We start from the raw sequence: 57,671 nt of genomic DNA, 5'->3' as shown, positions 1-57,671 counted from the left end.
CTTATAATGATTACAGCATTTACTAATCACCTGCGATGATTTATGGCAATCCTTCAACTGATTGAACCCGAAGTTAAAAGTCTGGGTAGGTTTTTTGCCCGCCGCAGTTTGCCATATCCTAATCGCCAAATGGTTGGGCCGTTTATCTTTTTCGATCATCTTGGCCCGTCCATTATGCCCCCCAATCAAGGCATCGATGTCCGACCACATCCTCATATTAATCTGGCAACTGTAACTTATTTATTTGACGGTGCTTTGATACATCGCGATAGTTTGGGTACTGTGCAGGAAATCCAACCAGGTGCAGTGAACTGGATGATAGCAGGAAAGGGGATTGTACATTCAGAACGCTCACCTGACTCTGACCGTCAGCAAGAAACTACTATTCATGGTATTCAAACCTGGGTCGCCTTGCCTGTCGAACATGAAGAAACCGAGCCAAGATTCAGTCACTATCCTGCTGAAACCCTTCCCACCTGGGAAGAGAATGGCGTTATCATCAAACTTCTTGCTGGACAAGCATTTGGCTATACCTCACCTGTGAAAGTTCTCTCACCTATCCTTTATTTAGATGCAGTGTTGTCTGCCAATGCCCACTTCACTATCCCTACAGATTATTCACAAAGGGCAGTATACAGTGTCACAGAGGGATTGAGGATTAATGATCAACCGATGGAGCAATATCGTCTTGCTATTCTAGAGCCAGGTGATCAGATTGAGGTTTCTGCTACAGTTGCTGCTCAATGTATTGTTATTGGCGGTGAACCGTTAGGTACACGCTACAAATGGTGGAATTTTGTCTCTAGCCGATCAGAGCGAATAGAGCAGGCTAAAGTTGATTGGCGCGACTCTCGCTTTGCTAGCGTGCCAGATGAAACAGAGTTTATTCCACTGCCGGAAGTGGTAACAGAAGCTAATCCTTTTTCATAAGTGTGTCACACTTCGACATTCACTACCTCGCTTTAGCGCTGTTTTATGACTCTCACGAGATAAAAATTAGAAACCTTTGTTGTAATTAGTTTTTATAAATCTAGGCGGAGGTTGGGTTGAGAAACGAAACTCAACACCAATAATCCTTAATTTTGTTGGGTTTCACTGTTGTTCAATCCAACCTAAAAATATTTTTTTTTCAGTCTTAATGATAAGTCTTTAACCGGACACAATATCACTGGCCAAGAGGGAGCAAATTGTTGAAAGTCAGCGTCAGGAGTAGATAATTCAACTAAAGTTTTAGGTGTAACTAGATGCACAATGGTTTTAGGAGTAAGCTGCCACTACTGCTGACATTCTGCTTATTTACTAGTTTTTTGCCTGTCTCTGGTTCAGTTTTATGTCCAGCCGTTGCCTCTGACGAATACTATAAAGTAGCCAGAAATTATGGCAGAGATGGACACGCAGGAACCGATGGACGTGAGGGTAGAGATGGTAGCAGTGGTGAAAACCAAAATATTTTTGTCAATGGTTCACGCGTTAATCTTGACTTGTCCGGTAAAGATGGTGAAGACGGGGAAGACGGCGAATATGGTTATCAACCTGACTGTGGTTCCCAACCTGATAACGTCAGCCACAATATAAATGCACCAGATGGTGGTAGTGGCGGTAATGGTGGTAAAGGAGGAGATGGGGGAAATGGTGGTTCTCTCACAGTGTATTACAGCAATTTGGCAGATTTACGGAATATTTCTGTCCGAGCAACTAGTGGGGAAGGTGGGCGCGGCGGTAGAGGTGGCAATGGTACGGAGGGTTGTAACTGTCACAGACGGAGATGGGAAGTAAAAACCTGTAAGGGAACTCCTGGTAGCCCTGATTATAAGTGTACTGAAAAGGTTTATAGATGTAGCGATGGTAGCGATGGGCGAGATGGTAGCGATGGTAGCGATGGTAGCCAAGGGCGCTTAGGAACTTTGAGTATTGTTAATAGCAAGGAACCTTTGGCAGGTGATACTCCAACTGTGCAGCTACCAATTTCGCAACTAATAAACAAACAGTTCCAACTCTCGAAGAATAAGTGGAATCAACGCGTGGGAGCAGCTTCTCTACTTGCTCCTGGTTCTGCGATCGCTGATGATTACCGTGAGTTTGAACAGCGTCTAGAAGAGGCTTTTCAAATAGTTTGGCAAGAAAGACAACCTATCACCAGCTTTGGCAATCAAGCTGTAACACTAAATTTAACTGATAACAAACAAGTAGAAATTACTTTTTCTGAGGAATTATGGGTTGAAGGTAACACCAAAAGTGAGGCTAACTTCACAACATTTACCGTTAACCATGCCATTCCCAAAAAAGATGTTACCCGGTTAGCTGTAGCAGAGTTTGCCGATGCCGGACAAAATCTCAACTTAAAAATAGTCGATTTGGCAGCCAAGTCTGATGCCATTAATACTCAATTTCGCGTGAAATTCCGTGCCCAGGATAGCTTGCACGGTTTTTCTGGCTACAAAACTGAATATGAAGGGGATATTCCTAACGAACTTGTGACTCGTGACTACAACCGTTTTACTCTAGCTTTAGGCAAACTCAAAATTCCTGACGAAGTTTTACGCCCTGGTGTCAATGTTGATATTGAAGTTGTAGCAACTCGTTCTTTGGGAATACGTTCTGCCAAGCAAACTATTAGCTGGCAGGGTGCAATCCGCAAGCCTAGTACCGCAAGGCGGAATTCAAAATTCAAAATTCAAAATTCAAAATGAATACAGCGTAAGCGTTTCGTTGATTTGGAATGATGAGGTAGTCCGGTCTTCTCCCAAAGAGAGAGGCTAGCGCCAAGGGGGTTCCCCCCATGAGGAACTGCCGTTAACGCAGCGTAAAGCCTTCTCTTTCAGAAACGCTAACGCGAACGCCAACGGCATGGCAATGCTATGAGCGAGCCTGCGTACTCTGTTAAGAGTTGCAAGCTACGCGCAGCGTCTCGTAGAGAGCGTCACCCGTTAGCGCAGCGTTAGCGACGCAGGAGCGTCAGGGGTGGTTGATTTACGCCGTGTTGTACTAGATAAAATTTAAGAAGATTTTTTCCCATCTGAAACCATTTGCGAGAGAATATAGGCTGCGAAATCTAGTAACTGATCCAGCAAAAAACCAATGATACCGATGTATAAGATTTCCTGGATTATGTAATCAGCATTGCCAGCCTTATAAGCATCCCAGAGGGTAAAGCCAAGTCCTCTTGGGCCTGTTAACATTTCTGTGGCAATAACAATAAACCAGGCTACCCAAATGCTAACTTTCAAGGCATGAAATATATGAAATATAGCTACACGAAAGTTATTATTCTGTCTCTTGAAATGCTGCATACCTATTGCTGTATTAATAATCATTGTCCAGAGAGTTCCCACAAAAACTACTACAATAGCAGCCGAATTACTCTCTTGAAACATGATTAGAGCAATAGGTAGCAAAGCTATAGGAGGGATACTATGAGGTATCTGAAACATCAGCCTAAATAGCTGATAAATCATGCTATTTATCCCGATTAAATATCCAATGAAACCACCCAATACAGCGGCTGGAATATAACCAACAAATAACCGTTGCAGGCTAGCTAAAATGTCTAAAAACATATTATTTTCTCTGCCTCAGTTCTCATGGAAAACATTCGGGAAATACTGCGGCAACAACACAAAACAGGGCTGAGAAAAATGTATTGGATTACACATTCTATTTTTTTGCTAAAAGGTTTTTTATATCTTCTCCTCGTTAATTAATAATTAAAAAACTTAGGTATTATTACGATATGATAGTACTAGTACAAAGAAGAGGTAAAGCTTGACTTTACTAAACTTTATCAGAAACACAAATTTTAATTAGTAAATTAAATACAATTTATAGAATTTATCAAAGAAGGCAGTTATTGCTAAATTTGACCTGCGATCGCTCCTTGATTATCTAAGCTGATGGAACGAGCCAGAAAAAGTCTTGAACAGGGTGTAGAAATCAATTGGATGGGTATTCAAACCCCACCCAATTGTAGACACTTATAAAGAATGACACAGAAGATTGCTAGTTATCTCTAATAAAAGACGTGATCGCTTTTATTATCGGAGAACCGGAGTCGTCTCTGGTGTAGTACGTAAGACCGCGATCGATGAATGCAGACGTAGTATCTATTAACTGCTGAAGAATCTCGGAATTAGTATTATCTATTTCTTCAGTGACTTTTTCCCCTGTAAATTTATTTTTCCGCTCTTCTGGAGGTAAGACAATGCGAGGATCTTTATAAGTCTCTTTTGGTTTGGGTTTAAATGTCTCATTTAAGTCAAACTGAAGACGTAAGTAACGTTTGGACTCATATCCACCCATAATTTGTCGGCAAATCGTACTATCAATCTCAGATGTAGGTTCCATGAAGATGTTAGTAAGATTTTTGATCCAGTCTAAGCCTCTCCATTTGCTTATTTGCTTATATTGATATGGTTGACCAGTTTGACCTGTGCCAATAGAAAGGATAGAAATATCTTCCAATCGCAGATTATCTAGTTTATATTGTTGCTTGATTTCTGGAGATACTGAAGACTGACTAATCCTCATCGCTAAACTCAAAGCTGCAAGAGCAGGGTTATTAGCAGAAACTCCTCCATCAATGTGTGGGAATTCCCAGTCACCAAATTTTTGTTTATCTACAGGTTGTAATTTATATGGTGGAAAAAAAGTAGGCGCTGAGGCAGAAGCGGTACATATTTCCCATAAATAACAGTCATCGTACCATCTGTCTCCTAAATCGGGATGACAATTTGTAAAAAAGGTGGTGTTGCGATATAGCGTATCGTAAGCAAGAATCAAAAGAATGGGTTTTTCGATATCCTTGATTCTTGTGGATTTATAGGCATCTTTGAGTACGCTAGTAATTCCATCATGAGAATATTTAGATGGAGAAAATACCTCAATAATTGATTTGATGATGGACGGAAAGTTTTTGTAGCGCTCTTTTATCTCCAGAGGGAATATATCTTTACCTTTATTTTTATACAGTTTAATGAGTTCATCACTCTTTTTTCCTATAGCAATTCCTCCTGCTAATATTGAACCAGTAGAAGTACCAGCAACCATGTCAAAGTATTCGTGTAAAAACTCTCCTTTTCCCTGAGTTCTAATTTCTTGTTCTACTTGTTGAAGTATTCGTGCTGCAACAATTCCACGAATACCGCCACCGTCTAAAGCCAAAATCTTGAAGGACATAGCAATTCTCTTTGATTATTTTTCTGTGGACAAGCATCATGAGATGAATCACAATACGGTTCCATTAGCTTGTTTACTCTTATCCGACTTATCCGATTTATCCGACTGGAAGAATACTTAAGTTTTTTTTTAACGAATCGTCTTCTCTACGAGACACTACGTATAGCTTGCTTCTTTGTAGAGAGGGTACACGTAGCATTGGTGTCAACTGAACGTGAAAGCCAACCTAGAATCAGCTTTTAGATAATCTGATGCGCGTCTAGATTGTACATTGCAATTGTTAAGACTGTCATGCAGTCAATGGTCATCTGTCCTTTGAAATACAAATGACTAATGACAACCCTCACGAGTAAATATACAATTTAAATGTTTTAGCTTGAACCGACAGAAGCCCCACACTGTACTCGAAGAGTCAGTGTTGGGATGAATTGCCTCTCTCTGGAGTTGGCAACGAGTCAATAAGCTCTTCTATCACTTGAGTCATAGTTTTGTCAGCGTGAACAGCATATAAGCGTACTTTGTTGAGTCTACGCTCACTAATCCGTATCTTTAACTCTTTGTTTTTCATTTGTTCCACCAACGTTCCCTCATTAATGTTATTATATATGTATTAAGGAGGTGACAACAAATGAGGACAGCGTACCAATTCAAGCTACGCCCAACAAAGCAACAAGCAGATGATATAAATAGATGGTTGTCAATGCTAGCAGCGCAATATAACTATTTGCTGGCTAATAGGTTCAATTGGTATGAGCAGAATCGTTGCCCAGTCAACGCTTGTCCTCTTGTTTGTCATTTACCTGAGTTAAGGGATAACCCGGATTATTACAGCCAAAAGAAAACGTTACCATTACTCAAAAAAACGCATTTTCATTACAGCGATATTCACTCACAAGTTTTGCAGGATGTGGTCAAGCGAGTTAAAGTAACTTTTGACCGTTTTTTAAGTGGAGATAGCAATGGTAAAAGAAGCGGTAAACCTCGCTTTAAGTCTCGTGACCGTTACCGAACTTTTACTTATCCACAAATTAAGGATGGTTGCATTAAAAAAGGCGTGATATGCCTCCCAAAACTAGGAAACATCAAACTAATTTTGCATCGTCCAATCCCAGACGGATTCAAGGTAAAAACAGCATCAGTTACCAAAAAAGCTGACGGATACTATGTAACTCTGAGTCTTGAAGACCCGACAGTTCCAACAGTAAAGCCAGACATCAACCCTGATTCCATTACAGGAATTGATATGGGCTTGAAAGAATTCTTAACCACTTCCGACGGTGAACCTGTTGCCATTCCTCAACATTATCGCAAGTCTCAAAAATGGTTACGTGTTATTCAAAAGCGTGTTTCACGTCGTAAAAAAGGTAGTAACCGTAGACGTAAAGCTGTAAAACAATTGGGTAAGCAACATACGAAAGTTGCTGACAAGCGCAAAGATTTTAACTTCAAAACAGCTAAACAGTTGTTATCAAAGTACAACGTTGTTGCTCATGAAGATTTGAACGTTAAAGGGCTTTCAAGGACGCGACTAGCGGTGGGTATGCATGACGCGGCATGGTCAAGTTTTTTGTCAATACTATCAAGCAAAGCCGAAAATGCTGGCTTGTTGGTAATAGCTGTAAATCCTAAAAACACGTCACAGGATTGTTCTAGTTGTGGGATGAAAGTACCAAAGAAGTTGCATGAAAGATGGCATTCATGCCAATGTGGTTGCAGTCTTGACCGTGACCATAATGCAGCGATAAATATAAGAAATAGAGCGGTAGGGCATTCCGTTCTTAAAGCTCAGAGCCTCCTAAGCAGTAGCCGGATTGTCTGAGAAGCCCACACTGAACGGAGTACCGTTACAGTGTGGGAGTATGTCACTAAGGTTAAATAAATATTGGCTATAAAAAAGTTAAAGCTTGACCCCGCACTTGCGTATTTACCTGGCCTTTGTCATAAACTATTTCACCGCCGACAATGGTGGTTTTAGCCCAGCCAGTAAGGTTCCAGCCTTCAAAAGGACTCCAATGGCATTTGGTTAAAAGTTCCTCGCGCCGAACTGGGCGGTATGTGTTTAAATCTACAAGCACCAAATCGGCATCATAACCAGGTGCGATCGCTCCCTTATTCGGAATACCATAAGCCACAGCTACAGCTTTAGACATCCAGTTCACAACTTGAGCCACAGTACACTTTCCCTGCATCGCCGCCGTTAACATCAAAGCTAGGGAAGTTTCTACACCAGGCATTCCCGAAGGAGTATTGGGATATTCTTGAGCTTTTTCTTCTAAGGTGTGCGGCGCATGATCTGTAGCGATGAAATCAATCACGCCATCGCGCAAAGCTTGCCAGAGAACTTCGTTATCGTGGGGCGATCGCAAAGGTGGATTCATCTGTGCTAATGTGCCAATCTGTTTATATGCACTAGTATTTAATAACAAATGCTGTGGTGTCACCTCCGCCGTCACCCAACTCGGTTTCTCCTGACGCAGCAAATCTGCTTCTAACGCTGTTGACAGATGGAGAATATGCAACCGACGTTGATATTTTTGAGAAAGTTTTAATGCTAGTTGGGTTGCAAGCAAAGCCGCTTGATCGTCTTGAATTTGCGAGTGAACGGCTGGGTCGTGAATATTGGCAAATTCTTGGCGGCGTTGGTTGATTCTAGCTTGGTCTTCGGCATGAACGGCAATCAAACGATCGCCTTTGGCAAATATCGCCTCCAATGCTGTTTCGCCATCAACCAACAACTGACCATGCATTGACCCCATGAAAATCTTAATTCCTGGTGTTGGTTTTGCTAAAAGCAAATCTGGTAAATTCTCTGCTGTTGCCCCAATAAAAAAGCCATAATTAACCAAGGACTTGTGTGAGGCCCGTTCTAGTTTGTCGTCTAATGCCTGCTGTGTCGTTGTTAGGGGGCGCGTATTGGGCATTTCTAAAAATGTTGTGACTCCCCCTTTAGCACAGGCACAACTGGCGGTGAATAAATCTTCTTTGTGTTCTAGTCCAGGTTCCCGGAAATGCACCTGCGGATCGATAACTCCTGGCAACAAAGTTAAGCCTTCTGCGTCAACTTCAGTGGCTAGTGCTGTTTGGGAGATTTCTGGCGCAACTTCGACTATTTGGCGATCGCGCGTCAATACATCCCCAACCATCAGTTCACCATCGGGTAAGATTATGCGAGCGCGGCGAATTAGTAACATTTTTGGCGATGACATAGAGATAACCAAGTTTAGATAGGGAGGTATGTATTACAGAGAACCATGCTTTTAGGTTAAACTTATTCGCGATCGGAGTAATCAATTTTTGCCACGCCTTAAAAAAAAGTTTATTTTTAACAAGAGAGGCAGCAAGGGTTTAAGTCCCCCCACAAAATCTCCGATTTTGTGGACTGTAATTAGATAGGGTTGAACGCAAGAGCGTCTCATAGCCTCATCTAAATTCAAACCTCCTGCCCCCAGCAAGAACTGCCTCCCGCCTCCTTCCCAATCCACAATCTAAAATTGGTAGTCAAGATGCAAACATAACTAGGAAATTAAAATTTTCCCGTTAAGATTAACAGATAAAGTCTCACTAGGCGAGTTAATTACCTACATCTTTCGTTAATTTAAGTAATTTCATGCATAATCAAGTGTCTGATAACAACTCTAGTCAACAACCCGATAATTCTTGGATCGCAGAGCTAGGTAGAACAATTGTATTGAGCATTGTTTTAGCTCTGGGAATTCGTACCTTTGTTGCTGAAGCACGCTGGATTCCTTCTGGCTCAATGGAACCGACTCTGCATGGTACGCCAAACCAGTGGGAGGCAGACAAAATTATTGTCGATAAGTTGAAGTATAAATTTGCTGACCCGCAGCGGGGAGATATAGTAGTATTTTCACCGACGAAAGAACTACAAAAAGAACAATATCAAGATGCTTTTATTAAACGTATAATTGCCTTACCTGGAGAAAAAATACAACTTAAAGATGGGAAAGTCTATATCAACAACAAACCTCTACCAGAAACCAATTACCTCAGTTCTGGGCAGACCACAGTTATTGATGTTTGCCAATCAGGGCCACAGCCACCTTTTTTGGCCAAACCCCAGACTATACCAGCCGATTCATATTTAGTACTGGGTGATAATCGTAACAGTAGTTATGACAGCCGCTGCTGGGGTGTTGTCCCGCGCCAGAATATTATTGGACGTGCTGTAGTTCGCTTCTGGCCTTTAAATCATGTTGGCGGAATCGATAAATCGCCAGTATATCCATAATTAACAAACAATATTGCTCAAATAGCTCATTAACAAAAAAATTTTAGATTTTAGATTGGGGACTATTAAATCAACAATCTAAAATCCAAAATCCGTCTTGAAAAGTTTAGTTTGCTCTTAGCATTGGTAAAGCCAGACGCTAAGAGCGAGACGTTGCGCTATCGCCAGAAGCCGACACTGCAACTTTTCGCCAAATCTCAAATCCAATATTGCTATGACGCCTTACCTAGCTAAGATTTTACTGTATCCAGTTAAATCACTGGATGGTGTTGAAGTTGAGAACGCTAGAGTTCTTGCCAGTGGCGCACTACAGTATGACCGCGAGTTTGCCATTTTTGACGAACAAGGTAGATTTGTCAATGGCAAGCGTCATGCTAAAATCCATTTACTAAGGGCGCAATTTGCACTTTTAAATAGAACTATCTCGTTGCAAATCCCCGATCGCAACTTACAACAAATTTTTCATCTGGATGAGGAACGGCAAGCATTAGAAGCAACTTTGAGTGATTATTTTAAGTTTGCTGTCACATTGAGACAAAACTCTTTGATGGGTTTTCCTGACGATACACACTCACTTGGCCCAACGGTAATTAGTACGGCGACATTGGCAGAGGTAGCTTCTTGGTTTCCTGGTTTAAGTGTAGATGAAATGCGCCGTCGGATGCGTGCCAACATCGAGATTGGTGGTGTACCAGCATTTTGGGAAGATCGGCTATTTAGTGAACAAGGTGATTTAGTCTCTTTTCAAGTGGGAAATGTACACTTTTTTGGCGTTAACCCATGTCAGCGTTGTCTAGTACCAACACGCGATTCTTACTTAGGAGAAGCTTACCCAAACTTTCAAAAAATCTTTATAACCCAGCGACAAGCAACTCTGCCAAAGTGGGTTGCTTCATCGCCTTTTAATCACTTTTATAGATTGAGTATTAATACTCAACTACCCCAATCGTCAGCCGGAAAAATTTTACAACTCGGCGATGAAGTTGACATACCCTTACAACAAAGTTAACATTTCGTCAAAATAAAAAATATAAAGTAAATTTTTTGGGATTTTTTTTTGTTTATGCTGTGTATTTGCATGAGAATTCTAAAATTGTTGTAGTTAAATATAAGTTTTTGTACAAATCCAGAGGTTTCTAGACCAGAAAATCAAGACATTAGCAATTAAAAATTAAATTTAGAATTGAGTGCTAATGGCGACCTGAATTTTAGAATGGCATACTGGAGCTTATTTGTTAAATTTCAGTTCATCTGAGAAAATTTGTGGAAATATTGCCAGATAAAATTGAGCAAATTCAGGTGCGATGGCGTACCTACTAGGCGATTTCTATAATGGAGTACTCCTGCGCAAAGATTGAAAATTAGGCGTTGGAGGAATTGTGCCAGTCAAATAAGTACAAGTATTTTGTACTGTTTTATACTAAAAATATAAAATTTTCCTAAGAAGCAATGTATACCGTAATTATACTTATATAAAATGTAGCTGGCATGGCAAAATGCACCTAGTAGATGCTGGGGAAGAATAAAACTACAATGTTATCCAAACTTCAGCCCGTCAAATCATTTAATCGCTTAGTTGGCAAAGTTTATGCCAAGATGCCCCTGAGATATGTTCTGATTGTGCCCTTTATCTTGCAAATTTGTGGTGCCGTGGGACTTGTGGGCTATCTTTCCTATCAAAACGGCCAAAAAGCAGTAAAAGAGCTTGCTACTCAATTAGAAAATGAAATCTGCGATCGCATTGAACAGCATCTTGATAGCTATTTAACAACCCCAAAGCAAATCAATCAAATCAACTTAGATGCGATTGAGCTAGGTTTGCTCAACCTTTCGGACTTTCAAACCACCGGCAATTACTTTTGGAAACAAATGCAGGTTTTCAATGTTGGTTACAACAGCTTTGCCAATCCCAAAGGTGAATTTATCGGTGTTGAGCGTCTAGATAATGGCCAGCTCTTAATTAATGAAGTTAGCGCCAAGCGTGGTACAGGCAAACTCTATGTTTATCCTACAGACAACCAAGGAAATCGCCGCCATTTACAGGAAGTCAAAAATTACGATCCTCGTGTAGAAGCTTGGTATACAGATCCAGTCAAGATAGGCAAACGAGTTTGGAGTCAAATTTATCAATGGGAAGATAAACCAGAAGTTTTATCCATATCTTCCAGCTATCCTGTTTACGATAAAAATCGCAAATTCATTGGGGTGATTAGTGTTGATTTGCTCTTGTCACAAATTGGTAAGTTTTTAGCTAAGTTAAAGATCAAAGAGTCAGGTAAAACTTTTATTTTAGAGCGTTCTGGGTTAATAGTGGCTTCTTCTACTAGCGAGCCGCCATATACAATCGTTAATGGTAAAGGAAAACGTCTATCAGCATTAGATAGTCAAAATCCTTTAATTAAACTCACAACACAGTCTTTGATCGAACGCTTTGGCAGTCTTAAGTTTGTTGTGGGGAAGCAACAGCTAAGTTTTACCGCCGATGGAATGCGTTATTTTGTGCAGGTAAAAAGCTGGAAGGATGAACTGGGTTTAGATTGGCTGATTGTGGCGGTGATTCCCGAAGGCGAATTTATGGAGCAAATTAATGCCAACACCCGCATCACTATTTTGCTGTGCATAGTTGCTTTTTTAGTGGCTACAAGAATTGGAATTTTGACTGCTCGTTGGGTAATTAAGCCGATTTTACAATTAAACAGATCGGCGAAGAAAATTGCTGAAGGTGAATGGGAGCAAATACCAGACATTCAGCGTTCCGATGAACTGGGAGAACTAGCCAAATCATTTGAAACTATGGCAAAGCAACTCCAAGCATCTTTTAGTACTTTAGAAGCAAAGAATGCCCAAATGCAAGTTTTAAATGAGGCACTATCTCATAATCAGAGTCAGCTAACTCAATTTTTAGAAGCCATGCCGGTAGGTGTATTTATCATCGATGCTGAAGGTGAACCTTATTATACAAATCAGATTGGGCAGCAAATTCTCGGTCAAGGAGCGATGTCTAACAACAAGCCCTTCTCTACGAGAGGCTGCGCCAACGGGTTCGGGGGGTCGCAATCGACGGGAACCGCCAAGACTGCGACCCCCTCACCGCTACGCGTCTACGCAGAAGTTAAAGTCAAAGAATTGTCAGAGATATATCAAGCTTACCTTGCCGGGACAAATCAACTTTACCCCAGCGATCGCCTGCCGATTTTAAGGGCATTACAAGGGCAAAGCACCAGGGTTGATGATATGGAAATTCGCCGTTGGGGCAAGATTACTCCCATTGAAATTTTAGGAAAGCCAATTTATGATGAATCGGGAAATCTGGCTTTTGCGATCGCCACATTTTTTGATATTACCCAACGCAAACAAACAGAAAAGTTATTAGCAGAATACAATCGCACCTTAGAGGCTCAAGTAAAAAAACGTACTGAAGAGTTCCAGCAAGTTATCGAGCAACTGCAAACCACCCAAGAAGAACTGATTCAATCGCAAAAAATCGCTGCACAGGAACAACAAGCAGCTGTTCGGGAAGCGGCGCGAAGTGCTGCCGCCAACCTCGCCAAAAGCGAATTCCTTGCTAACATGAGTCACGAACTGCGTACCCCACTCAATGCCATTCTTGGTTTTACCCAAGTCATGAGTCGAGATTATTCGCTATCTAGCGAACATCAAGAAAACTTGGCAATAATTAATCGTGCTGGCGAACATCTACTCAAATTAATTAACGACATTCTAGAAATGTCTAAAATCGAAGCTGGCAAAATCACATTAAATTGCAGCAGCTTTGACTTAATTCATTTGTTGAAGAACTTAGAAGAGATGTTGCACTTGCGTGCTGCATCTAAAAATTTAGAATTACTGTTTGAATGTGCGCCAGATATTCCTAAATACATAGAAACAGATGAAAATAAACTGTGTCAAGTATTGCTCAACCTCTTGGGAAATGCGATCAAATTTACCGATCAAGGGAGGGTGACGCTACGGGTGAGACTGGGGGCTGGGGACTGGGGACTGGGGACTGGGGAACTCGGGGCCCCCTCTGGGGATAAGGGGCAATGGGGACTGGGGACTAGAGAGAGCGAGGAAAGAGTGAATTTTTCGTTTTCACCCTTACTTCATACTTCCTACCCGTCTGCTTCTTCAGCCCAATCCCCAATCCCTAATCCCCAATCCCTAATCTTCGAGGTACAAGATACTGGCTGTGGTATTGCCCCACAAGAACTTGACTTGTTGTTTGAGGCTTTTGAACAAACCGAAATCGGCAGAAAATTCCAACAAGGGACGGGACTGGGTTTAGCGATTAGCCGTAAATACGTGCAACTGATGGGAGGAGATATTACTGTCAGCACAATGCCTGGTGTCGGTAGTACATTTGCCTTTAATATTCAGATTGCTCTAACTTGCCCCAGAGAAATCCCGATAAACCAAATTAAATCACAAATTAGAGCTTTAGCACTTAGTGAAAAAGTATACCGCATTCTCGTAGTTGACGACTCCAAAGAAAGCCGTATCTTGCTAGTTAAAATACTCACATCTCTAGGCTTTGAAGTTAATGAAGCTACAGATGGTAGTGAAGCGATCGCTAATTGGGAATCTTGGCAACCACACCTGATTTTTATGGATATGCGAATGCCAGTCATGGACGGTTACGAAGCCACAAGAATTATTAAAGCTAGAGAAATCGGGCATGGGACAGCCAATACGTCGCGGAGGTTCCCAAAATTGAAACAACCGGTATCATTGGGGAGCCAGTACCTTGCAGAAGAGTTAAACGATTCAGGCGAGGGTGAGGTTCTGAAAGTTGTACGCAAAGAGTCTTCCACACCAGAAACAAGTGGTGTGATAGAAAATGATGCTTCTGGTGCGTCCACTTTGCGATCACGGATGCCAACAGCCTTGGCTCCCTCTTATAACTTCTCTAGAGCAACGCCAGATAGCTCCCAGACAAATACAATCATTATTGCCCTAACTGCTAGCGCTTTTGAGGAAGAACGCCAGAAAATTTTGTCCATTGGCTGTGATGATTTTATTCGCAAGCCATTCAAACAGGAAGTATTATTGGAAAAACTGAGCAAACATCTGGGTTTAAAATATACGAATCAAGTAGAAACCACAAACACAGTAGTTGTCGATCGAGCTACACAGATTTTTGTCAGTGTTGCCGAACTCCTGGGGCATTTATCACAAATGTCACCTGAGTGGCTCCAACAGGTTCACTATGCCGCAGCTAGCTGTAGCGATGAACTGATTTTAGAGTTACTCAAGCAAATTCCATCAGATAATGCTCAAGTTTTCCAAGTTCTCAGGGATTTAGCAAATAACTACCAGTTTGAGAAAATCATGGAATTGACTACAACAAACTTAGAATGAATTACGAGCATTTAGACTCTAATAAAAAAGATATTTTGATCGTTGATGATATGGCGGATAACCTCCGGGTTTTATCCTCCATATTGACAAGGGAAGGGTATAACGTTCGTAAAGCTTTGAACTGGCAAATGGCACTGACAGCAACTCAAACATTATTACCTGATTTGATTCTACTCGATATCATGATGCCAGAAGTAGATGGGTATGAAATTTGCCAGACCTTTAAAGCTTGGGAGCTAACAGCCGATATTCCAATAATTTTTATTAGCGCTTTAGATGATGTTTTTGACAAAGTTAAAGCTTTTAAAGTGGGTGGTGTAGACTACATCACCAAACCTTTTGAGTTTCAAGAAGTTTTAGTGCGCGTGCAAAATCAGCTGGCATTGAGATCGGCGCGATTAGAAATATTGAAACTAAATGCTGAACTTGAAGATCGGGTAAAACAGCGAACTGGGGAGCTAGAAAAAACTCTCCAAAAACTCCAGCAAGAAATCGATTCCCGCCAGCAATTGCAAAGTCAACTGCTAGATATAGCACTGCATGATTCCCTAACTGGATTATCAAACCGAGTTTTGTTTATTCGGCGATTAGAAAATGCTCTCAATCGCGCCAAGCAAGAATCTAATTATCAGTTTGCGGTACTTTTTTTGGACTGTGATCGCTTCAAAGTTATTAATGATTCTCTTGGTCATCCGGTGGGAGATGAATTGCTGATATCCATTGCTCACCGCTTACAAGCATGTCTAATACCTGGTGATACTTTAGCACGATTAGGCGGGGATGAATTTGGAATTCTCCTAGAGAATATCACAGATATCAATATAGCAATCCAAGTTGCCGAAAGGATTTTGCAACAGCTATCACTTGCTTTTCAACTGTCAAGATATGAAGTATTTATGAATGCCAGTATTGGGATTAGTTGGGGCAATAAAGATTATGATCGTCCAGAGTATTTGCTGCGGGATGCTGATACTGCAATGTATCGAGCTAAGGCTCAAGGAAGAGCCAAATATCACGTTTTTAATCCAGCGATGCATCAGCAAGCTATTCAGCTTTTAGAGTTAGAAAATGACTTGCGGAGGGCTGTTGGAAGGCAAGAATTCCTGGTTTACTATCAGCCAATTATTTCCCTGGCTACAGGTAGAATTTCTGGATTTTAAGCCTTGGTGCGCTGGCAACATCCGATTCGGGGTTTGGTTTCTCCCATAGAATTTATTCCTGTGGCCGAAGAAACGGGTTTAATTAATGTCATCAATACTTGGGTATTACAGTCAGCTTGTCATCAATTAAGCATCTGGCAACATTATCCAGTGACACCAGAACCTCTAACTATGAGTGTCAATTTGAGTGCAAGATTATTTTTACAGCCGAATTTTGTAGAACAAATTGACCAAATAATTTATGAAAATAAAATAAATCCGGCATATTTAGAATTAGAAATTACTGAAAGTGTAATCATGGAAAATACAGATGCAATAAAAATAATTCTTCAACAACTAAAGCAGCGAAAAATCAAGTTGATTATGGATGACTTTGGTACAGGATTTTCCTCTTTGAGTTACCTGCACAGCTTTCCTTTAAATGCACTCAAAATTGATAAATCCTTCGTCAAACGGATGCAGGAGAACAAAGAAAATATGGGGTTAGTACCAGCAATGATTGGCATTGCCAACTCAATGGGGATGAGTGCGATCGCTGAAGGTGTCGAAACACAAGAACAGTTAGCCCAATTGAGAAGTTTAAACTGTAATTTTGCTCAAGGATATTTATTTTCTAAACCCATAAAACAGCAACTGGCTCTTGAGTTGCTCACCTCAGCACCTCAATGGTAGCTATCAAGTAGTACCTGGGAAAAATTTCATTATTGAGCCTCGGCTAGATAATTTGTGAGTGCTATCTACTATAATCCTTACAGCAGTTCATCAGGTTGCCAAAGGTGATAACTGGCCAATAGCTTCGATAATCTGCAAAACTCTCCAGCCACGTGAGAGTTAAACTATAAATATAAGTATTTCGGTGAAATCGGTCAACAAATTTTAGGGTGATTTTAAAGAAGAATTTACTATCCTCAATAATTATACGCATAACTTTTGATCAAAAATGCATTTTAATCAAACTAACCATCAGAAAAAAAATATTTTGGTGGTCGATGATACCCCAGATAATTTGCGGCTTTTATCGGCGATGTTGACTGCACAAGGTTTTGAAGTTCGCAAAGCCTTAAACGGAAAAATGGCACTGACTGCATGTCAAATGGTTTTGCCCGATGTGATTTTGCTGGATATCAATATGCCAGGTATGGATGGCTACCAAGTTTGTCAACAACTAAAAGCTGACGATAAAACTAGTGAAGTCCCAGTAATTTTTATTAGCGCTCTGGATGATGTTGTAGATAAGGTAAAGGCATTTGATGTTGGTGGTGTAGATTATATTGCAAAACCTTTTCATGGTGCAGAAGTAGTGTTGCGAATTGAAAATCAGATTAATTTACGTTTGCTCCAAGTTAAACTGCAAGAAAAAAACTTTTTACTCCAACAGGCTCTTGACAACTTAAAAGCTTCTCAAGTTCAACAAATTCAGAACGAAAAGATGGTGGCACTGGGACAGTTAGTAGCTGGGCTGGCTCACGAGATTAATAACCCGATCAGTTTTATTTATGGAAATCTCCAATATGCTGGTCAATATGTGGAAGACCTAATAAATATAATTGAAGTCTATCAGCAGGAATATCCCAAACCCACACCAAAAATTCAGCAAATAGCCAAAGATTTAGACCTAAATTTTATCATTAAAGATTTACAAAACCTGATAGGTGCAATGTATAGAGGCTCTGATCGCATCCGGGAAATTGTACTGGCGCTACAACATTTTTCTCGGCATGATGAAGCAGAGATAAAACGGGTAAATATTCATGAAGATATCGAAAATACTTTGGTAATGTTACAACATCGGCTCAGGGAAGCAGCCGATCGTCCGGCAATTGTTGTAGTGAAAGATTATGGTAACTTGCCCCTAGTCACTTGTTATGCGAGTGAACTAAATCAAGTATTTATGCATCTATTGAATAATGCTATTGATGCAATAGAAGAGGGAATGAGGAATCAATTTCCAGAAGAGGGAATGGGAAATGAGGAATGGGGAATGGGGAATCAATCTTCTACTCCCTACTCCCTACTCCCTACTCTCCAAATTCGGATTCATACAGAGGTGACAGACTTGAATCTAGTCAAAATTGCGATCGCTGATAATGGTCTTGGTATTGAAGAGTCGTTGCGATCGCGTTTATTCGATCCATTTTTTACAACAAAACCTGTGGGCAAAGGTAGTGGGCTAGGATTATCTATTAGCTATCAGATTATCGTCCAAAAACACCGAGGAAATATTAGTTGTACCTCATCTGCTGGCAAAGGAGCAGAGTTTGTGATCGAAATTCCTGTAGAGCAACCTGATATCTCATCGCAATTTTCAAAATTGGAAAAGGGATTAGGGACTGGGGATTAGGGATTGGAATTAATCAACAATTCTGGTGCTACCAATCCTTTTTGGATAGCTAAGACTGCGGCTTGGGTGCGATCGCGTACTTCTAGTTTCTGTAAAATAGCATGGACATGAACCCGCACTGTACCAGGGGCAATGTAGAGAATTTCAGCAATTTCTTGATTGCTTTTGCCAGCTGCTACTAGTGCCAAAATTTCTTGCTCCCGCTTCGTTAAAGGATTTTCTAAAGATTCCTCAGTTTTTGCAGACTGCACCGCCATCGAATTGCCCTCAAAAGCGGCTCTAATTTCAGTTGTTGCCGTTTGATCCCACCAAGAAGCGCCCGCAGCAACCGATCGCACTGCCAATATCAAAGACTCAGCCGGAATACCTTTAAGGCAGTAACCTTGCGCCCCGGCGGCAATTAACCGCGAAATCAGGGGTTTTTCAGAACGAGACGTTAAAACAAGAATTGGTAAATTTGGGTGCTTCTGCTTGATTTGGCGACAAGCCTCAATCCCGCCAATTCCCGGTAAACCTATATCCAGCAAGACCAAATCCAGAGGATAGTGATTTGCTAATTCTACAGCTTGTTCCCCATCTTCTGCTTCTGCAACAATCTCCAAACTGGTTTCTTGTTGCAACCGCATCCGCAAACCAAGCCGAAACAATTCATCATCTTCAACTAGTAAGATTTTTGTCATTGGTAATTGGGCATTGGGCATTGGGCATTGGGTAAAACAGTTCCGTTAGCTTTTTTCGGGGCGTTTAGGCCGTTCCTAGTTCCCAGTTTTGATTAGAGAACGTTAGATTCCCCACTTCTTTATTCAGCACTCAGCACTCAGCACTCAGCACTCAGCACTCAGCACTACTACTCCCCGGTGGCGGACAAGCTGGCAGTCGGAAACCAAACAGTGCGCCGCGTGGTGAGCGATTCTCTGCCCAAATTGTACCCCCATGAGCAGTAATAATTTGCCTGGTCAAATAAAGTCCTAGCCCAGAGCCGGAGACGTGGCGATCGCTATTTCCTTGATAAAATCTCTCAAATAAGTGAGGTAACTCTTTTTCGGTAATGCCGGAACCAGTATCGAGTATTTTTACCACTTGATCGCTAGAATAACCTTCAAATACTACTTCCACTTTACCGCCACGAGGGGTATGGTTAATGCCGTTACTCAAGAGATTGGTGAAAACTCGCCCAACTTGTAAAGAATCGCCATTTACCCAGAGAAAGCTGCGAAAATCTGATTCGCCATAGTGCAGAGAAATATAAACCTGACGTGTTTTCGCTAGTTCAGTCAGGGTAGCAACGATCTCTTCCGCCACTGTCACCAAGTTAACAGGTGATATCTGTAGTTTCAGCCCTTCGGCATCATTGCGGTACACATCTAAAAGTGTTTGGACTAATTGCAGTGTACTGCCATGACTACGAGCCATTGTTTGTAAGACTTTTGCTTGCATGGGCGTGATTTCACCGAATTGCTCATTTTGAAAATATTTCAGCGTTTCAATTGCTCCTAATAGGGGTGTTTTCAAATCATGCGTTAGGGTGGAAACAAAATCTTCACGCATGATCGCTAGTTGTTCTTGGGAGCGTAATTGTGCTTGAGTATAAGCGATCGCTTCTTCATTGCGGTGATTGCGATCGCTTAACCAACCTGTTACCAACAACGCCAATACTGCAATCAACCTATTTGCCAACGTTGGAGAATTAATCATTTCTCCTCCGGGAATAAACAAATTCAACAATGTTAATCCTGTCGCTGCAAGAGTGATCCCCAAAACCGCTCCCCGATTCAATCGAGAATCTGCTAATAAAATCGTCCCTGTGTAGAGGTAGCCAAATACGTACTCAGAGGGTGTCAAATATTCCAGTATGATCACGATCGCAAAGGTGATCGCTATTAGCCCATAGGTCTTTCCCCGCTCATTTATAGCTTCTTTCATAGTCAATAATCGACTTAACATCGTCATTTATGATTTACTAAAAATCTGTATAACTATAAAGTTAGCCCTTTCAAGGTGACAAACGAAGATACGTTGTTTCAGCGCTACCATCTTGAATCCTCCGCTCAGATTTTGGGCTTTTTGAAAGTTGAAATAACCAACCTTCGTTCCAAATTTCACCACCTTGAAAGGGCTAGTCCTGAAATATATTTGGGACATAGTACCGTCAGCGCGATCGCGCCTACCGCTCAATAAATAGGAATTAATAAGATTAATTTGAACTCTGTTGAGTCCCATCAAAATATTTCATTCCGATGAAGGAAGTATAGTCTTTATGACTTCAACGCCGCTGATGACCTGATTCAGCTATCGGCTGATGGTTTTAATGGCGAGGTGTCAACTGATGACTATGGTTTTGATGGCGAGCTGTCAATTGATGACCTGATTCAGGTATCGGCTGATGGTTTTGATGGCAAGCTGTCAACACCTTTACTCAAAGCGGATCAGTTTACTATCGGAACATCTGCAACCACTAGCGTTCAACGATTTATCTACAACGACATTACAGGTGCATTGTTCTTTGAGGAAGACGGTAGCGCATCTAAGTTTACTCAAGTAAAATTTGCAGAATTATCAGCTGGATCGTCACTAACCGAAAACAATTTTGTGGTTGTTTAATTGTCTTTAGCGTTTTACCATTACTAAGCAGTATGTGTTGCGAGGTGTTATTTTCAGCACTTCGCATTCGATTGCTCAATGCAAGTCATTTTCAGCGGCGATCGCTATTCTTGCACAGATATAATGAACTGTATACTTGTCAATACGAAAGAGAACTTTTAATTAATTTATAACCCACCCGGTACAAGCGAAATCAAATCAATTTCTAAATCAATTTTGCGACCATTGCCTTTGCGGTTAACGTACAATTTTCCCAAAATGCCACGATCGCCCCTAATGCAGTAATTGGAGATATATAGGAGCGATGCCTACGGCGGTAAGCTACGCTAATCTCACTCAAGTAATTCTGACTAATCGGGGTCAAATCGTTATAATCTGTAGATCGCAGGCTTTCTGCGTACTGCCTTAACCCAGATGAGTAACGCTGGTATCTAACTGCGGGTAATTCAGGAAATCTCAGGGCATCGGAATTTAAAGCAGTTCGAGAGATACTTAGAAGTGTGTAACCCTCAGGTATTGGGGGCGGCAGCGGCGTTGTCAATGTTGTCAATGCAATGGAAAATCTGAGTGCGTAAGTTCTGCAAACTAGGAAAATGTATTGTATAAACAAATAATCCTAACTAGTGAAATAGATAAATTAAGAGTAAAAATTAAATATTCTTAACAAAAACTTGAACAATTATCTGGAAAATAGTGATAACTGAAAATAGTAAATTCCTCAAAATCTGTTATTTCTAAAAATTGGCTTGCTAGGACTTAAATTTAATTTAGCGCGAAATATATGGGACAAGGTTTTTTGCAAATTGGCTTAACGCTGTGTATTGTCATAGCAATCACTCCATTATTCGGAAAATACATAGCGCGTGTCTTTTTGGGAGAAAGAACACTGCTTGATTTTTTAATGAACCCTATAGAGCGGAGTATGTTCGTACTTGCGGGTGTTCGGAGAAAAGATGACATGACGAGTTGGCAGTATATCCGGGCCATACTTTGTTTTAACTTTCTTATGGGTATTTCAGTGTATTTTCTGATATATTTTCAGAGACTCTTACCCTGGAATCCAAACGGCTTCGGCGCGCCCAGTTGGGATGTATTGTTGCATACAACGATTTCATTTGTAACAAATACCGACCAACAACACTATGTTGGTGAGACAACTTTAAGCTATTTTAGCCAGGTAGCGGCTTTAGGCTTTTTGATGTTCACCTCCGCAGCCACCGGTTTAGCCGTGGGAATTGCCTTTATTCGCGGCTTGACAGGTAGAAGATTGGGAAACTTTTACGTCGATCTCGTGCGTGGAATTACGCGAATATTGCTGCCGATTTCGATTATTGGTGCGATCGCTTTGCTGGTAGCAGGTGTACCACAAACATTAGCTAAGACTATGGATGTGACAACCTTAGAAGGTGGGACGCAATATCTGGCCAGAGGCCCAGTGGCATCCTTTGAAATGATCAAACTTTTGGGCGAGAACGGCGGCGGCTTTTTTGGCGTCAACTCAGCTCACCCCTTTGAAAATCCCAATGGCGCTTCTAATTTGACAGAAATGCTCGCCATGATTTCTATTCCAGCAGCCTTGATTTACACCTACGGTATATTTGCTAATAACATCAAACAAGCTTGGCTACTTTTTTGGATGGTATTTGTGATTTTTGTAGTTCTGGTGGGAGTTACAGCCGTGGGAGAACTACAAGGTAATCCCCTAGTTAATACTGCTTTTAGATTAGAACAACCCAATTTAGAGGGGAAAGAAGTTCGATTTGGTTGGGCACAAACAGCATTTTGGGCAGTGATGACTACTGCTACTATGTCTGGTGCTGTGAACGGGATGCACGATTCTCTGATGCCCCAAGGAATATTTTCGACTCTCTTCAATTTATTTATCCAGGTTATCTGGGGTGGTCAGGGAACTGGAACAGCTTACTTATTTATTTACTTAATTCTCACAGTCTTCCTAACTGGACTCATGGCAGGACGTACCCCAGAGTTTTTAGGACGCAAAATTGAAAAGCGGGAAATCGTTCTTGCCAGCGTAGTGCTGCTGATTCACCCAATTCTAGTTTTGATTCCCAGTGCGATCGCCTTAGCTTATCCGATCTCCCTATCTGGAATTAGCAACTCTGGCTATCACGGTATTTCTCAAGTAGTTTATGAATATGCCTCAGCAGCAGCAAATAATGGTTCGGGCTTGGAGGGATTGGAGGATAACAGCCTGTGGTGGAACTTGAGTACTTTAGTTAGCCTAATCGGAGGACGCTACATTCCGATGATTGCCATCCTGCTGCTAGCTGACGGGATGTCTCGCAAACAACTAGTACAAGAAACCCCTGCTACTTTAAGAACTGATTCTCTAGTATTTACTGGGATCGCGGCAGGAGTAACGCTGGTTTTGGGAGTATTGACTTTCTTTCCCGTTCTGGCTTTAGGCCCCATAGCTGAGGGTTTGAAACTAGCATCTGGCAGTTAGAAAAGTTATGAGTTATAAGTTTGAAATTAAGAAAATATCAAAAAATAATTCAGGAGGCAGGAGGAAGGAGTAACCCAGACTTAAAAGTGTGAGATTGAAGCAAGAAAGGTTTATATCTTGCACATACGCATCTCGTACCAGTATCAGATTTTTTAACTGGGTAATTACTTAGAATTAAAGTTTTCATTTGTACTTCTTTCCTCCTGGCTCCTGCCTTATCTTATAAATTATCCGGTTTCGTAGGATGCGTTACTAACGCATCCTAAAGGTTGGATATTTTTTTATTAGAAGTTCCTATAACTCCTAACTCCTAACTCCTAACTTCTCACCTCTAAACTTTATTCATGAATCAAGTGGCAACTAACTTCAAAGCTAGACGCCCAAGTTCTCGTTCTGGCGATCGCCGCCAAAAACGTAAAAAAACCAGGGCAAATAATAAGTGGCTGTACTTAAGAGCAATTAGAGATGCTTTTGTCAAGCTCAACCCTAAGTATGCAATCAAAAATCCAGTAATCTTTGTGGTTTGGGTAGGGACAATCATCATCCTATTGCTCACGATCGATCCCAACCTATTTGGCCCAGCCCTTCAAAAGAACCCGCAAGTTTTCAACGCCTTGTTGTCGGGGATTTTATTCTTTACAGTTTGGTTTGCCAATTTTGCCGAAGCAGTGGCAGAAGGACGGGGTAAAGCCCAAGCCGATGCCTTGCGGTTAACAAAGTTAGAGGCGATCGCGAAAAAACTTGCTGCCGATGGCACAATTAGTGAAGTTTCATCCACCAGCCTCAAACAGGGCGATACCATCTACGTCGTTGCTGGCGATATCATCCCCGCCGATGGTGAAGTAATCATGGGTGTTGCCTCAGTGGATGAATCAGCAATTACTGGAGAATCTGCACCAGTATTAAAAGAATCAGGCTCCGATGTTGCTAGTTCCGTCACTGGTGGGACGCGGATTATCTCAGATGAACTAATTATCCGGATCACGACTGACCCAGGCAAAGGCTTTATTGATCGAATGATTGCCTTGGTAGAAGGGGCAGAACGCAGCAAAACACCCAATGAAATTGCCCTCACGGTATTGTTGGCAGTTCTTAGCTTAGTGTTTTTGCTAGTTGTAGTAACCTTGCCTGCACTTGCTTACTATATCAACAGTCCAGTCAGCATCCCAATTTTAATTGCCCTATTAGTAGCGTTAATTCCTACTACCATTGGCGGCTTACTAAGTACCATCGGTATTGCTGGTATGGATCGAGTTGCCCAATTTAACGTCATTGCCACATCAGGACGAGCAGTGGAAGCCTGTGGTGATGTCAACACTTTACTTCTTGACAAGACAGGTACAATTACCCTCGGCAACCGTCTGGCGGAAGAGTTTATTCCTCTCAACGGTCATTCAATGTCAGAAATTGCTAATGTTGCCTGGGCAGCTAGTGTCTTTGACAATACACCAGAAGGTAAATCTATTGTCCGATTGGCAGAAAAGTTGGGCGCGCGGTTTGATTTTGACTCTAGTCAGGCAGAAGGAGTTAATTTTTCCGCTAAAACCCGGATGAGTGGCACGAATTTACCTGGTGGGTATGAGGCCAGAAAGGGAGCAGTAGAAGCTATTAAAGGATTTGTCCGTTCCCGCAACGGACGCGATGTACCAGAATTGGATGCTGCCTACGAAAGAGTTTCTCGCTTGGGAGGTACACCCCTAGCAGTTAGCTTAGATAACGAAATCTATGGAATTATTTATCTCAAAGATATAGTTAAACCTGGTATCCGCGATCGCTTTGAGCAACTGCGACGGATGGGAGTGCGTACCATCATGCTAACTGGAGACAACCGAATTACCGCTTCTGTCATTGCCAAAGAAGCTGGAGTTGATGACTTCATCGCTGAAGCCACACCAGAAGACAAAATCAGTGTCATTAAACAGGAACAAGCCGCAGGCAAACTGGTCGCCATGACGGGAGATGGAACTAACGATGCTCCAGCATTAGCCCAAGCTAACGTCGGCGTGGCGATGAATACAGGAACGCAAGCTGCAAAAGAAGCCGCCAACATGGTCGATTTGGACTCCGATCCCACAAAGCTGCTCGATATCATTAGTATTGGTAAACAATTGTTGATTACTCGCGGGGCATTGACGACATTTTCCATCGCTAATGATATTGCTAAATACTTTGCAATTATCCCAGTGATATTTGTCGCTGCTAACTTGCAAAGCCTGAATATTATGAATTTGACTAGCCCTAAATCTGCTGTACTCTCAGCATTGATTTATAATGCTTTGATTATTCCCGCTTTGATTCCCTTAGCATTAAAGGGAGTGCGGTTTAGACCGCTGACAGCTAATCAGTTACTCCGACGCAATATCTTAATTTACGGCTTAGGTGGGGTGATTGCGCCGTTTATTGCAATTAAGTTGATTGATGTACTGATTACACTTGTGGGCTTGGCTTAAGAAAATGTTTGAAAAGTATTAGGCGAATATAATTCGCTACTAGACAAAGCTTAGTCCGCAAAGGTGGACTAAGAAAGAGAAAATCAAGGTTTTCAAACCCACGGAAGTTGGTTTTGTCTGTATAGTCGCAAATTATATTTGCCAGTGCTAGTATATTTTGCGACTTTTAAAACATCCCCTAAAAACAGCAAAAGTATAGACGATGGGGAAATAAGCGCATCTTAACCAAAGTAAAATAATAAACATTTTTACTTTTACCTGTTGAGAGGTGGAACAAGAAGAATATGAATAAACATCGTTTTTACTCAGTACTGCTTTGGCGATATCCTTTATTTAGTCGCAATGGCATAAACAACATTTACTACTCGCTATTTTTATTCTGCTGTGCTTGAATGTGGTAACTGCACCAGTTGTTTATGCTGTTGCTGACAGCATCTTGTAATATCCTGCTAGGTAGGCAAAAGAATTAAAAATTAAAAATTCAATTCTAGGCGCAATTGGAAAACTTTTTATGGCTATTATTCGAGAAACCATCAGAGCAATTTTTATAACTCTAATGCTTTGGTTGTTGACTGCAATCATCTATCCGCTGATAATCCTTGTAGTGGGTCAAGTTTTTTTGCCCTATCAAGCTAATGGCAGCATCATGCGGAATCTAAATAATGAACCAATTGGTTCCGCTTTGATTGGTCAGGTGTTCACATCTGAGCGATATTTCCATTCTCGTCCTAGTACTGTTAGATATAGCCAAGGAAAAAAAGCCAAGCCAACCGGCATATCTGGAGCTAGCAATCTTGCTGCAAGCAATCCAGAACTACTGAAGCGGATTTTAGAAGAGGCAGATAAATTACAAGAGGAAAATCTTCAACCGATAGCTGATATAATTTATACCTCTGGTTCTGGTTTAGACCCGCATATTTCCTTGAAAGCAGCACGGCAGCAATTGACGCGGGTTGCTGGTGCACGGGGAGTAAAAGAAGAAGAGATCCTACGTTTAATTAATAAGTATACTGATGGCAGATTTTTATGGATTTTTGGCGAACCGGGAGTCAATGTTCTCCGATTGAATTATGCTCTTGATTTGCAAGACATTAATCGTCAGCAAAATCAGTAAATGGGCATGGAGCGTGGGGCATTGGCAATGATGGTTTTCCCATGCAATAGGAGTGCATAAATGTCAGATAATACTAATATTAGTTCGGCTGGGAATGCGCCTTTAAATTCTGCAAGTTACTCACTTTATCCGGCACGACGGCGGGGTAAGCATAAAATCTTTATTGGTATGGCTCCTGGAGTAGGCAAAACCTACCGGATGCTGGAAGAGGGACACGCATTCAAACATGAAGGAATTGATGTTGTCGTTGGGCTTTTGGAAACCCACGGACGTAAGGAGACAGCTCAAAAGTCAGAGGGACTGGAAATTGTACCCCGTAAGCAATATCCTCGGGATGAGTTGACGCTGACGGATATGGATACAGATGCTATTTTAAAGCGATCGCCCCAATTAGTCTTAATCGATGAACTTGCCCATACCAATGTCCCTGGTTCTCCACGCGAAAAGCGCTACGAAGATGTAGAAGTAGTTTTGGCAGCCGGGATTGATGTCTACTCCACAATGAATGTGCAACATCTGGAAAGTCTCAACGACCTAGTAGCCAGAATTACAGGTGTGGTAGTCCGCGAGCGTGTGCCTGACAGAATTATGGATGAAGCAGATGAAATAGTGGTAGTTGATGTCACACCGGAAACACTGCAAGAACGGCTATTAGAAGGCAAGATTTACGCACAGCCAAAAATCCAACAATCCCTCGATAATTTTTTCCAACGCCGTAACCTGATTGCTTTGCGGGAGTTGGCTTTGCGGGAAGTGGCAGACAACGTGGAAGAAAATGCGATCGCCTCTACTCCCAACGGACAATTTTGTAATATTCACGAGCGGGTTTTGGTGTGTGTTTCCACTTATCCCAACTCAGTGCAATTGTTACGTCGAGGTGCAAGACTAGCTAACTATATGAACGCGCCGCTTTATACCTTGTTCGTAGCCGATCCAGAACGCTTCCTTACCAAAGAGGAAAGTTTACACATCCATACTTGTGAGAAACTTTGTAAAGAATTTGAAGGTACTTTTCTTCGTATTACCGACGGTAATATAGCTAATGCGATCGCCCAAGTCGCCGAGAAATATCGGATTACCCAAATTGTAATTGGTGAGAGTCAGCGATCGCGCTGGCAAATGCTCCTCAAAGGATCTTTGACGCAAAAATTGGTGCGCTTGCTCAAAAACATCGATTTGCATATCATTGCCAGCGAAAAAATGGTTTCACCCAAATAGGGGATCAAACTTTCACAAAAACCTCAGAAGTAAAGCTCCCATGCAGACCATAAGGGATATGATGCTTCAGATGTAGCCGCGCGTAGGCGCGAAGCGACTTGTCGTCAGACATCGCTCCTTTAGAGAAATCACCAGCATCCAAAATTACCAAATCTGAGCGGTGATCGGCAGCATCATAAACCAAAGCTAATATCCAACCAGCATCTTCCTTTTCAGAATCTGGGCGTGGGACAAAAATCGGTTCACTTACAAAACCACGGGGTGCAGCACTCCAAAGTTGTCTTTCTCCAAACTCTAAATCAATTTTCAACAATGCTTGTAAGGGAGCATTACCAGTGTTTGCATGAGCCGCACCTATATATAGATATCGATAAGGGTGTCCCACATTCGCCGGATGTATGCTGGGAAATTCACAACAACGCCCATCAATCAATTCCTGCCGTTCTTACGTCCCCCAATAAGAGTTAAGTGGTTCCCCTTATTGATTGGGTCGAATCCCCCTTTCTGTTCCTTCTCCCCTGCTAAGAGCTCCCTGCTCCCTTGCCTCTTTTTCAATGCGATATTTATTACACTATTCCACTATTTTCGACTCTGGTTCTCTCAGTACTAACTCAGACATCAAATCTGGCAAAAACGCTTGTTCGTTATCTTTGGGTGTCTCAGTTTGCTCTTCAGCAGGTAGCCATTTGATAAATGGTAGGGGTAACAGCGTGCTGAGGTTAGTAATTACCACCAATAGCCAAAGTGACTCAAAGTTTGTTGCAGTGATCCCCAGCCAATAGGTGATTAATGCCCCGAATGCATGGGAAATCGTTCCGGCTGAATTATAGATTGACATTAACAAGGCAAATAACGTCGCTTCCACACCAGAAGGACAAAGCCTTGCTGCTAGCACCATCACTTGCATAAAGGCAATTTTCCCCATCACAGTCAGAATCAGGCTATCACCCAAACTAAACCAGTGGTCATCTATACCCAATAGCCTGTTTGTGTGAGTCACCAACAACAGCATCGTCATCCCCAAAATTGACGAAAGGACAGTACTCCAAGCAAAAATCACGCGAAAAGGGATGTTTTTGAGGAAACGTTGAAAAATCCAAACACCTGCCAAAGAAGCGAAACTTCCCACCAAGTTTACTCGCCCCAAAAATTCTGGTTCAAAGTGGAGTTCGTTGGTAGCAAAGTAGAAAAAGGCTGAGTCAGCATTTGGGGTAGCTTGCCAGATGAAGATAAATGCTGTTGGTAGCCAAATTGTTTTTTGGCTAATGGCTTGGCGTAGCTGCCCCAGTTGATGTTTGATTGGTAAAGGGTTGGTCTGATTACTATCTTGAGTATCCTGGCTGACGGGGGACTCAGCAATTAACCAAGCTACCCCTGAAACGATCAAAGGAAATAAAGCGGTAATCCCAAAGACAGTACGGGTAGTAAAGTATTGGAGTAGTAGACCGCTACAGTAGGCTGTTATTAAACCTCCGATCGCCGAAGCACCCCAGCACAGAGATTGTAATGAACCAGCTTTTGCTTGCGATTCGCCCCTGGCTCGTTCTACAACTAGCGAGTCAACGATGACATCACTCATGGCGACAGAGAGAGAACCTAGAGCGATCGCTAATGTAGCTGCCCAGCTAGTATGAACTATTGTGGCCAGACTTATCCAAGAAGCAGTTCCCAATATCCCGGATAAAATCAAGTAAGGACGGCGACGATAGCCAAATATAGGCAAGCCATCAGAGATAAAACCAAACACCGGCTTGATCATCCAAGGTAGGAAGACAATTCCCAATAGCGCCGATACCTGGACTGGACTCAGGAGTAGTTCATCTTTGAGAAAAAAGCTAACGGCTAGACGCGATAGCCCTAAAATTCCTTGGACAAAGTAAACGGTGAGAATTGCAATTAACTCCGCATTCGGTTCATTACCCAAGAAGAGTTTTTGTGTTATCGAGTCTTTGACCTTGGACAAGCCAGATGATTGATCTACCATTCGATAAATATTTTTTAAATTTTGTTTACTTTTCTATCATATCGATTCTGAGGAGATAGGTTTTTTCTCACCTTTTTCCTTTTGTTTCTTCTTTGAGTATTATTTAAGGCTTTCTTCTAGCAAGATGTTCTCGTTTCTGATTGGCTATTCGCCTTTGAATTTGGTACATCGAATACAGTTCTCATTAGTTCTGTCTAAATCAATCTTCAGACTCAGGACTTAGGACTCAAGACTTTGTTCCGTGGTAATATCAGTCACACGAAACCGCAAAAAGCCGTGGCTACTGCATTAAAATCTCATCGGGCATCAAGAAGACGTAAACATTCAGCGCATCCTCTCCAGCGTTTGCTTGAGTATGGACATCAGTATCGTAAACAAATTTGGCTGGCGACTACTTATTCTATCCTCAATAAATTTTTCGATTTGGCACCACCCGGCTTAATTGGCGTGGCGGTGGATGTGGTAGTTAAGCAACAGGATTCCATAATTGCACAGTTGGGGGTACGCGATGTCTTTGGACAATTTTTGATTATTTCCTTCCTGACTGTGATCATTTGGATACTAGAATCGGTTTTTGAGTACGCCTACGCTCGACTTTGGCGGAATTTGGCTCAGAATATTCAGCATGACTTGCGTTTGGATGCATACAAACATTTGCAAGAGTTGGAATTGGCTTATTTTGAAGAACGCAGCACTGGCGGTTTAATGTCTATCCTCAGTGATGATATTAACCAATTAGAGCGGTTTTTGGATGGGGGAGCGAATGATATCATCCAAGTTTCTGCAACTGTTCTAATTATTGGCGCTGCTTTCTTTATTTTGGCTCCTAGTGTAGCGTGGATGGCTTTGTCACCAATGCCATTTATCCTCTGGGGTTCTTTTGCTTACCAACGACTACTTGCACCTCGCTACGCTGATGTCCGCGAAAAGGTGGGTTTTCTCAATTCGCGGTTGTCAAACAATATCAGCGGAATTACTACTATTAAAAGCTTTACGGCTGAAACTTATGAAGCCTATCGTTTGGAATTAGATAGTGACGCTTATCGTCGTAGTAATAGGAAGGCAATTACTCTTTCTGCTGCTTTTGTGCCGTTAATTCGGATGCTGATTTTAGTGGGTTTTACGGCATTACTGTTGTATGGCGGGATGGCAGCAGTTTCTGGAGAAATGTCTGTAGGTACTTACAGCGTATTAGTGTTTTTAATTCAGCGTTTGCTGTGGCCTTTAACTAGATTAGGCGAAACATTTGACCAATATCAAAGGGCAATGGCTTCTACTAATCGAGTTATGAATTTATTGGATGCTCCTATCGCTATTCATACAGGTGATGTATCTTTACCTGTGAATGAAGTGCGCGGGGAAGTGCAATTTAAAAATGTTTATTTTGCCTATAAAGATAGATTTCCAGTAATTAAAAATCTGTCTTTGGATATTCAGGCGGGGAAAACCATTGCAATTGTCGGTTCTACTGGTTCTGGTAAAAGCACTTTAGTCAAACTTTTGTTGCGGTTGTATGAGGTGCAAACGGGAAGCATTACTCTCGATGGCATTGATTTGCAAAGTTTGAATTTGCAAGATTTACGCCGTTGTATTGGTTTGGTGAGTCAAGATGTGTTTCTATTTCATGGCACTGTAGCTGAGAATATTGCTTATGGCAGCTTTGAAACTACAGAGCAAGAAATCATCACGGCGGCGAAGGTGGCGGAAGCGCACGAATTTATTATTAACTTGCCCGAAGGTTATGAGACAATTGTCGGGGAAAGAGGACAAAAGTTATCTGGTGGACAAAGACAACGGATTGCGATCGCACGCGCAGTTCTCAAAAATCCCCCGATTCTGATTTTAGATGAGGCTACCTCGGCGGTGGATAATGAGACAGAAGCAGCAATCCAGCGATCGCTAGAACGGATTACAGTAGATAGAACTACAATTGCGATCGCTCATCGTCTTTCCACTATCCGCAATGCCGATTGCATTTATGTCATGGAACATGGGAAATTAGTAGAGTCGGGAACCCATGAGCAATTGCTAGAGAAAGACGGTATTTATTCCGGCCTCTGGCGTGTACAGTCAGGCTTAAGATAACTTTCGCCCCTTCTTTCTGTCTTCATTACGAATTACGAATTACGAATTATTTATGTTTTTTGGTAATAGTCAACCAGAATCAGGTGATACTAAGTGGCGTCGCCAGTTGGATAAGTTTGTCAAAGCAAATCAGCAAGAATTGGCGGCGCTGTTTTGGGGATTGTGGTTAGCAAATGGTGACAGTCAGGGTACTGTTGGTATTGATTTGCAACCAACGCCGCATTTTGTTTATTGTCCGAAAGAGCAGATAGAGAATTTAAATATTAAGGTTGATAATCGGCTTCAGGAAATTTTGGGAATTGTTGAGAATCACAAGCCGGATGTGGAAGTTGTGATGATTGGGATTGGGAAAGGGGAAATTAAGTTAATTCAGTTTGCACCGGAACCAGCACCGCCAATTTGTTTTGAGCAAGCTGGGAAAGATGTGGATGGATTATTGGATGTGCTGGAACAACGGATGAGCGGTCATTTTTTAAGCTAATAACATGATAAATAGTATTTTCCTAATTAAACTTTTATACCATAAAGGTCGATTTTTATATGTCCTCAAACACTAAGCAAACTAAAAGCTGGAAAGAAGATTTTGCTCAGTTTTTTGAATCTCCAAGTCGAGAAACGTTGCGTGAATTACTCCGCAACACTACAGGAGAATATGATGAGCTAGACTTTAAAAGTGAACTTGTTCCAGATGATGAAATAGCCAAGAATATTCTTGGTATGGCTAATAAATCCGGTGGTGCAATTATTTTTGGTGTTGAGGAGAAAAAAGAAGATAATAGCTTTAACTCTAAGGGATTGTCCGACTTAAATGATAAAACTGAGTTTAAAAATAAAGTTGAAAAATATCTTCCGTCTCAGCTAATTTTTGATGTTATAGATTTTTTATACGAAGAATCAGAATATCCAAAACTAAAAGGTAAACTATTTCGGGTTGTGATTATAGAATATAATCCACGATATATTCCCTTTTTGCCTAAGAAAGATAGTGATAAAATTAAGCGTTATCACATATTTATTAGACACAACACTAGTACTATCGCTGCTGAATATGAACATTTGCAAGATATTTTCAATCGTAGAGTAGAAACGACATATTCCTCTACTACAGAAATGTCTCTAGCTGAACACCTTGCTCAATTGAAAGAACTATATTCAATGATACAAAAAAACAAACCTGATTCGGCTTTTGCTTTGGACTTTTTGGGAAATAGATATTTTACACAGAAAAATCCATATTATCCAAAAGAAGAATATGATGCTTTTATTAGTAGAATGATTTCTGTAAAGAAGGAAGTAATAGAAGCTATAATCCAAAGAAAAGAACCTTTTTAAAATGGAATTTAAAATAAAACAGCTTATGTGAGTTGAAGGCTGAAATAACGTAGTCTCGTTCATAAGCCTAGAGTTTACAATTCAAGTTAAGCTGAAACCTTTAATATTGCTTGAGAATTTTTAATTCACTTAAGGCGTATAAAGTGCAGTCAATACTATCAAGTATGCACGCAATGAGTATATGTAAATTTTCCCTAATCGCACTGACTCAGAAAAAGCAGCAGGTTAAATGTAAAAAAACTCTGTGAGGCGAGCGATATGTTTAACTTGTCCACTTAAGACTTCAGAATTGTATCTCAAGCATTTAATAATCGATATCTAAAAGCCAATTTTCATCAATAAACTCTAAATTCTCATTGTAAATAAGAACAAAATCGCCTAGCTTTTGAGTGCCATCAACAGCAGAAGCTATAAGGATAAACTTTAGTTGTAAAAAACGTTCTTTGTAGGTAACGCCAATAGAGCTACTAACTAATTCCGCTTCTAAAATACGAGGCAAAGTAATTGTTTCATAATATTTATCTTGTTCATCCCAGTAGCCGCATATTTTATAATCAGATAGTATTAGATGTTTTTTAACAAGATTATTAGCATCTAAAGTTTCTAATATTTCAGTTAAATCTCGCCAAACTTGATGATTTTGTAATTCGTGTTTTATCATAGTTATTACCCCATAGTAGGGTGGGCATTTTAATCCCCACCCTCGTTGCTTAAACTAACGCTGGTGTATTTGCACGCTTTACTTGAGGTGTTGCAACCATCCGCATTCCGGCTGGTGTAGCTAAAGTTAACCCACGGCGCACAGGACGCACGGGACGTTTATTCATTAACGAAACTTGAAGTTCTGACAAAACAGTTGCCAAGACAATTTTCATTTCATACTGGGCAAATGCCATTCCAATACACCGACGATTACCGCCACCAAAGGGTAAATATTCATAAGGTGAATATTGTCTTCCTAAAAAGCGTTCTGGTTTGAACTGCTTGGATTGTGGTTAAACTTCTTCCCGATGATGCGCTAAATAAATACTGGGGACTATTGCCGTTCCCTCTGGCAGTTCGTAGCCCATAATTGTAATTGGGTTCTTCACAATCCGCACAAAAGCAGTCATGGCAATTGGGTAAATTTGCAATGTTTCTTGGCAAACTGCTGTCAAATAGGGCAATTTAGCCACACTACTCAAATCGGGGTTAACTCCAATGGTGTTGAGTTCCTTTTGCAACTTCTCACGCACCTCTGGTAAACTATCAATCCAGTAAAAAGCCCATGTTAATGCCGAAGCGGTAGTTTCATGTCCCGCAACTAGCAGCGTCATTAACTCGTCGTGTAATTCTTCATCTGACAGCCCTTGACCATCTTCATAACGAGCTGCCATCATCAAACTCAGGATATCTTGGCGATTTTGACCGAGTTCAGCCCGACGTTCTCGAAGCAAAGCATAAATAAGTTGATCGATTTTTTGCCGTTGTTGCAGAATCCAACCCCAAGGACTCCATGCACCAAAATCTTTTTGGATGAATTGGAAGAAGAAGGCGCTGGACATTACAGGCGAACTGATGAAATCTAGTAAATCACTTAGCGATCGCCTCAATTCCTCAAACAGCTGTCCTTCATTCAAACCAAATACAACCCGGAGAATAACACGTAAGGTGATTTCTTGCATCGACTTACGGATATTAAAAGGCTTACCAATTTGCCATTCATTACTTACCTGTTGGGTTATTTCCCGAATTTCCTCGCCGTAAGCCCGCATTCTTTCGCCATGAAAGGGAGGAGCTAATAATTGCCGTTGGCGCTGGTGGCGATCGCCATCTGATAACATAAAGGAGCGATCGCCAAGTAAAAATTTTAGTCCTATGTTCCCCCTGCCGACCTCAAAATGCCTAGAATCAGCAGTAAAAATCTGCTCAAGTGCTTGGGGTTGACTAAAATACACAAGATGGTTATCAGAGCGATTACTCCTGATAGTGAAAGTGTCACCGTAGATTTGGGCAAAATCATCCACATATTTCAGTGGCTGACTAACAAACTTGATCATCCTTAGCCAGCGCGGCATTTGGGGTCCATCAGGCAAATTGTAAGTTGTTGTCATAGAATTTTGTGGAGTTGATGGCTTCTGAATTTTATTGTTACGACTTTTCATGTTACTTAGGGTTACAGAAAGCGGTATATTCATCATTGGGGACTAGAGACTGGAAACTGGGGACTGAAAAAGAAGACAAAGAGGATAATAATAACTCTTGTACAGACGCGATTAATTGCGTCTGTACTCCTAACTCAGCACTCAGCACTTCATTCTCAGCACTCAAAAGGCAGCATCGGAAGCAAGCAGTGCCAAAAATCATCGCTATTCTCAACGGTAAAGGAGGAGTCGGTAAAACGACTACCGCAGTCAATCTGGCTGCAAACTTTGCGAAGAAAAAAAAGGTGCTGCTGATTGATGCAGATATTCAAGGTTCTGCCAGTTGGTGGTTTGGGCGTAGTCAGCAGGGAATGGGATTTGATTTATCTCAAGAAACCGATCCCGCACTTTTAGGTGATTTAGCAAAGATAACAGGTTACGATTTAGTAGTGGTAGATACACCTCCCGCGCTACGCTCTGAAGCATTAGTGGCGGTAGTTGCGATCGCAGATTATCTAGTTTTGCCTACACCCCCAGCCGCAATGGATTTAGCAATCCTCGTGGAAACAGTCAAGGAAGCCGTCATCCCTGTGGGAACCCCCCATCGGGTATTGCTCACCAAAGTCGATACGCGCAGTCTGGGGGAAGCACAAGAAGCAAAAAACACTCTGACTCGCTTAGGTATTCCTACTTGTAATACCTTCATCCGTGCCTATAAAGCTCATGAGCGAGCAGCACTCGAAGGTGTAGCGATTACTCAATGGCGAGGAGGAAATGCACGGGAGGCGGAATTAGACTACCGCCGTGCAGCTGATGAATTACAGCGTGATTGGAGAAAATAATAATGGCTAGGAAACAAAGTCTCTCTGACTTACTACAAGAAGAGGCACAAAAATTTACACCCCCAGAAGGTGAATCTGCGATCGAAGTTACAGCTGAAAAAATTGTTGAAGAACAGGCTGCATCTGATGAGGAATCGTCAGGACAACCACTTGAGCCAACTTCTACTAAGCGCACAAGTTCCACTAAGGCTGATTTAGAAGCAACTGTCAAAGACTTGACGAGTAATCTAGAAACAAGTCACAAAAAAGAAGCATCTCTTGGACAAGAAATTACTGATTTGCAATCAAAATTATCTAAACAAAAAACATTTGTATCAGAACAAAAATCATTACTAGAACAGCTAACAAAAGAACTTGACGAAACCAAAAAAACAGCACTGCAACTAGCAGAAGCGAATTCCAAGCTGATCGAAGAAATTAATGCTTTAAAACAAACAGCAGAAGATAATTCTAAACTTGCTGTAGCTGTCAAAGAAACTAATGCTATAAAACCCGTAAAAGAACAGTACAATCCATATAACTACAAAAAATCACATCTTTCATCAGAAAGACTAGCTCAAAATCAACCAGATGACTATGCTGGTAGTGTTGTAAAAGAAACTAGTGCTATAAAACCAGTAAAAGACCACTACAATCCACTTAACTACAAAAAATCACATCGGTCATCGCAACCACTAGCTCAAAATCAACCTCAAAATCAACCAAATGAGTATCCTGATAGTTCTAATGAGATGTGGTTACTTGACTAGAGTCAGTTAATCAGTCAGGTAAAGGTTAATGGTACAAATCAAAATCTATGGCACTGCTTCATTTATCCGTCATTCTCGCAGTGCCATTTCTGACGCAATTCATTCTTGTGTTGTTGAAGCTCTAGTATATCCTCAAGACAAGCGTGTCCATAGGTTTTTTCCTCTCGAACCCGATGATTTCATCTACCCTATCGGACGTTCAGAGAAATACATCATCATTGAGATTAGTATGTTTGAGGGACGCACTACTGAAACGAAAAAGAAACTAATTAGGTTGTTGTTTTCTTGCTTATCTGAACAAGTTGCAATTGCACCTATAGATATAGAAATCACGATTACAGAAACTCCAAAACACAACTGGGGTATCCGGGGAACAACAGGAGATGAATTAAACCTAAATTACCAAGTGCAAGTCTAAATCTTTGGAGTTTGTAGAGTGGGCATTGTAATGGCATTGTAATGCCCACCCTAATGCAAGACAGGTTTGCAATCGCTCTAGCTACATTCCCTAAAATTCTGTGAAAGTAACACGATTAAAGAGAAAAATAGTAGCTATCACAGAAGCCATTAGTAACAGATGAAAAACTTTTCAGATCGGCGTTACAGAAAAATTATTGAGAGTTGGCTATCTTTCAACTCGAAAGTCTAAAATATGCCGCGCGGTGATTTGTGGTTGTTCCAAGTGTGGGAGATGACCACAATCTTGAATCCAGTTGAGAGTACTGTGTGGAATTGCCCTTTTAAATTTCATGGCATCCTCAGTACCCAAAATTTTATCGGAATTGCCCCATAAAATTAATGTTTGTTGCACAATTTGTGATATTGTCTCAAGTCTAAATGCACTGTAACCACCACTTTTAGTGAAAGAAATCAGAGCTTGATGCCAACTCGGCATTTGTAAGTGTAATGCTCCACAACATAAGGCATCAATAGAGGCAAGAGTTTGATTTTTATATCCAATGCGGGAAACGCGATCGCGTACCTTCAGATTACTCAAAAACTGAGTTGCTAAATAATCTAATGGGGGAAACATGAATTTGCTCAATGGCGAACCACCTGCTAACCCCGCACTGTCAATTAACACCAGCTTTTTGACTGTTTCTGGGTAAGCCAGCGTAAAATCAATCGCTGTCGCACCCCCCATTGAAGCACCCACCAAAATTACAGGTTGGTTAATTAGGCTTTTCCAGAAATAATAAAGATGGGTTTTAATCGCAGTTGGGCTATAAGCAATTCCTGAAAGTCTATCTGTAAATCCAAAACCCAACAAATCCACTGCCCAAGTTTCATTATCTTCAGAAAGTAGTGGCAAAAGCCGCCGAAATTCTAATACAGAACTGTCAAAGCCGTGAATTAATAAAATCGGAGTTCCACCACACCCTTGCTTGACATAAGTGGTGATAACTGGTTGATTAGTTAAAGGAGTAGCGATCGCAGTTGTTTGAATACTCCGAGCTAGTGCGATCGAAGTAGATTCTGTCAGTTGCCCAACTGCCGTAGGAAGAAAATTCGGAAACATAAATTTCAGTTTATCGTACTAGCTTGCTTCCACGCATAACTGATTTTGTTAAACAATAAAGTTACACAAACTAAGATGCTGAGGTATTATTTGTAATATATAAAATATAAACCAGTGGGCTATCAAAATATTCTAACTCCCAAAAGACGCGATAAATCGCGTCTCTACTCCCCCAAAAAATATGGCATCAAAGAAAGTTTTCCAAAATGTCAAAATGGGGACTAAAGCCACGTACAATTAAAATCGCTTATCCTTTAATCCAGGAGCTAATGCCATGCCAATGGCGGTTGGCGTAATTGAAACTTTAGGTTTTCCGAGTGTCTTAGCAGCAGCAGATGCAATGGTCAAAGCTGCCGAAGTCACAATTGTGTATTATGGTCAAGCGGAAAGCGCTCGCTTGTTAGTCGCCGTCCGGGGACACGTTTCTGAAGTAAATAGAGCTGTTGAAGCCGGAATCGCAGCTGGAGAGGAAGTAAAAGTTGGTACAGTAATTACCCACTACATCGTTCCCAATCCCCCAGAAAATGTCGAAACCATATTACCAATCCATTTCACTGAGGAATCAGAACCTTTCCGCATCTTCTAAGCAATTTTGCTATTCATTATCTGTAGCGAAGCTTCGTACAATTAACTTGTAGCCCCCAGTTTATTCATACAGGAGATTAATAATGTCATTACAGGCAATTGGAGCACTTGAAACGAAAGGTTTTCCTGCGGTGCTAGCAGCAGCAGATGCGATGGTAAAAGCTGGTCGAGTTACCCTTGTTGGTTATATCAGAGTAGGTAGCGCTCGTTTTACAGTTAATATTCGTGGCGATGTTTCTGAAGTAAAAGCCGCTATGGCTGCCGGTATTGAAGCTGCAGAAAATGTTTATGGCGGTACCCTAGAATCCTGGGTGATTATTCCTCGTCCCCATGAAAACGTTGAAGCTGTTCTACCAATTGCCTACACAGCACAAGTCCAAGGGTATCGAGAATCTGTAGAAAATCCGATTGTTAGATCGAACAATCGATAGATTTAACCTCCTGCAGGGGAATTCAAAACAAAAAATTCCCATAAATGAATTTAAAGAGAAGTTTCTTGTCAGACTTCTGATTATCAAAACTTTAGAGAATTACATTCTTTCTGTTTTTAGATTTTGCATAAGTTAAATTTTGAAGCAGAAGGAAAACAACAGTCAGAGTCAATAGTCAAAACCAATATTGACTGTTGACTATTCATTTTTAGGAATATAAAAGCTTTAAGAATAACTTAGCAATATTAAAGGTGTAGTTGTGACTGAAGCTAGTTTAAAAAAAATAAATTTGCCTATCATCAATCTTTACTATCCAAAATAGCGTAGGCGTAGCCCGTCGTAGACATCGCTACATAAGATACTGAGACTAATTCCACGCTATAGCGATAGTATTTATCTAAGATTTTATACAACTACTTACCAAACAAACAACCTCTGAAACCGCTAATTACCGTAGATACATTTAATAAAACCAACAAATATCAGATTAGAAAATGTGACTTAATACGATTCAGCTAAAGCGCGATCATCTTTAAAAAACAGGGAATTAAGTCAATTTATCGTAAATTAAAGGGTTTAAAACCCCTACATCTAGATGTAGCGCGGAGTCGGAGCCACTCCGCCTCCAAATCATTTTCAGTGGGGGTTTAAATGGAACGTAGTTGCCACAACGCTCTTAAAGAGCGCATCGCCCTTGGCGTCTCCCCGCAGGAGTTGGCACTTCTCAACTCTTAGAGACGCACTCGCGTTCGTCTGAAATGTCTAAAATGTTTGAATGCGTGAATGCGTGAATGCGTGAATTGTTAACAGAGGGGTTGGGGAATTTTCTAGGGCAAAATCTCATTAATACCAAGGATATTTAGATTTAACTAAGTATTCTCCTACGTAAGGGGTTGTAGAGGGTTGAAACTTATACGGGTGGAATAACGTCTGACATTGAGTTAAATTAGATTCGTTCCTCAATCTGTTACAAAATGTCAAATTTCCGCGATACATTTCGTGCAATATGTACCTTTACCACTTTAAGCAGATTTCTGTTCTCAACTACAAAACATAACTTTACAAAAAAGCTAAATTAATAGAATGCCCCCAAATGCTTGATATACATTGGTTTTGGACAATTTTCACTGCAAGCAAAACATCAATGTAGAAATTTCTGCATAATTTTAGTGAATTTAGACGTAATAAAAGTAGAATCACTGAGCTATTTTCATGAAACTCATGAAATCTGGGCAGCTGCCAGTTAAACAATTAGGTGGGGCGAATGGGGGTTGTGATGCAAACTTCAAAATTGAGTTTCGAGGAATGCAATCTCACTATGACAATGGATGTGAAAAAACTGGCTCTAGATTGGCAAAAGCGCTTGGCTGTAGAATGTCCAGACCAAAATGAAGCCGCGAGGCAAAGCATTATTCTCTGGCTGTTAGGATCTGACTCAAAACGGTTCGATCTGTTTAATCCTAAAGAACTCGATATCGCCAAGCAAGCGATGGAATATCGTTGGAGGATTTTACGTCAACGCTACTTGGGGCTGGGGCGAGAACGTGCTTATCGCAACTTGATAACCCGATTGGGGAGTTTAGTAACATTACGGAATAAAATTCAGACTTGGGTTTCCCTCAGCCGCGATCGCCAGCGTAGTGTAATGGACGTATTACAAGAAGTACTCCAAGAGTTACTCCAAAGCGACAGTCAAATGCAACAACAAATGGTTGATATTGCCAAATATACAACCGATAGACGATTGGGAGATGCTCTGTTATTCGCCAGCGTAGAAGAATATTGTCTGCGGCCAGTACGGAATCAACCCCTATTAGCTTACCGATTTGTGAATTATTTGCGTCGCACTCAGCGCGGTGGTTTAACCCAAGTGCCAGGCCGTGACTTGGTTAGACTAGTGTCAGAAGAAGTTCTTACAGAGGACAGTGACAATCGAGTTAACTTAGTCGATAGTCAGGCGATCGCAGAATATCAAGAAGCACAACAAATAGAGGAACAACAGGGGCTGCGCCAGTCAGTACAAAAAGAATTTGAAAATTATTTACAAGAAAATCTCGGCACAGAAGCAGTGGAATGGCTACGGCTGTATCTGCAAGGTAAGTCCCAGGAAGAGATTGCCAAAAAACTGAATAAGCAGACTAAAGAAGTCTACCGTCTGCGAGAAAAAATTAGTTACCATGCTGTACGTGTTTTTGCCCTCAAAGGTAATCCAGAACTCGTAGACAACTGGCTCTCAATTTCCTTGCAAGAACATAACTTGGGATTAACGCAAAACCAATGGCAGCAACTTGATGAAAAATTGACTCCTCTAGGGCGGCAGATCCTAAATTTGCGGAGAGCGGATAATTCAATAGAAGCCATAGCCGAACAGTTAAAACTCAAAACCCATCAAGTGCTAGGCGAATGGACGAAAGTCTATCTTGCAGCCCAAGCTTTAAGAACCCAGGAGTAGCCTGTAGTGGAAAATGGAGCATGGGGGAGTGGGGAGCAGAGGAGGTAGAGAAACGGGAGACAAGGAGATAAACAAAACTCAGCACTGGCTCAACCCTAGCTATCCGCTTACAGCACTCTTTTGCCCAATCCTCAGTATTATCCCCAGTCCATAATCTAAAATTCATCTTCTACTTATATTTACTTAAGTATATATAATTGAAATTTTAACAATCTAACAAAGTATCTTTATTAACTACCTATTTAATTAGAGGCAAAATATAAGTAAACACCAACGAATCAAATCTATGTTGTCTTCAAAGGGCGAACTAAATGATACCGCAGCAAATGGACAGCAAATGTTAACCGCAGCTCAAACTAGGTGGGAGTCAGGAGGCGATCGCGAGCAAATATTCCACCTGATTGATAATCTTTTGTCCTTTGAAGCTTGCCTCTACCATCAAATTTTACCTTTTGGATTAGAAGACAAAAACCTCTTGCTAGGCATGGTTCATCCAGAAGAGAGCGAAGCCCTAGATTACGTTGGTCGCATTTTGTCTTCTATCAATTGCACAATGATGATTGAGGCGATCGCAGCTGATGCCCACCGCAGAATACTATCAGCCTACCTCAACCATAAAAATACATCCCAGCTAGATGCTAAACTTGTGCATCAGGCAATAGTGGACTCTTGCCCAACAAATAGACCAGCTACGATTGCTGACACACCTAGTCCTTCCCTAGATGCCGACTCGGAATCAAATCAACAACCAATATTGATAGTATTTCAGACACAAAAGCGTCAAAATTCTGGACAGGGGGTAGACTTGCATCCTATCCCAGAGCTAGACCAATCATCTCAAACTACGACGTTCTTGATCCCTATTTCCAGAACTCAACCGGGAGAGAATTCTGAAGCCACATCATCAAACAATTTACCTATTTTTCCCACACAAACTTCCGAACTACTGAGTCAGATTGAGTTTATAAAAACACTCTCACCCAAAAAATTACTAGAAGAATTACTAGGGCGAATCCTGGCTGGGGGAATTGGTCGTCTGTACTTAGAAAGACAAGCTTATGAAGGCAGAATACTGTGGAGTGACAATGGAGTTTTGCAGTCTATATTAGACAAACTACCGCTCTCAGTTTTCCAAGGAGTACTGAATGAATTAAAGCGGTTTGCTTCCCTGCCTATCATCACGGTTGCAGAACCAAAACAGGTAGAAAAGGAATACGTGTATCAAAAAAATCGCTTATTATTACGCTTGCGAGTCATGCCGGGAATCTATGGCGAAGAGGCAACACTCCAAGTATTGCGGGGAGCAGCATTAAAATTCTATCAACAACACCAGTTAACACGTCTAAGCCGCGATGCTTTAGGAATTTCTCAGCAACTAAGCATCAAGTTATATGAACTACAAGAACGACTTTTACTCAATCCCAACCTTGATTCTCAGCAATTAGAGGCTTTAGTTGCCCTGAATCAATTAGTGAAAAATTTAGACCAACAGATCAAAATACTGGCACTAGATAGCAATCTACCAACAAAGAGTAAATCATCAGTCAGTAAGTGAAAACGCTGATTTCGTTCGCATACATAATTGTTATGTTGTAATGGAATCCTAGACTGATAAAGCTTAGAGATTCATCTCTAAATAAATACAAATTTTGCGATCGTATTCTGAGTAAGATTACGGTTTAAACAAACTTAATAGTAGCAAAGTTAGTTTCCCGCTCTTAAATCCTATTGTTGCAAATATTTCATGCTAACTGAGGTTTTTAGTGAACTTTTCCCCTTAATGAGTACAGCCAATCCACAGACATTGGAATGGCTACTCAACGTTGCAATTGAACATGAATATCCATCTGGGCGAGCCGTTGTGATGGAAGATGCCTGGGGTAACGCCGTTTACTTCGTAGTTTCTGGTTGGGTCAAAGTCCGGCGTACCGTCGGGGAAGATTCAGTAGCTCTGGCAATTTTTGGTCGTGGCGATTTTTTTGGAGAAATGGCAATTTTGGATGAATCTCCACGCTCAACTGATGTCATTGCCCTTTCACGCGTGAAGTTGCTTAGTATCTCCAGAGAGCGGTTTATTCAAATATTGTTTAAAGACCCACAGTTACATCACCGAATGTTGCAACTGATGGTGCGGCGATTACGGCAAATTAACCTGCGCTTACAAATGCGGTCTTCACCACCAGCGGTCAAACTCGCCTATACCCTAGTGACTTTGGGTGAAAGCTATGGTCAGGAATCAGACTTAGGAAGAGAAATTTTTAACATTCCCTTTAAAGATTTAGCAGAGGTGACAGAAATCGGCGTTGAAGAAACCACCAAAATCATGGAAAAACTACATGAAAAAGGGTGGATAAAAATTGATAGCGCCAACAACATCACTTATCTTGTGAACTTCAAACAGTTGATGAACTTGGCTGGCAAAGTGTAATTGCTTTATCCGATTCTCTACAAGAAGCTTTGCGTAGCTTGTTTCTTTGTAAGTTTAACGCCAGAGATTTTGGATGATGACGAATGAAAAACTGTTTGTGTGCGATGTTAAAAGCAAATTTGTCATGATGGGAAAATTACCCATTGATTATTAACTCAGCACGCAAGATGACTGAAGCAACAGCAACTCGCCCCAACACCTACCTCCAAGAAACCGAGCCAAGGATTCATTATCTGGTGGCAATGTCCCAACCAGAAACCCATCTGTTTGAGGTTACTTTACACCTTGTCGATTACTCCTCACCGATTCTCGATTTAAAACTGCCAGTGTGGACACCTGGTTCCTATTTAGTCCGGGAATACGCGAAGAATTTACAGGATTTTGAGGCTTTTGCAGAGAATAAGCCTTTAAATTGGCGGAAAATCGGTAAAAATTACTGGCAGATAGACAAAATAGATGTTTCAGAATTAACTGTACGTTACCGCATTTTTGCCAATGAGCTATCGGTACGAACAAATCACTTAGATAGCACCCACGGTTATTTTAACGGTGCGGCACTATTTTTTAGAATACCTGGCTGGGATAAGCAACCTATTCGCGTCACCATCGTACCACCACGCCCAGAATGGCAGGTAACTACTGCCCTACCATCCGTTGCTGAGGAAAAGAATACTTTTTTCGCTGGCGATTTTGATACTTTAGTGGATACTCCTTTTGAAATTGGTAGCCACCAATTGTATAAATTTGAGGTATTAGGAAAACCCCATGAACTGGCAATCTGGGGGCAAGGTAATTACCAAGTTCAGCAACTGATTGCTGATATCCAAAAAATTGTCCAAGTAGAAGCGCAGATGTTCGGCGGTTTGCCATATCAACGATACGTGTTTCTGCTACATTTATTTAGCCAAGCTTTTGGTGGTTTGGAGCATAAAGACTCTTGCTCCTTGATTTACCAGTGTTTTGGGTTTCGCGCTCAGGATAAGTACGATCGCTTTCTTCAATTAGTTGCACACGAGTTCTTTCACTTGTGGAATGTCAAGCGAATTCGCCCAAAAGCATTAGAGGTTTTTGATTACGACCAAGAAAACTATACACCATCATTGTGGTTTTGTGAGGGTACTACTAGTTACTACGACTTGTTAATTCCTTTGCGGGCGGGAATTTTTGATGTTAAGTCGTATTTAAATAACTTGGGTAAGGAAATTACTAGATATGAAATGACACCAGGGCGCAAGGTACAACCTGTTTCCGAGTCGAGTTTTGATGCTTGGATAAAACTCTATCGCCCGGATGCCAATAGCGGTAATTCCCAAATTTCCTACTATTTAAAAGGAGAAATGGTATCGTTGCTGCTGGATTTGCTGATTCGCTCTACTCACAACAATCAGCACTCCCTTGATGACGTGATGCTGAAAATGTGGCAGCAATTTGGGCAAGATGAAATTGGCTATACCCCAGAGCAGTTGCAAGAAGTTATCGAATCTGTTGCCGGAATCGATTTGACTGATTTCTTTAAACGCTACATTGATAGTACTGATGATTTGCCTTTCAATCAGTATTTAGAACCCTTTGGCTTGCAGTTGGTAGCCGAGCAGCAAGAAGAACCTTACCTGGGCGTGAGAATAAATACAGAAAATGGGCGGGAGATGGTTAAGTTTGTGGAAATTGGTTCACCTGCACAAGTAGGGAGAATTGATGCAGGTGATGAGTTGTTAGCAATTGATGGGATTAAAATAACGGCAGGTAGCTTAAGTGATCGCCTGAAAGATTACCAACCAAACGATACAATCGAAGTTGCAGTTTTTCACCAAGACGAACTCCGTACTTATTTCATCACCCTCAAATCACCACATCCGACTCGGTATCAGGTAAAGCCTGTTGAGCATCCTAACTCCACACAGCAGCAAAACTTTGCTGGATGGCTTGGGGCTGCGATCGCAACTGTTTAAAAGGGGCATTGGGCATGGGGCAGAAGAGGCAGAGGGGAAAAACTTACTGAACTTCTCCTCTGCTCCCCTGCTCCCCTGCTCCCCTGCTCCCCTAAGCTGTTCTCACCGCCCCAGAGTAAATCAAACCCCGTTGCAGATCCAGCGTTATAATCGCTCCGTCCCGAATCACCTGCGTTGCTTGCTTCACGCCGACAATCACTGGTACACCGAGACGCAAGCCAATCACTGCTGCGTGACTTGTGAGACTTTCTTCTTCCGTAATAATCCCGGCCGCTTTCCGAATTGCTTCAACAAAATCGGCACTAGTGCGGGGTGCAACCAATATGTCTCCGGGATTAAAGTTACTCACATCCATGCCAGTACTAGCTACCCGTGCGCGACCACTTACTGAACCTTGTCCCAGTCCAATTCCGTGACCTAGTACTGCCGTTACCACCTCTACCTTAATCAAATCTGTAGAGCCAGAAATCCCCTGGAGTGTGCCAGCGGTCATCACTACTAAATCTCCCTGGGACAGTAACTGAAGTTCCTGAGCCACGTTAATTGCAGCTTGAAATGTCTGACCAGTGGAAGGTAATCCTAGCACCAACAGCGGTTTGACTCCCCACACCATCTGTAGCTGCCGCGCTACATTTACATGGGGTGTCACTGCCAAAATTGGTGTATGAGGACGAAACTTAGAGACATTGCGAGCTGTTGCCCCCGTTTGCGTTAGGGTCATAATTGCCGCTGCACCTAGTTGTTCGGCAATTTGACCAACAGCTTGACTAATCGCATTAGGAATGGAGCGGCGGGCATCTCTCACAGAACGTAGGTTTAAGTGTTGGGCTTCTTCCTGCTCCATACGTTCGGCAATTCGCGCCATCGTTGCCACTGCTTCTACAGGGAAGCTACCCACGGCGGTTTCATTGGAGAGCATCACCGCGTCCGTGCCATCTAAAATCGCGTTTGCCACATCCGATACTTCAGCGCGAGTGGGACGGGGATTGCTCACCATGCTATCTAACATTTGAGTAGCGGTGATGATGGGAATTCCCAAGCGATTTGCTGTCGCAATTAGCCGCTTTTGGAGTACTGGAACATCTTCGGCTGGCAATTCCACCCCTAAGTCACCTCTGGCAACCATCACACCATCACACAAAGCCAGAACCGCTTCCATTTGTTCAATAGCTTCATGCTTTTCAATTTTGGCAACCACTGGCACTTGCTTGCCTGTACTGGAAATTAGTTCTTTAATTTCGATCATGTCCTGGGGATTGCGGACAAAGGAAAGTGCCACCCAATCAACACCCTGATCTAGACCAAACATTAGATCCTCTCGGTCTTTGTCGGTCATTGCCTTAATTGACAGGTAAACGCCAGGAAAGTTTACGCCTTTGTTGTTAGAAAGTTTACCAGGTACGGTGACGCGACAATGCAAATCACCTTTGTCCCGGTTAATTTCCTCCACCAGCATTTCTACTCGTCCATCATCAAGGAGGATTTTTGCCCCAACTGGGACTTCTTCGGCCAAATAATCGTAGGTGACACAGCTAATTTCTTGCGTACCGATCACCGGACGATTTGTCAAGGTAAAGCGATCGCCTTTTGCCAAAACTATAGATCCGTTGTCAAACTTTCCCAAGCGAATTTTTGGGCCCTGCAAGTCTTGGAGAATAGCCACTGGCTGATTTAGTTCAAAAGCGGTTTGCCGAATTAAGCGAATACTACGCTGATGGTCGGCATGAGTTCCGTGGGAGAAGTTTAGCCGCAGCGTCGTGGCTCCCGCTTCAATAATCGCCTTGAGCATTTCAGGACTGCTAGTGGCGGGGCCAATAGTAGCGACAATTTTTGTCCGGCGCAGAGAATCTCTTAATTGCATAGGGGCTGAAGTTAGGGAGCTATCTGGGAAGTCATCGTAACTTAAGTGGCATCTCCTTTTCAGTCACTGCTATATCAATAAAATATAAGCAGTTAGAGAGGGTTTATGGGAGAGTAGGGGCTGTGGGATAGACTAGATATAGTACATCAATCTTGTATCCATCCTCCCAACGAAGGAGTTTATTCCATTAACTTCTTGCCGATTGTCATACCCCACTTATCAGTAAAGACTAGGCTTCGTCTGGAATCATAGCGTTATTCATCTGCTGATATGCAAAGGTGTGGATAAATCTTGCCATACAAAACTTTGCAAAACTTTATTAGTCACTAATATTTATCGTATATTCGTAATGTCTGCTTAAAAAGGAGTCAATCTTAAAGATGATCGCATCGGAGGCACAAAAGCCACTGACAATCCCACCCAAGGAATTTTTAGCGCCTCCTGGTGATTTCAATCCGACGCTGCTGTTGTTTTCTGTAGCTGTGGCCATGCTGGTGTTATCCAACTTTGGTTACTGGCTTTGGGAATGGCCGCACTGGCTATGCTTTTGCGTGAACACGATTGCCTTGCATTGTGCTGGAACGGTAATTCATGATGCCTGTCACCAATCTGCCCATCGCAACCGAGTGATGAATGCGATGTTAGGGCATGGCAGTGCGTTGATGCTAGCTTTTGCTTTTCCAGTATTTACGCGAGTGCATTTACAGCATCATGGTCATGTCAATCATCCTAAAGATGACCCAGATCATTATGTCTCTACAGGTGGGCCGCTGTGGCTGATTGCAGTGCGGTTCTTGTACCATGAGGTGTTTTTCTTTCAACGGCAACTGTGGCGTAAATATGAGCTACTAGAATGGTTTATTAGCCGCTTAATTGTTGGTGTAATTGTTTATATCTCAGTGCAGTACCACTTTTTGGGTTACATTCTCAATTTTTGGTTTATACCGGCTTTTGTGGTGGGGATAGCACTAGGCTTATTTTTTGACTATTTGCCCCATCGTCCTTTTGCGGAGCGCGATCGCTGGAAAAATGCTCGCGTCTATCCTAACCCGATTCTTAATATCTTGATTATGGGACAGAATTACCACTTAATTCATCATTTGTGGCCTTCGATTCCTTGGTATAATTACCAACCCAGCTATTATCTGATGAAGCCCCTGTTAAATGAAAAAGGATGTTATCAAACTTCAGGGTTGTTGCAGAAAAAGGACTTTTTTGAGTTTGTTTACGACATCTTTTTAGGGATTAGATTTCATCATCACAAAGAATAAAGTTGTTACATAAAGCGGTCTGCGCCAACGCGTCAAAAATCTCTGATTTCAACAACCCCACCCGGAGCGATCGTTTCTAAGACATTACGAACACTAGGTATCAATGGAAGTAAATCAGGTAGGCGATTACTAGACGCCACTAGAACAAGGACCGCAACTCCAGCCTGTTGCAAGTTTTGCTGATATCGTAAGTTTTGGTCTGTTGTCAGAAGAACTGTGAAACTCTCCTGCACCATCAATTGCAAAAGTTCACCATTCTTTTTACCTGACCATCCCATTTCCACGACTGCGCGTACCTCATAATCAGTGAGTTCACGCCTTAAAGGTCGTGGAACACACTCATCAAGCAGAATTCGCATAGGCAGTCAGCATTTCCTTTGCTAATTCGAGAGCAGCGATCGCTTGCTCACGGCTGACACTGGGAAAGTGATCTAAAAACTCATCCAGTGAGTCACCCGCTTCCAGATAATCGAGCAAGGTTTTTATCGGCACACGAGTACCAACAAAAACAGGGGTTCCCCCCAATATATCGGGGTCGCTATGAACAACACGCGATGTGGATGTCATATAGTTAGCATGTGTCCGACAGACTACCTTTTGATCCTAGCTCTCGCCGTCTCGGAAATCTCAGCATATATTCCATTGTCTCTTTGTGGAGTGCGATCGCTGCTTGACAAAATTACATCATGATCAAGGCTAGCCTTCAGTGTCAACTGAGCGCGATCGCTAGACAGTTCCCGATTTTTGAATGTGTTCCCTGTGCGATCGCCTTGCACCAATTCCTCATTGATCAAAACATTTCTGGTAAACAGGTTAGCCTCTTAGCGATCTTCTTGCTTTTGCCAAAACTGCCGTAAAATCTCCCCTGGTTTTCTATCCCAGGTGTCTATATGCTCGTATATCAAATTATTTGGATTGAGTTTATACGTCGAATAGCCATTAAAAAACAACCCTGCGTTCCTTGGAACGCGCAACACTCCACGTACCGTCCACTTTGCTAAAATCGTGTCTTCAGCTGACTGATAAACTTCATGCAGATCAAAGTAAATCTGAGTAAAAAATAGCCGAGCGTGAAATCGTAAAGTCCAAAATATAATGCGATAGTTAAATTTATATTTGAATGTATTCACCGGGTCTTTAAAATAGATATCCTGTGTATAAATTTGATACGAAATATCTTTTTGAAAAAGTGTTGGTAAATCTTGTTTTAAAGTATTGATTACCTTTTCCACTGGCAATTTATATTCCACGCGCGTTTTCCCTTAAAAAATCTTTTTTAACAAATTTTCCACTCCTGACCAAATAGAAAATGCCGTCTTGTGACTCACATCACCTGCACTCAAATCTAACAGAGTGGGAAATGATCCAGACTTAGTATAAGGCCCATTTCGCAAAACTTTAGCAAGGGTATTGTTATTCTTGCGCAAACCTTCGTAAAAAAAGAATACCTCTCCTTGAATACCAAGTTGACGATTGTATTCAATTGCCTGCACCAGATATTCTGGACTAATACAGTAAGAGCCAAGCTTCATCAGGATTCCCGGTGCTAACTTGAGCAATATCGCATCTGTGAACTGCTGGTTTACCACTTTATCAGCGATCGCAGCGTAACTCCTAAAGTCACGGCGATAAATCTGCGGCTGAATCATATCAACTATTCCCCGCTTCAGCCATGCGGGTGAGTCTTGCAGATATTCTTGGAATGCCCAATCATAAATATTAGGTGCGATCGCTACTAATAAATTAGGATTCACCGCTTTCACCTTCGAGTAAAGACGCCCCAAAAACTCAGTGAGAATATCTGCACGCCACTGTAACCATTGCCTATCCTTGTGGTTCTGTGGTGGATTGCGATCAAATTCCTGGCGATAGCGGCTGACAGTACGCTGATCATAGCCACCTTCAGAGGGTAATGCTGGCAAGCGATCGTCACCTTGAACACCATCAATATCGTAATTATTCGCAACTTCCAGCACCAAGTTTAACAAGAATTCTTGCACTTGTGAGTCAAGGGCATTCAACCACTCAAAGCCGTTTTTCTTCAGTAAGTTACCGTTGTGATCGCGCGCAGCCCATTCCGGTTTTTTCTGTAAAAGTACACCACCATTCAAATTGTAGGAACTGGCAAAACCGTATTCAAACCAAGGAATAACTTTCAACCCAACTCGTCGCGCTTCAATTACCACTTCTTCTAAAGGGTCGCGACCTATAAACATTGGGTCAATTTCGATTCCAAAGGTCTGCCGCATTGTTTGACTAGGATATAAAGTTACTGCCTTATTCCAAACAACGGGAAACACCACATTAAATCCCGTCTCAGCCAGGAAATCCATCGCCTCAGCAATACGTTCCTTCGATCTGAGAACTTTACTATCAGTAGTGGTCAGCCAGATACCACGGGTTTCTATTATTGCCATTTCTATAAATTCAAATTCTCGGCACTGCACCATTTAAACATTGACTAGCCGACGATACCGCGCCTGTATTATTGTGTAAATCCCATAGGCAACTAAACCTAGTGCTACAATACCCAAAAGCCATGCTCCGTTAGGCTGTTGCGCTAGCGTCTGTAATACTTCATCCAAACCTTCTGCGGTAGCGGCGTTCGACTGTTTTGCTGCTTCAATTAAAAACCAACCGATAATGCAAAATACTATACCCCGTGCCGCTAAACCAAATCTGGAAATCCTCATTACCCATTGGGCTTGTGTGTTGCTTAACTCAGTTAAATTGAGTTCTTTACGAAATTTGCCACTAAAAGCTTGATAAAACTGATAGAAACTTAGAGCAATTACAAACGCCCCCAAAGTTCCAACTAACCATTGACCAAAGGGTTGAGAAAGCAAACGTGCTGTCCAATCTTCAGTAGAATCACTACTATTTTTACCGCTGCCTGTACCCATAACGATTTGCACAGCACTTAAGGCTAAACTTGCATAAATCAAGCCATTAACTGCGTAACCAATTCGCACTGCCAAACCTTTGGCATCATTACCTTTATTTTCTGGGTCTTTAATTGCCTGTACAAAACGCCAGATTACGTATCCAATCAAGCCGATTGCAACTAAAGCCAGCAAAAATTGACCAAATGGCTGGTTAACGATTGTTTGGAGAGCGCCTTGGGTATCAGTTGTTTTACCACCCCTGCCAAAAGCTGCCTGTGCTGCCAGTAGTCCAACTATACCGTAAACTACTCCCTTGGAAACATAGCCAAATCGTCCCAGTCGCTCAACCCACAATGAAGCATGGTTTGTCAACTGTTGTGTCATGGTAGTTGTTGGTAGTTGGAGAAAATTATATCTACCTTTTACCAAATTTTACTCACAATTCATATCTATCCCAAGGCAAATTATCTAATATTTTTGCAAAAAATTTTTAGATAATACTGACTTTTAATAGATGTGAGGCTGCTTAAAATAATATTACAGTTATTAAGTACAGTATTATTATTTAGTATTTTTTAATGCTGAATTTAGATTAATTATGTCTTTAATAGAAAGTTCTTGGAAACACGAATATATAACTACCAATGGGGTAAAACTACATTATGTCACGCAAGGTGAAGGGCCATTAATGTTGATGTTGCATGGCTTTCCTGAGTTTTGGTACTCATGGCGGCATCAAATACCAGAATTTGCCCAAGATTTTAAAGTAGTTGCCATTGACTTGCGTGGTTACAACGATAGTGATAAACCAAATGAGCAATTAGCTTATGTAATGAAGGAGTTTATCAAAGATGTTGAGGGAGTAATTAAAGGATTAGGATACCAAAAATGTGTATTAGTTGGACATGATTGGGGAGGTGCGATCGCTTGGGCTTTTGCTTATGCTTATCCCGAAATAGTAGAGCAATTAATTATCCTTAACATGCCTCATCCTGCCAAATTTGCCCAAGGCTTACGCACTCCCCAACAGTTGCTACGTAGCAACTATATATTTCTCTTTCAACTACCGTGGATACCAGAATTACTTTTACAATCTTCCGACTACCAAGCAATTGAAACAATTTTTAAAGGTACAGCAGTTAACAAAAGTGCTTTCACTAAAGCGGATATTGACGCATATAAAGATGCTGCTGCAAAGCGCGGTGCCCTCACAGCAATGTTGAACTACTACCGCAATGTTTTTCAGCAGAGAATGCTAAATCCAAATAGGGGCGTTCTGGAAGTGCCAACACTGATTATATGGGGAGAAAACGACACTGCACTTGGCAAGGAACTAACCTACGATACCGCAGCTTATGTCAGGGATTTTCAAATCAAATACATTCCTAATTGTGGCCATTGGGTACAGCAAGAACAGCCGGAATTGGTTAATCAGTATATGCGAGAATTTCTGAGGACTTAAACTAAACCATCAATTGACCAATTAAGTATAAATACTCATTAAATTACCTATAGTAAGTAGCGCCAGTTTTTACTTTTAAAAAGATTTAATAGTGATTTAATACTGGGCATTTTTGATATCACTTTTATCTGTGTTTTAGATCGCAATCAACTTGTCAGAAGATAGATTGTCACAAGATAGATTGACCTCACGAAGTTTAGTGAGATAATAGAACTGTGAGGGACAGAACGGACGCAACTCGATTATTAAGGGGGAAAATTATGAAACTCCAGCTATTAGCGGCCATGGCCTTAGCAACACCCCTATTTTTCGCTAGCTCGGTTAGAGCCGAGAATCCACAGGATTTACAAAAGCTGCTTTCAACTGGGGAGTGTGTTAGGTGCGAACTATCAGGAGCTAACCTCAGTGGCGCTCATTTAATTGGTGCTGACTTGAGAGGCTCGAAGCTTCAAGGAGCTAACCTTGTAGGAGCTAACCTCGAAGGTGCTGACTTAACTGGTGCAAACTTGGCAGGTGCTAACCTAACATCTGCTTATGTAACCAATGTGAATTTGAAGCAAGTTAATCTCAATGGAGTAAATTTTACTCGTGCTACGATTCACGATTCTAATGTGTATCAAGCATCAATGAACGATCTAAATCTTACTGATGCGGAAATATTTAACACTGGAATCGGGATTGGTGGAGAAGACGCTGAAATTCCCGATTGGAAATAGCCCAACTGAGTACACAGCTTAAAATCAATACAACATAGATTTTGGCGGGTTTTAAATCAAATAAACAACTTTTTTGCCAGAATTACCCTTAAAACCTGCCTCTACAGAAATATTAAGACAAATGAAACCCCTCTGCGTTGTAATCACTTTACTATGGCAAAAGCAGAGGGTATTTCTTTTTGCGATCGCGCTGATATCCACATAAAAAAGTGCAATTAAAATCTAAAAATCTTTACTATTTCCCATTAGAGGACTTTACTGCCCCTAATTTAAAATCAGGGTTTCGGCTATTATTTGCGTAAGTTGTGTATCTGCACAAATAAGCGATGGTGTTGGGCCATATCTGAGTATTTACCTGAAAGCTTCAGCAAATTGGAACCCAGCCCAGATTGGATTAGCGATGTCAGCTTCGGCAATTGCCACAGTGCTCAAACACCAGCTAGCTAGCGCGTGGAGATGGTGAAGAGGAAGAGGAGGATAAAGAAAAACATCAAGCGCTATAAAGGCATATTGCAATTATTAAGCGATCGCCGCTGCCATTGGTGTTGGTGGGGGTTTGAGCAACGTGTTGGCTGGGTTTGTGGTTAAAAGTGCTGGTTACAATCTTGGTTTTTTGATTTTAGCAGTGATCACAGTTGTCGCTTTAGCTTTTGGTTCTGTGTACCTGAAACAAAAACAGGAGTCAATAGAAAAGCATCACATCAAACCGCTTCAAGCAGTCATTAGTTATTAGTCCAAAATAAACACGTCCACTCTTTAACATGGCTTGAATTAGTCTCATGAAAGACAAAGTTTTTCCACCCACAAGGGGGAGCCCACTGCGGTGGACGGGTTTCCCGGCATAAAGCAAGTGGCGTCGAGGTATGCACTAAAATCCAATAACCAATGACCAATTACCAATGACTACTTAATCAAAAGAATCTAACGAAATCATGATTGTTTTCAGATATATCATCATTGGACTGACTTATATCGGTTTGGGTTTAGGATATCTCCCTGGTTTGCGGATGAACCGAGCCAGTATTGCTTTAGTTGGTGCATCTTTACTGATGGCTTTCGGAGTATTAGACCTCAAAGAAGCATGGCAAGCGATAGATTATAAAACGCTGATTTTCCTGTTTGGCATGATGGTAATCAGCACAAACTTAGCTTACGCTGGTTTTTTCCAATTAACCCTTGATACAATTACACACTTTACCCGCAGCCCTTTGGGTTTGCTGATTGTTTTAACTTTTGGCAGTGGAATTCTCTCTGCTTTTTTTCTGAATGATACTATCGCTTTAATTTTGACTCCTTTGGTTCTCGGTTTAACCCAAACTTTGAACCTCAATCCTATTCCTTACTTACTTGCGTTGGCGGGAGCAACTAATCTGGGTTCAGTAGCTACCTTAAGTGGCAATCCACAAAATATTCTGATTGGTTCCTTCTCTGGTATCAGCTATCTTGATTTTGCGAAAGCATTGACTCCCATCGCATTAGTAAGTTTGTTAATCCAAATTGGGTTATTGTGGTGGCTTTATCCTGATGTCCGTTCTGCTAAGTCTTGTCCGAGTGTAACCTCTGTGCGTTACCGCATATTTAAACCGTTGCTTACTAAAAGCTTATTGATAACAGGAGGACTATTAATTGCATTCTTAATTGGGATGCCCCCAGCCCAAGCAACATTTGTAGCTGCTGGTTTACTATTCATTACTAGGCGAATCAAACCGCAACGAATTTTAAATAAAGTAGATTGGGATTTACTGGTGATATTTTCTGGACTATTTGTTGTTACTGCTGGAGTAGAAAAATTAGGAATCTTGAATTTATTTAGCGATTTAGTTTTTACTCCCTTGAGTATATTAGGAATTACTGCTCTGCTTTCAAATTTAGTTTCTAATGTTCCAGCAGTATTATTACTACAACATTTAATTCCCCATCCAGACACGAAAACCTGGTTATTATTAGCAGCAGGATCTACCTTAGCTGGTAATCTAACTTTGTTAGGTTCAGTTGCTAATTTAATTGTTGCTGAGGCTGTTGCAAAACTTGGTTATCAATTGTCATTCTGGGAACATTTACGTTTTGGTGTACCGTTAACTGTACTGACTCTGATCCTGGCTTATTTTTGGATTTAGTCATTAGTCATTAGTCATTGGTCACTGGTCATTTGCCAATAATCAAACTTAAAGTTTCAGGTTCAAAGGCGCAACTTCGAGGCTAAAAGGCAATACTGTTCAGTTAAGAAAAATTGTAGGTTGGGTTAAGCAAAGCGCAACCCAACAAAGCTCAGGAAATGTTGGTTTACCCTGCAAGAAGCCCCTTCTCTACGAGAGGCTTGTCTGCGACACGCACTCGCGAACGCCAACGGGTCTACAGTCGTTACCATTTCTTCCTGCTGATTCTGGTCACTAATAGGGTATAGGGGGTAGGGTGTAGGGTATAGGGAAGACGGCATTAGTCGAGGCTCGTGACCCCGACCAATGCAATCGTCCTGAAAAGACGGGGCTTGTGACCCGATGGTTGTTGGGGCTGGATATTCCACCCTATACCCCACACAAGCCCCAACGGGGCTTGGTCAAAATACAATAGCCGTCGCATCAGCATCTCTAAACGGTCTACTTGCTCTAGTAAACTAGCGATCGGTAAAGTTGTAATCCCCTGCTTTTTCAATTGTTGTTCTGTAGACCTTGGCTTGTCGCTCTCCGAGTCAATTGCAAAATTGTGTCTCGTTCAGCGGGAGGAATATCTTTTTTGGGGACAGGGCCCTCGTGGGTAGGATAGGCTATGCCTAAAAGCTGGTCTTGTTGAAGTAGATAAAATCCCCCTTCTAATACCAATTCTCTAAAAGCTGGCTACAGATAAAGCTACCAAAATATATTGCCTTC

Annotated in this window: 46 protein-coding genes and 4 pseudogenes; 32 read left to right on the top strand and 18 right to left on the bottom strand. The window is 41.5% G+C overall.

Annotated features, from left to right (window positions below; genetic code table 11):
* Positions 1 to 42 precede the first annotated feature (42 nt).
* Positions 43 to 930 carry a pirin family protein gene (locus HWQ58_RS32725; protein WP_292872154.1) on the top strand — a complete coding sequence of 296 codons (888 nt, stop codon included), beginning with the start codon at positions 43 to 45 and terminating at the stop codon, positions 928 to 930.
* Between the two features lie 314 nt (positions 931 to 1,244).
* The gene (locus tag HWQ58_RS32720; RefSeq protein WP_292872152.1) at positions 1,245 to 2,690 is read left to right on the top strand and encodes a collagen-like protein; all 1,446 of its coding nucleotides are present in this window, start codon (positions 1,245 to 1,247) and stop codon (positions 2,688 to 2,690) included.
* Between the two features lie 306 nt (positions 2,691 to 2,996).
* Here HWQ58_RS32720 and HWQ58_RS32715 read toward each other — a convergent pair whose 3' ends face one another.
* Entirely contained in the window at positions 2,997 to 3,557 is a 561-nt protein-coding gene (locus tag HWQ58_RS32715) for a nitrate transporter (protein WP_292872150.1), read from the bottom strand.
* 439 nt (positions 3,558 to 3,996) lie between these two features.
* Complete coding sequence (locus tag HWQ58_RS32710) at positions 3,997 to 5,172, bottom strand: patatin-like phospholipase family protein (protein WP_292872148.1); 1,176 nt, start codon at positions 5,170 to 5,172, stop codon at positions 3,997 to 3,999.
* Between the two features lie 628 nt (positions 5,173 to 5,800).
* Between HWQ58_RS32710 and HWQ58_RS32705 the strand changes: the two genes are divergently transcribed.
* Positions 5,801 to 6,991 (top strand): transposase, encoded by a 1,191-nt coding sequence (locus tag HWQ58_RS32705; RefSeq protein WP_292872146.1) that lies wholly within the window; start codon positions 5,801 to 5,803, stop codon positions 6,989 to 6,991.
* A 67-nt stretch (positions 6,992 to 7,058) separates the two neighbouring features.
* Here HWQ58_RS32705 and HWQ58_RS32700 read toward each other — a convergent pair whose 3' ends face one another.
* A complete protein-coding gene (locus HWQ58_RS32700) occupies positions 7,059 to 8,378 on the bottom strand; it encodes a dihydroorotase (protein ID WP_292872144.1) in 1,320 nt (439 codons plus the stop codon).
* Between the two features lie 401 nt (positions 8,379 to 8,779).
* Here HWQ58_RS32700 and lepB point away from each other — a divergent pair, with 401 nt between their 5' ends.
* From lepB to HWQ58_RS32675, 5 genes and pseudogenes are all read left to right on the top strand, one after another.
* Entirely contained in the window at positions 8,780 to 9,421 is a 642-nt protein-coding gene (lepB, locus tag HWQ58_RS32695) for a signal peptidase I (protein WP_292872142.1), read from the top strand.
* Positions 9,422 to 9,635: 214 nt separating this feature from the next.
* Positions 9,636 to 10,430 (top strand): MOSC N-terminal beta barrel domain-containing protein, encoded by a 795-nt coding sequence (locus tag HWQ58_RS32690; RefSeq protein ID WP_292872140.1) that lies wholly within the window; start codon positions 9,636 to 9,638, stop codon positions 10,428 to 10,430.
* Positions 10,431 to 10,954: 524 nt separating this feature from the next.
* Positions 10,955 to 14,779 carry an ATP-binding protein gene (locus HWQ58_RS32685; RefSeq protein ID WP_292872138.1) on the top strand — a complete coding sequence of 1,275 codons (3,825 nt, stop codon included), beginning with the start codon at positions 10,955 to 10,957 and terminating at the stop codon, positions 14,777 to 14,779.
* Positions 14,776 to 16,611, top strand: a pseudogene (locus tag HWQ58_RS32680) (EAL domain-containing protein). The gene HWQ58_RS32685 and the pseudogene HWQ58_RS32680 overlap by 4 nt, the downstream one beginning before the upstream one ends.
* 268 nt (positions 16,612 to 16,879) lie before the next feature.
* Positions 16,880 to 18,280 (top strand): response regulator, encoded by a 1,401-nt coding sequence (locus tag HWQ58_RS32675; protein ID WP_292872136.1) that lies wholly within the window; start codon positions 16,880 to 16,882, stop codon positions 18,278 to 18,280.
* Here HWQ58_RS32675 and HWQ58_RS32670 read toward each other — a convergent pair.
* Both HWQ58_RS32670 and HWQ58_RS32665 read right to left on the bottom strand, forming a co-directional pair.
* Positions 18,277 to 18,960, bottom strand: a complete 684-nt coding sequence (locus tag HWQ58_RS32670; protein WP_292872134.1) for a response regulator transcription factor — start codon at positions 18,958 to 18,960, stop codon at positions 18,277 to 18,279. The two genes, HWQ58_RS32675 and HWQ58_RS32670, sit on opposite strands and share 4 nt — an antisense overlap.
* Positions 18,961 to 19,111: 151 nt before the next feature.
* Positions 19,112 to 20,224 (bottom strand): HAMP domain-containing sensor histidine kinase, encoded by a 1,113-nt coding sequence (locus HWQ58_RS32665; protein ID WP_292872132.1) that lies wholly within the window; start codon positions 20,222 to 20,224, stop codon positions 19,112 to 19,114.
* Between the two features lie 372 nt (positions 20,225 to 20,596).
* Between HWQ58_RS32665 and HWQ58_RS32660 the strand changes: the two genes are divergently transcribed.
* The 6 genes and pseudogenes from HWQ58_RS32660 (at position 20,597) to HWQ58_RS32635 (ending at position 28,130) form a co-directional block, all read left to right on the top strand.
* Positions 20,597 to 20,881 (top strand): hypothetical protein, encoded by a 285-nt coding sequence (locus tag HWQ58_RS32660; protein ID WP_292872130.1) that lies wholly within the window; start codon positions 20,597 to 20,599, stop codon positions 20,879 to 20,881.
* Positions 20,882 to 21,277: 396 nt separating this feature from the next.
* Positions 21,278 to 21,448 (top strand): annotated as a pseudogene (locus tag HWQ58_RS32655) (site-specific integrase); the annotation flags it as partial.
* Positions 21,449 to 21,662: 214 nt separating this feature from the next.
* The gene (gene kdpA, locus HWQ58_RS32650) at positions 21,663 to 23,348 is read left to right on the top strand and encodes a potassium-transporting ATPase subunit KdpA (protein WP_292872128.1); all 1,686 of its coding nucleotides are present in this window, start codon (positions 21,663 to 21,665) and stop codon (positions 23,346 to 23,348) included.
* 344 nt (positions 23,349 to 23,692) lie between these two features.
* Positions 23,693 to 25,798, top strand: a complete 2,106-nt coding sequence (gene kdpB / locus HWQ58_RS32645) for a potassium-transporting ATPase subunit KdpB (protein WP_292872126.1) — start codon at positions 23,693 to 23,695, stop codon at positions 25,796 to 25,798.
* Between the two features lie 511 nt (positions 25,799 to 26,309).
* Entirely contained in the window at positions 26,310 to 26,912 is a 603-nt protein-coding gene (gene kdpC, locus HWQ58_RS32640) for a K(+)-transporting ATPase subunit C (RefSeq protein ID WP_292872124.1), read from the top strand.
* Positions 26,913 to 26,972: 60 nt separating this feature from the next.
* Positions 26,973 to 28,130 carry a universal stress protein gene (locus HWQ58_RS32635; RefSeq protein WP_292872122.1) on the top strand — a complete coding sequence of 386 codons (1,158 nt, stop codon included), beginning with the start codon at positions 26,973 to 26,975 and terminating at the stop codon, positions 28,128 to 28,130.
* Positions 28,131 to 28,134: 4 nt separating this feature from the next.
* On the opposite strand, the pseudogene HWQ58_RS32630 reads toward HWQ58_RS32635, so the two are convergent.
* Positions 28,135 to 28,572, bottom strand: a pseudogene (locus HWQ58_RS32630) (carotenoid oxygenase family protein); the annotation flags it as partial.
* Between the two features lie 129 nt (positions 28,573 to 28,701).
* Positions 28,702 to 30,114, bottom strand: a complete 1,413-nt coding sequence (locus tag HWQ58_RS32625) for a folate/biopterin family MFS transporter (protein WP_292872120.1) — start codon at positions 30,112 to 30,114, stop codon at positions 28,702 to 28,704.
* Positions 30,115 to 30,390: 276 nt separating this feature from the next.
* On the opposite strand from HWQ58_RS32625, the gene HWQ58_RS32620 reads away from it, so the two are divergent.
* Genes HWQ58_RS32620 through HWQ58_RS32610 form a run of 3 tightly spaced genes read left to right on the top strand, consistent with a single transcriptional unit; the run spans position 30,391 to position 33,531 of the window.
* On the top strand, positions 30,391 to 32,199 hold the full coding sequence (locus HWQ58_RS32620) for an ABC transporter ATP-binding protein (RefSeq protein WP_292872118.1): 1,809 nt from the start codon (positions 30,391 to 30,393) through the stop codon (positions 32,197 to 32,199).
* Between the two features lie 52 nt (positions 32,200 to 32,251).
* Complete coding sequence (locus HWQ58_RS32615; RefSeq protein WP_292872116.1) at positions 32,252 to 32,680, top strand: hypothetical protein; 429 nt, start codon at positions 32,252 to 32,254, stop codon at positions 32,678 to 32,680.
* Positions 32,681 to 32,739: 59 nt separating this feature from the next.
* Complete coding sequence (locus HWQ58_RS32610; RefSeq protein WP_292872114.1) at positions 32,740 to 33,531, top strand: ATP-binding protein; 792 nt, start codon at positions 32,740 to 32,742, stop codon at positions 33,529 to 33,531.
* A gap of 304 nt (positions 33,532 to 33,835) precedes the next feature.
* On the opposite strand, the gene HWQ58_RS32605 is transcribed toward HWQ58_RS32610, so the two are convergent.
* Positions 33,836 to 34,192 (bottom strand): hypothetical protein, encoded by a 357-nt coding sequence (locus HWQ58_RS32605; RefSeq protein WP_292872112.1) that lies wholly within the window; start codon positions 34,190 to 34,192, stop codon positions 33,836 to 33,838.
* Positions 34,193 to 34,241: 49 nt separating this feature from the next.
* A pseudogene (locus HWQ58_RS32600) lies at positions 34,242 to 35,624 on the bottom strand (cytochrome P450).
* A gap of 239 nt (positions 35,625 to 35,863) precedes the next feature.
* On the opposite strand from HWQ58_RS32600, the gene HWQ58_RS32595 reads away from it, so the two are divergent.
* The 3 genes from HWQ58_RS32595 to HWQ58_RS32585 are packed head-to-tail and all read left to right on the top strand — an operon-like array spanning position 35,864 to position 37,663.
* Positions 35,864 to 36,496: a ParA family protein gene (locus HWQ58_RS32595; protein ID WP_292872110.1), complete on the top strand. Its 633-nt coding sequence runs from the start codon at positions 35,864 to 35,866 to the stop codon at positions 36,494 to 36,496.
* Positions 36,497 to 36,498: 2 nt separating this feature from the next.
* Positions 36,499 to 37,245 carry a hypothetical protein gene (locus HWQ58_RS32590; protein ID WP_292872108.1) on the top strand — a complete coding sequence of 249 codons (747 nt, stop codon included), beginning with the start codon at positions 36,499 to 36,501 and terminating at the stop codon, positions 37,243 to 37,245.
* A gap of 28 nt (positions 37,246 to 37,273) precedes the next feature.
* Positions 37,274 to 37,663, top strand: a complete 390-nt coding sequence (locus tag HWQ58_RS32585) for a tautomerase family protein (RefSeq protein WP_292872106.1) — start codon at positions 37,274 to 37,276, stop codon at positions 37,661 to 37,663.
* Between the two features lie 207 nt (positions 37,664 to 37,870).
* Here HWQ58_RS32585 and HWQ58_RS32580 read toward each other — a convergent pair whose 3' ends face one another.
* Complete coding sequence (locus tag HWQ58_RS32580) at positions 37,871 to 38,764, bottom strand: alpha/beta hydrolase (protein ID WP_292872104.1); 894 nt, start codon at positions 38,762 to 38,764, stop codon at positions 37,871 to 37,873.
* Between the two features lie 274 nt (positions 38,765 to 39,038).
* On the opposite strand from HWQ58_RS32580, the gene HWQ58_RS32575 reads away from it, so the two are divergent.
* The 6 genes from HWQ58_RS32575 (at position 39,039) to HWQ58_RS32550 (ending at position 46,609) form a co-directional block, all read left to right on the top strand.
* The gene (locus HWQ58_RS32575) at positions 39,039 to 39,350 is read left to right on the top strand and encodes a BMC domain-containing protein (RefSeq protein WP_292872102.1); all 312 of its coding nucleotides are present in this window, start codon (positions 39,039 to 39,041) and stop codon (positions 39,348 to 39,350) included.
* Positions 39,351 to 39,432: 82 nt separating this feature from the next.
* The gene (locus HWQ58_RS32570; RefSeq protein WP_292872100.1) at positions 39,433 to 39,780 is read left to right on the top strand and encodes a carbon dioxide-concentrating mechanism protein CcmK; all 348 of its coding nucleotides are present in this window, start codon (positions 39,433 to 39,435) and stop codon (positions 39,778 to 39,780) included.
* Positions 39,781 to 41,044: 1,264 nt separating this feature from the next.
* Entirely contained in the window at positions 41,045 to 42,232 is a 1,188-nt protein-coding gene (locus tag HWQ58_RS32565) for a HetZ-related protein 2 (protein WP_292872098.1), read from the top strand.
* 286 nt (positions 42,233 to 42,518) lie between these two features.
* The gene (locus HWQ58_RS32560; protein WP_292872096.1) at positions 42,519 to 43,787 is read left to right on the top strand and encodes a pilus assembly protein PilB; all 1,269 of its coding nucleotides are present in this window, start codon (positions 42,519 to 42,521) and stop codon (positions 43,785 to 43,787) included.
* Between the two features lie 189 nt (positions 43,788 to 43,976).
* Positions 43,977 to 44,660 (top strand): Crp/Fnr family transcriptional regulator, encoded by a 684-nt coding sequence (locus HWQ58_RS32555; RefSeq protein WP_292872094.1) that lies wholly within the window; start codon positions 43,977 to 43,979, stop codon positions 44,658 to 44,660.
* A 167-nt stretch (positions 44,661 to 44,827) separates the two neighbouring features.
* The gene (locus tag HWQ58_RS32550) at positions 44,828 to 46,609 is read left to right on the top strand and encodes a M61 family metallopeptidase (protein WP_292872092.1); all 1,782 of its coding nucleotides are present in this window, start codon (positions 44,828 to 44,830) and stop codon (positions 46,607 to 46,609) included.
* Between the two features lie 91 nt (positions 46,610 to 46,700).
* Here the strand turns inward: HWQ58_RS32550 and pyk are convergent, their stop codons facing one another.
* Positions 46,701 to 48,470: a pyruvate kinase gene (pyk, locus tag HWQ58_RS32545; RefSeq protein ID WP_292872090.1), complete on the bottom strand. Its 1,770-nt coding sequence runs from the start codon at positions 48,468 to 48,470 to the stop codon at positions 46,701 to 46,703.
* Between the two features lie 380 nt (positions 48,471 to 48,850).
* Between pyk and crtR the strand changes: the two genes are divergently transcribed.
* Positions 48,851 to 49,741, top strand: a complete 891-nt coding sequence (gene crtR, locus HWQ58_RS32540) for a beta-carotene hydroxylase (RefSeq protein ID WP_292872088.1) — start codon at positions 48,851 to 48,853, stop codon at positions 49,739 to 49,741.
* Between the two features lie 32 nt (positions 49,742 to 49,773).
* Here the strand turns inward: crtR and HWQ58_RS32535 are convergent, their stop codons facing one another.
* Genes HWQ58_RS32535 through HWQ58_RS32525 form a run of 3 tightly spaced genes read right to left on the bottom strand, consistent with a single transcriptional unit; the run spans position 49,774 to position 50,535 of the window.
* Complete coding sequence (locus HWQ58_RS32535; RefSeq protein WP_292872086.1) at positions 49,774 to 50,100, bottom strand: DUF5615 family PIN-like protein; 327 nt, start codon at positions 50,098 to 50,100, stop codon at positions 49,774 to 49,776.
* Complete coding sequence (locus tag HWQ58_RS32530) at positions 50,084 to 50,308, bottom strand: DUF433 domain-containing protein (protein ID WP_292705834.1); 225 nt, start codon at positions 50,306 to 50,308, stop codon at positions 50,084 to 50,086. The genes HWQ58_RS32535 and HWQ58_RS32530 overlap by 17 nt, the downstream gene beginning before the upstream one ends.
* Before the next feature lie 23 nt (positions 50,309 to 50,331).
* Positions 50,332 to 50,535 (bottom strand): hypothetical protein, encoded by a 204-nt coding sequence (locus tag HWQ58_RS32525; RefSeq protein ID WP_292872172.1) that lies wholly within the window; start codon positions 50,533 to 50,535, stop codon positions 50,332 to 50,334.
* On the opposite strand from HWQ58_RS32525, the gene HWQ58_RS32520 reads away from it, so the two are divergent.
* The gene (locus tag HWQ58_RS32520; protein WP_292872170.1) at positions 50,482 to 50,598 is read left to right on the top strand and encodes a papain fold toxin domain-containing protein; all 117 of its coding nucleotides are present in this window, start codon (positions 50,482 to 50,484) and stop codon (positions 50,596 to 50,598) included. The two genes, HWQ58_RS32525 and HWQ58_RS32520, sit on opposite strands and share 54 nt — an antisense overlap.
* On the opposite strand, the gene HWQ58_RS32515 is transcribed toward HWQ58_RS32520, so the two are convergent.
* From HWQ58_RS32515 to HWQ58_RS32505, 3 genes are read right to left on the bottom strand one after another with little or no spacing between them, the layout of a single operon-like run.
* Positions 50,563 to 50,991: a DUF2358 domain-containing protein gene (locus tag HWQ58_RS32515; protein ID WP_292872084.1), complete on the bottom strand. Its 429-nt coding sequence runs from the start codon at positions 50,989 to 50,991 to the stop codon at positions 50,563 to 50,565. The genes HWQ58_RS32520 and HWQ58_RS32515 overlap by 36 nt on opposite strands.
* A 12-nt stretch (positions 50,992 to 51,003) precedes the next feature.
* Positions 51,004 to 52,158: a family 10 glycosylhydrolase gene (locus tag HWQ58_RS32510; protein WP_292872082.1), complete on the bottom strand. Its 1,155-nt coding sequence runs from the start codon at positions 52,156 to 52,158 to the stop codon at positions 51,004 to 51,006.
* Between the two features lie 33 nt (positions 52,159 to 52,191).
* The gene (locus HWQ58_RS32505) at positions 52,192 to 53,010 is read right to left on the bottom strand and encodes a DUF1206 domain-containing protein (protein WP_292872080.1); all 819 of its coding nucleotides are present in this window, start codon (positions 53,008 to 53,010) and stop codon (positions 52,192 to 52,194) included.
* A 214-nt stretch (positions 53,011 to 53,224) separates the two neighbouring features.
* On the opposite strand from HWQ58_RS32505, the gene HWQ58_RS32500 reads away from it, so the two are divergent.
* The 4 genes from HWQ58_RS32500 (at position 53,225) to HWQ58_RS32485 (ending at position 56,921) form a co-directional block, all read left to right on the top strand.
* The gene (locus HWQ58_RS32500) at positions 53,225 to 54,088 is read left to right on the top strand and encodes an alpha/beta hydrolase (protein WP_292872078.1); all 864 of its coding nucleotides are present in this window, start codon (positions 53,225 to 53,227) and stop codon (positions 54,086 to 54,088) included.
* A gap of 260 nt (positions 54,089 to 54,348) precedes the next feature.
* On the top strand, positions 54,349 to 54,804 hold the full coding sequence (locus HWQ58_RS32495; protein ID WP_292872076.1) for a pentapeptide repeat-containing protein: 456 nt from the start codon (positions 54,349 to 54,351) through the stop codon (positions 54,802 to 54,804).
* 556 nt (positions 54,805 to 55,360) lie between these two features.
* A complete protein-coding gene (locus HWQ58_RS32490) occupies positions 55,361 to 55,537 on the top strand; it encodes a hypothetical protein (protein WP_292872074.1) in 177 nt (58 codons plus the stop codon).
* Positions 55,538 to 55,736: 199 nt separating this feature from the next.
* A complete protein-coding gene (locus tag HWQ58_RS32485) occupies positions 55,737 to 56,921 on the top strand; it encodes an anion transporter (protein ID WP_292872072.1) in 1,185 nt (394 codons plus the stop codon).
* 319 nt (positions 56,922 to 57,240) lie between these two features.
* Here the strand turns inward: HWQ58_RS32485 and HWQ58_RS32480 are convergent, their stop codons facing one another.
* Positions 57,241 to 57,456, bottom strand: a complete 216-nt coding sequence (locus HWQ58_RS32480) for a hypothetical protein (protein WP_292872070.1) — start codon at positions 57,454 to 57,456, stop codon at positions 57,241 to 57,243.
* Positions 57,457 to 57,671 lie beyond the last annotated feature (215 nt).

It is taken from the genome of Nostoc sp. LPT, from assembly GCF_017115165.1.
In the GTDB taxonomy this organism is placed as follows: domain Bacteria; phylum Cyanobacteriota; class Cyanobacteriia; order Cyanobacteriales; family Nostocaceae; genus Nostoc.
This window is presented reverse-complemented; position numbering and strand designations above follow the sequence as displayed.

Excerpts from the sequence above, each read along its gene's own strand:
- HWQ58_RS32590 (WP_292872108.1), top strand. The coding sequence starts at position 36,499 with ATGGCTAGGAAACAAAGTCTCTCTGACTTACTACAAGAAGAGGCACAA.
- HWQ58_RS32580 (WP_292872104.1), bottom strand. The coding sequence starts at position 38,764 with ATGTTTCCGAATTTTCTTCCTACGGCAGTTGGGCAACTGACAGAATCT.
- HWQ58_RS32500 (WP_292872078.1), top strand. The coding sequence starts at position 53,225 with ATGTCTTTAATAGAAAGTTCTTGGAAACACGAATATATAACTACCAAT.
- kdpA (WP_292872128.1), top strand. The coding sequence starts at position 21,663 with ATGGGACAAGGTTTTTTGCAAATTGGCTTAACGCTGTGTATTGTCATA.
- HWQ58_RS32675 (WP_292872136.1), top strand. The coding sequence starts at position 16,880 with ATGCATTTTAATCAAACTAACCATCAGAAAAAAAATATTTTGGTGGTC.
- HWQ58_RS32485 (WP_292872072.1), top strand. The coding sequence starts at position 55,737 with ATGATTGTTTTCAGATATATCATCATTGGACTGACTTATATCGGTTTG.
- HWQ58_RS32505 (WP_292872080.1), bottom strand. The coding sequence starts at position 53,010 with ATGACACAACAGTTGACAAACCATGCTTCATTGTGGGTTGAGCGACTG.
- crtR (WP_292872088.1), top strand. The coding sequence starts at position 48,851 with ATGATCGCATCGGAGGCACAAAAGCCACTGACAATCCCACCCAAGGAA.
- HWQ58_RS32665 (WP_292872132.1), bottom strand. The coding sequence starts at position 20,224 with ATGTTAAGTCGATTATTGACTATGAAAGAAGCTATAAATGAGCGGGGA.
- lepB (WP_292872142.1), top strand. The coding sequence starts at position 8,780 with ATGCATAATCAAGTGTCTGATAACAACTCTAGTCAACAACCCGATAAT.
- HWQ58_RS32710 (WP_292872148.1), bottom strand. The coding sequence starts at position 5,172 with ATGTCCTTCAAGATTTTGGCTTTAGACGGTGGCGGTATTCGTGGAATT.
- HWQ58_RS32495 (WP_292872076.1), top strand. The coding sequence starts at position 54,349 with ATGAAACTCCAGCTATTAGCGGCCATGGCCTTAGCAACACCCCTATTT.
- HWQ58_RS32685 (WP_292872138.1), top strand. The coding sequence starts at position 10,955 with ATGTTATCCAAACTTCAGCCCGTCAAATCATTTAATCGCTTAGTTGGC.
- HWQ58_RS32605 (WP_292872112.1), bottom strand. The coding sequence starts at position 34,192 with ATGATAAAACACGAATTACAAAATCATCAAGTTTGGCGAGATTTAACT.
- HWQ58_RS32615 (WP_292872116.1), top strand. The coding sequence starts at position 32,252 with ATGTTTTTTGGTAATAGTCAACCAGAATCAGGTGATACTAAGTGGCGT.
- HWQ58_RS32690 (WP_292872140.1), top strand. The coding sequence starts at position 9,636 with ATGACGCCTTACCTAGCTAAGATTTTACTGTATCCAGTTAAATCACTG.
- kdpC (WP_292872124.1), top strand. The coding sequence starts at position 26,310 with ATGGCTATTATTCGAGAAACCATCAGAGCAATTTTTATAACTCTAATG.
- pyk (WP_292872090.1), bottom strand. The coding sequence starts at position 48,470 with ATGCAATTAAGAGATTCTCTGCGCCGGACAAAAATTGTCGCTACTATT.
- HWQ58_RS32715 (WP_292872150.1), bottom strand. The coding sequence starts at position 3,557 with ATGTTTTTAGACATTTTAGCTAGCCTGCAACGGTTATTTGTTGGTTAT.
- HWQ58_RS32670 (WP_292872134.1), bottom strand. The coding sequence starts at position 18,960 with ATGACAAAAATCTTACTAGTTGAAGATGATGAATTGTTTCGGCTTGGT.
- HWQ58_RS32585 (WP_292872106.1), top strand. The coding sequence starts at position 37,274 with ATGGTACAAATCAAAATCTATGGCACTGCTTCATTTATCCGTCATTCT.
- HWQ58_RS32550 (WP_292872092.1), top strand. The coding sequence starts at position 44,828 with ATGACTGAAGCAACAGCAACTCGCCCCAACACCTACCTCCAAGAAACC.
- HWQ58_RS32555 (WP_292872094.1), top strand. The coding sequence starts at position 43,977 with ATGCTAACTGAGGTTTTTAGTGAACTTTTCCCCTTAATGAGTACAGCC.
- HWQ58_RS32535 (WP_292872086.1), bottom strand. The coding sequence starts at position 50,100 with ATGCGAATTCTGCTTGATGAGTGTGTTCCACGACCTTTAAGGCGTGAA.
- HWQ58_RS32610 (WP_292872114.1), top strand. The coding sequence starts at position 32,740 with ATGTCCTCAAACACTAAGCAAACTAAAAGCTGGAAAGAAGATTTTGCT.
- HWQ58_RS32625 (WP_292872120.1), bottom strand. The coding sequence starts at position 30,114 with ATGGTAGATCAATCATCTGGCTTGTCCAAGGTCAAAGACTCGATAACA.
- HWQ58_RS32705 (WP_292872146.1), top strand. The coding sequence starts at position 5,801 with ATGAGGACAGCGTACCAATTCAAGCTACGCCCAACAAAGCAACAAGCA.
- HWQ58_RS32570 (WP_292872100.1), top strand. The coding sequence starts at position 39,433 with ATGTCATTACAGGCAATTGGAGCACTTGAAACGAAAGGTTTTCCTGCG.
- HWQ58_RS32510 (WP_292872082.1), bottom strand. The coding sequence starts at position 52,158 with ATGGCAATAATAGAAACCCGTGGTATCTGGCTGACCACTACTGATAGT.
- HWQ58_RS32565 (WP_292872098.1), top strand. The coding sequence starts at position 41,045 with ATGGGGGTTGTGATGCAAACTTCAAAATTGAGTTTCGAGGAATGCAAT.
- HWQ58_RS32560 (WP_292872096.1), top strand. The coding sequence starts at position 42,519 with ATGTTGTCTTCAAAGGGCGAACTAAATGATACCGCAGCAAATGGACAG.
- HWQ58_RS32725 (WP_292872154.1), top strand. The coding sequence starts at position 43 with ATGGCAATCCTTCAACTGATTGAACCCGAAGTTAAAAGTCTGGGTAGG.
- HWQ58_RS32720 (WP_292872152.1), top strand. The coding sequence starts at position 1,245 with ATGCACAATGGTTTTAGGAGTAAGCTGCCACTACTGCTGACATTCTGC.
- HWQ58_RS32575 (WP_292872102.1), top strand. The coding sequence starts at position 39,039 with ATGCCAATGGCGGTTGGCGTAATTGAAACTTTAGGTTTTCCGAGTGTC.
- kdpB (WP_292872126.1), top strand. The coding sequence starts at position 23,693 with ATGAATCAAGTGGCAACTAACTTCAAAGCTAGACGCCCAAGTTCTCGT.
- HWQ58_RS32700 (WP_292872144.1), bottom strand. The coding sequence starts at position 8,378 with ATGTCATCGCCAAAAATGTTACTAATTCGCCGCGCTCGCATAATCTTA.
- HWQ58_RS32530 (WP_292705834.1), bottom strand. The coding sequence starts at position 50,308 with ATGACATCCACATCGCGTGTTGTTCATAGCGACCCCGATATATTGGGG.
- HWQ58_RS32635 (WP_292872122.1), top strand. The coding sequence starts at position 26,973 with ATGTCAGATAATACTAATATTAGTTCGGCTGGGAATGCGCCTTTAAAT.